The organism is Ruegeria haliotis (genome assembly GCF_013377785.1).
Classification (GTDB): Bacteria; Pseudomonadota; Alphaproteobacteria; order Rhodobacterales; family Rhodobacteraceae; genus Ruegeria; species Ruegeria haliotis.
Genome location: NZ_JABXWT010000008.1, coordinates 1 through 57,315, shown reverse-complemented (window position 1 = coordinate 57,315; position 57,315 = coordinate 1). Strand labels below are relative to the sequence as shown.

Below are 57,315 nucleotides of genomic sequence, written 5' to 3'. Positions count from 1 at the left end.
CGTTTCGATAGCCTTCAAAAAAAGCACTTCCATCAGATTTGGTGGAACCGTGATCGTAACTGTGCCAGCCGTGTCGCTGTGCCGATCCAGCATGACCCGATTAGCGTATTCCAGTGTGTCCAACCCTTTGCGGCATAAATCGAAGTAGGTTGCTCCAGCCTCAGTCAACCGAATCTGACGCTTACTGCGGTCGATCAGGCGCGTGTTTAAGTTAGCCTCCAATTCAGACACTTTCCGGCTGACCGTCGACAGCGGCACATTCAAGGCATGCGCGGCTTCCGTGAAACTCTGAGAACGGGCGACTTGGGAAAAAACTGCGATGGCATCAAGGCTGGGCATGACTCTTCCGTATTTGGAACTCTTGTTTCAGAATGATGCATTTATTCTAAAATAGAAAGAGTTAGTGTGGTACATGAAAAGCCCAGAGGATTCCTATGACCCATAAAGACAAAACGATCAATTACATTGAGTTTCCGCTAACCGATGTCGTCAAAACCAAACGGTTCTATGCCGACGTGTTTGGCTGGGAGTTTCAGGAGTGGGGCCCAAACTATCTCAGCTTTAGCGGCGCGGGTGTCGACGGTGGTTTTAATGGGGAAGATAAAACGCCGGTACAAAGTCCCGGGGCGCTGGTCATTTTGTTTGCAGATGATCTGGAAAAGACCCTGGCAGCGGTCACAACCGCTGGGGCCTCGATTGTCCGAGAGATATATCCTTTCCCTGGCGGGCGGCGTTTCCACTTTACGGACCCCAACGGCAACGAGCTGGCCGTTTGGGCAGAGGTGGCGGAATGACAATTCTTGTAACGGGTGCGACCGGCACAATCGGATCAGAAATTCTTCGGCTCTTGGCTGAAAAAGAAACAAGCGGAATAAGGGCATTGGTACGCGATGCACAAAAGGTCGAGCAGGTCGTTGCCCATGGCGTGGAGCCAGTAATTGGCACATTCGAAGACAGCGCGTCGCTGGAAGCAGCTATGGCGTCCGTTGACACGATTATGATGATCACTCCAGCGGGTGCAACGGCAGTGGATCAAGCTTCAAGGGTTATCCGTGCAGCGAAGATTGCGGGCGTGCGGAAGATTGTTCGCGTATCGGCGATCAAGGCCGCCACTGACGGCCCAACAAACAACACCCGCGCTCATGGCGAAACTGAGGCCGAGATCGTTCAGAGTGGATTGCAATACGTCCTTCTGCGCCCGAATCTGTTTATGCAGAATCTTTTTATGGGTGCGGATCAGATCAAACAGCAGGCGCAATTCTCCTTTGCGACAGGTAACGGAAAGATGGGTATGATCGATGCGCGCGACATCGCCGCTTGCGCTGTTGAATGCACGTTGTCCGATCAGTGGGATGGTCAAGTGTTCGAACTCACTGGACCAAAGACTATCAGCTATCAAGATGTTGCGACGACTTTGAGCGAACTCAGCGGTGAGCAAGTGGAGTATTTGCCAATGTCTCCTGAAGACATGTTTGCTATGATTGATGGCGCGGGTTGGGGCGAATGGATGGCGGCGCTGACCCGCGATTACGGTCGGGCCTACGCGAGAGGCTGGGGAGAATTCACCACCGATGCCGTGCAGCAGATCACCGGAACGCCACCACGATCTATTGGTGCATTTGCCGAAGAAGTGTTTTTGCCAGCTACGTTGAGAGTCCCCAGCTGAGGAAAATTTATCGTTAACATTGTCGGCATGTTCACTGTTGCAATAATAGTGCCGCGCGCTCGACTTTTGGGGCTGAATGAACCGACACACCCAATTTTCATTCGAGATAGGCCGCAATACTAATCTTCCTCGCCAAAGTGCGGAGTAACCCCATGACGATGTTTCGAGCCGCCCTCATCTTAGGGCTCTTATCCGCCGTTGGTCCGTTTGCGATTGATATGTATTTGCCAGCCATGCCGGCAATCGCCAGTGCTCTCGGTGCTGATGTTTCGTCAGTACAACTCACTCTGACAGCATATTTTGTTTCCTTTGGAGTGGCGCAGCTTTTTTATGGCCCATGGGCAGATCAAGTGGGGAGAAAGGCTCCTCTCTACTTTGGGATCAGCGTTTTTGTCGCCGCTACGATTGGATGCGCGATGGCTCCTACGATTGGATGGTTAATTGCGTTTCGGGCGTTGCAAGGGACTGGCGGTGCGGTGCTCATGGTTGTGCCCCGCGCAGTGATCAGGGACATGCACACAGGTACGCAGGCGACCAAGCTTATGGCCATGGTCATGCTTGTGATTTCTGTATCACCCATGCTAGCTCCGCTGGCAGGCAGCGGGTTGATCGCAATTGGGGATTGGCGCCTCATTTTTTGGGCTCTGTGCCTCACTGCAGCCATTAGCTTCTTCCTAACAGCAACTCTCCTGCCAGAGACATTGGACCCCCGTGACCGGATCTCAGTAAATCTGCGCTCCCAGTGGTGTGGCAGTAAGACCCTGATTCAGGATCCAATCTTCATGGGATTGACCTTCATTGGCGGTTTTGGGTTCGCAAGTTTCATGGTGTTCATCTCGAGTGCTGCCTTTGTGTATTCAGGGCAATTTGGGTTGAGCCCGACAGAGTTTAGTCTGGCGTTCGCGATCAATGCAGTTGGGTTCTTCGCCGCATCGCAGGCCGCGGGACCGTTGGGTGAGAGATATGGTATATTGCTTGTGATAAGATGGGCAGTTTTTGGATTTGCCGGGTTCTCGATCGCATTGCTGTCTATTGGAATGTTCAGTTTGATCTCGTTACCGATGGTGGTCGTGGGGTTGTTTCTCGCGAATGCCTGTCTTGGCCTTATTATCCCGACAACCATGGTGATGGCCTTGGATCCTCATGGTGAAATCGCGGGACTCGCCTCGTCGCTTGGGGGAACGTTGCAGATGGTCACGGGTGGTCTGATGGTCATGTTCACTGGCTTATTCTTCGACGGCACAGCTTTGCCAATGATTGGTGCCATCGCCCTTTGTGCTGGATTGGCTCTGTCGACGGCGCTCAGAACCTTGGCCATACTAGAGCGTCGCATCGAGCGTTCACCAACTTAATCGCCAACCAACCATCTGGAAATGAGGTCATTCATGAAACTCGACGCCTTGGTCAATTGCACCAATCAGGTCAATGAATTCGCCAAGTACTCGTTGTTGATTTGATCTTCTCTTGCTCTTGAGAACACTAACAAGTTCGATTTGACATTATCGCGTTTACCGTCGCTCGCATCAGAGAGAACGCTGGGATAACTTCGAGCAGCCGATCAATACAACAAGCTCGTCCCCAATCGTGATCCAGAACGAGACCACCAAATCGTTGCACTAAGGTGGGGTCCATATTCATCCACAAAGGGCAACACCGGTTTTGTCAAAATGACGCTTCGTAAATTCGGCGCGCATCTTGTCGTGTGAGTTCCCGAGGGTTGTTCACCAAAAGACGTGATTGGTTCATGGCGTCTGTTGACAGGCGGTCGAGATCAGACTCTTTTATTCCAACTTGGCGAAGTCCGTTCTCCAGACCCAAATCGATGTTCAGCTGAATGAGGCGTTCAATGAAGTCGTTGGAGATGTCGTCGGCTGCACAATCAGTTTTAATATCAGGGAAAATGTGGGGTGCAAGTTCAGCATATGCCTTTCCACAGAACGGAGCGTTGAAACGCATGACTTCCGCCAATACCAGCGCATTGGAAAGCCCGTGTGCGACATGGAAAAGACTGCCGATGGGGTATGCTAGGGCATGAACGGCGGCGACCGGCGAGTTGGCAAATGCCTGGCCGGCCAGCATTGAGCCGAGTAGCATGTTGCCTCTCGCTTCGATATTGCTGCCATTGCTCACCGCTTCGCGGATATTGGCGCCCAAGAGACCGAGAGCATGAACCGCGAGAACTTTTGATATTGGATTGTTGTTAACGCTCTTGGAAGTATAAGCTTCAATCGCATGAACGATCGCATCAACCCCAGTCGCCGCAGTGATGTGAGGAGGCAAACCGACCGTTAGTTCTGCATCCAAAAGAGCTACGTCGGGAAGAATGATCGGCGAAACGATACCTTTTTTCTCTGCGGTACCAGTAGTCAAAATGGCGATTGCTGTAACCTCGGAACCTGTACCGGCTGTTGTCGGTATCAAAACCAAAGGTAACCGAGACCCAGTTGCTTGATTGACGCCGTACGCGTCATCAATTGACTGATCTGAGTTAGCAAGAAGTGCGATGACTTTGGCGATATCCATGGAGCTACCGCCGCCAAACCCAACGACGCAAGCAATGTCCTTGGATTGTGCAATCTTAACCGCCTCCAGGACAGTCGTCGACTTTGGATCAGGTTCAACTTGATCGAAGATTGTGACTTTGAACCCGCAACCTCTAATGCTTTTTAGTGCTGGCTCACAAAGTCCAAGCTTTACGATGCCTGGGTCCGTGACGAATAGCACTTCGGCGTGATTTGCCGCAAAGGGCAAACTCTCAAGGATCGCTCCAAGTTGTGCGGATCCGCCTGAGATTTGCCGGATCGACGGTGTCGTTTGGAACGTAAAATCTGCCATGGTCCCTCCTAGGCTGCGTTGCTGGTATTCATGATGCTTATTTGACTGCACCCAGTTGAGTTGACATTGTCAGAATGCTAGGTGTCGGCGACCCAAATCGCAGGCGTTCACGCGCCCAAATTCCAAAACCCACCATCGGATCGATACAAAAAATACACTAACTCCAAACTCAAATAGTATCTCTTCGACGTCGCGATAGCGGAGATTGAACCTGTAATAGTGCTAGACTGCGTGGGCGATAGTTTCGGGCGAGGAACGGAGCGCTTGTAGCTTATCGAATGCATACTCATCAGGGTGGCCGTCATATAGGTCCCGTCGCTGGCAAAGCGCTGTCGATTTTGTGACAGCCCGCTCAAACTGGTTCTTGGATACGAACCCAGATTTAAGATGAACTTACTTCTGAAAAAGTTGCGATGGTATTCGCCGAGCAAACCTTCCTCATTGCCCGAGAAACAAAGACATCCAGTCATTGCGACCCGCACAAAGTCGATGAATTTTACACAAAAATCAGAAGATAGCGCCACTCCAATACGGTTGTATGATATTGCCCCACGCAGAAGTAACCGCCGAGATCTAGCGAGCGCAATAGGTCCATTTTCATTGTCTTTCGTCGACAATCCTCATGGCTTTAACCAAGTCATCGGCCGAAACTGCCTTGAAGTAGTTCGAAACGTATGGAGCCGTCAGCGATTCATCAGCGATCCTGCGAAATTCGCTTTGACGCGTCAGACCCAGATTCGTAAACGACGTTGGAAGTCCAATCCGGCGAAAGAATGTCGTCAGCCTGTTGAGTTCTTCAGTGTCTCCCTGGCCCGCAGCCAACTGCGTGAGCGTGCCTAATGCGACCATTTCACCGTGCAGCAGCCCCGCGAGCTGCGGCGTTGTCGAAAAGCCGCGCACCATAGAATGTGCAATGGACAGCCCACCACTCTCAAAGGCTAACCCGCTGAGCAAGATCGTCGCCTCGACGACCCGCTCGAAAGGCTCATCTGGATTCTCGGAGTTCATGGCTGTTTCGCCGTCCTCGAACAGAATGTCCTGCCCACGCCCAACTATGGCCTGTGTTAATTCTGTCGGTTTGCCGCCGAAAAAGTTCAATCCGCCAGCTGCAAGCGCCCCAGCCAATTCATATGGCTTGGACATAGCGTCGCCGATCCCAGCAGCCAAAAAACGCCTCGGTGCTCCTGCGATAATTTCTGTGTCGACCAAAACCAGGCAGGGGTTTACTTTCATCCTCCGAACCCTGTCCACAGCATGTTCAGCTGTGTAGACGACGGCAATATGGCTCGTCGGGCTGTCATTTGAGGCAATTGTCGGGACGATCGCAACCGGGAGTTTGCGTTCAATCGCGACACCTTTGGCCGTATCTATTGCTTTTCCTCCGCCAATCCCAATTACGATACGCGCATCGCCAATTTCACTGGCCCGTGCAGAAATTTCAGCACTGGTGCATTCGCCCCCGAAATTCAGCACACGCGCATCAGGCAACTGAACCGCGAGCGAGCTGCTTATGATGCCCAAAGCTACAGGATCCACTATGACGGCCACTGGCCCTCCACCGGCAATGGCGACTTCTTCACCAAGGCGATCAATTGCCCCAGGTCCCTGAATGTAACGCTGAGGAGCCCCAAGTATTCTGAGTTTCATAGAGTTATCCCTTCACGGCACCGGCAGTAAGACCCTGCACGAAATAGCGCGACAACATGGTGAACGCAGCGAACAATGGCAACGCAATCAACGTGGACCCAGCCATTATGTCTCCCCAGCGCAGATCGAATGCTCCGACCATAGACGCAAGGCCCAAGGGAACTGTCTTATTGGCATCCGATCCGATCATCACCAATGCAAACGTGTAGTCCGTCCAAGAGAGCAAGAAAGCAAAAATGGCAACCGTCACAAGACCGGGAATTGACAGCGGTAAGACCACTCTGAAGAACGCTCCCAGACGTGTACAACCATCAACCATAGCAGCTTCTTCCAATTCAAAGGGCATGGTCTTGAAGAAGCCCCAAAGAAACCAGACGCCAAGCGGCATAGTGATCGTCAGATGTGAAATGACAAGCGAGAGCAGCGTGTCGTTCAAGCCGACCAGGTTGAACATTGCGAAGAGTGGAATTGCTAACAAGAGCGGCGGAAACATATATGCATACAGCATCCCGGCGATGATCATCTGTTTTCCGCGGATGCGCGTCCGGGTGACACCATAAGCGATCATGATCGACAGAATCATGGTGAGCACAACAGTCGTCAGGGCAACGATCAAGCTGTTTAGGAACTGACGCGGGTAGTCCGTTTGCGCCAACAAACTGTAATAATATTGAAAAGTGAGGCTGCGAGGTAGCAAGGTGGGGTTCGTCAGAATTTCCTGGGTTGGACGCAATGAGGATGAAATCATCCAATAGATGGGGAAGGCGCTATAGACTGCTAAGACTATTACCGCCAAGTACAGCGCAACCCGATTAAAGAAGAGTTTCTGCATGAGGGTCTGGTTCATTTTACTTCTTCCATCGGGAAGGCTCGAAAATAGAGCGTGACTGCGATCATCAGGACCAAGAAGGAAAGCGTGGCAATCGCCGCACCACTGCCAATATCAAAAAGTGCAAACGCTTTGCGGTAAGACAAAACCGGCAAGTGTTCAGTCGCTCCTAGTGGCCCGCCTCCGGTCGTCAGCCAGATTACGTCGAGTTTATTGAACATCCATACGCCACGCAGAAGGACGATAACCGTCAGGATCGGCCGGAGCATCGGTAGTGTAATATGAAAGAACTGCCGGATCGGCCCTGCGCCATCTACTCGGGCAGCCTCATATAATTGCACTGGCACCGTTTGCAAACCGGCAAGAAAAGTCGTCGTCACAAACGGTGTCCAAAGCCAGACGGAGATCAGGATCACCGAAAACATCGACGCGGCTTCTGTTTCGAACCAGTTTACGGCTGGCAAGCCCCACTCATGCATCAGAATGGTGATGATGCCGAAGGATCCGTCAACCATCCACTTGAAGGTAAGAACCGCAATAACCGTAGGAAGCAAATACGGCAGGAATGTCAGTCCCCTCAGCAGGGACCGCCCAACAAACTTTTGGTTCAGAATCAGGGCAAATCCGATGCCGAGGACGACTTGAAGGATAATTGTTAGCCCAGCGTAAACGATGCCATTCCACATGGCATTCCAAAATTCGCCGCTACTCAGGACGACAGCATATTTGTTCAGCCCTACCCAAACCGGATCAGATGTCAAAGAGGGTATGTCGTAAAAACTGAGTGACACCGCATAGAGTGCGGGGCCTACAATTAACACCAATGTAGCGATCGCGCCCACGGTCAAAAAGCCAGGAAGTAGCCAACGGGTCATACAAGTCTCCTAAAGGAATCAAGGGGAGCAAAAACCACTCCCCTTCACCGATTTATCCGACCGCTTGTCGGATTTTTTCGGCAGCGGCTGAAACGGCTTCATCAGAGTCCATTCCGCGCAGGATTTTGTTTTGTAACATTTCCGGCAAAGCAAATGACTCAAACACCTTACCAGGCCGCACATCGGGATTTGGCCCCTGTGTATCAATCGAAGTCACAACTACAGATTCATCTGTGATGAGCCCGCGCATCGTTTCAATCATACCACTGTGCTTTTTGATCAAAGCATTGTCACGCCACCGGTCGTTGTCGTAGATGTCCAGGCGCGTTGGCTGGAAATGCACTGGAGCAGTGTGCAAGAAGTCAACTATCAACTCGGAAGTCATCCAATTCATGAACTCCATCGCTGCGCTGGAGTTGTCGGTATTCATTACCATCCAGCCATCATACCCATGGTTTGCTGCCGTGCGGCTGCCAGTGCTATCCATGTACGGCATAACGTCGAGTTGGGCGGCAATTTCGGGATTGTCCCGTTCGGCAGATTCGATCACCCGACCGGCATATGCTCCATGTGCAACTGTACCAGCGACAACATTTGACAAAACGTCACCGTAGCTGGCCTGAAGTGATCCAGTTGGCATCGTCGGGTAAAGACGCGCCATAAAGTCGAGATAAGCTGCCGCTTTTGGCGCCAATTCGGGACTGTCCAAAATGACATTCCACTGATTGTCAAACAGTTCGACCCCTTCTGCCCACATGAAACCAAAGGACATCCAGTTGGTTGCACCGTTTGAGCCGATTGGGAACAGACAGCCTTTTTGACGCCCTTCTACAGTGGCTTCACAATTCGTCGCGAATTGATCCCATGTAGTGGGTACACTTAGCCCAGCCTTTTCGTACAAATCCTTGCGATAGTATATCAGGGCAAGGTTATAGTCGAAGGGATACCAATATACTTTCTCATCGATTGGGAACAAAATATTGTTGCCCCACTCGTATTGATCGGTGATTTCGTTCACAGGTACGATATGGCCTTCTTCTGCAAGAAGAAGAACTTGTCCAATGAAACCAGTCGTTCCAATGTCGTAAGGTGTTCCCGAACGTATTCCGTTGGTCAGTTTCGTAAAGGCTTCACCAAGAGGAACGGAATCGATAATCACTTCGGTGCCGGTTTTCTCCTCGTAGAGTTTTGCGGCCATGGCAAAGAACGCAAGTGTATCTTTGCCAGTCTCACCATTCAGAAATCGAATTGGGCGTTTAGATTGCGCATGAACAGCCGGGGCAGCTAGTCCCGACACAGATAGGCCAAGCCCAACCCCGCCAATCCCTTGTATTGTCTGCCTTCGAGTTAGCAAACCCGCCCTCTTGTCAATAGGCTTCATATTCTTTCTCCTCCCTTTCCTCGCTTGATTGCGAAGACAAAAAACTGTGTCGCTATTCATTCTTCGTTGTTCCGAATCCTCATGCCACTTTCGTTTTCAAATAGGTGGATCGAAGACGGGGATGTCTTAAGCGAGATGGTATCTCCAACAGAAATGTTGTCCTGGCGGCCCGTCATGGCTCTCAAACGGTGGTTGCCAACTTGGCCGATGAACAGTGTTTGGGAGCCCAACTGTTCGACCCCCTGAATACTGAACGGCAGCCCCTCACTCGCAGGTTCAAGCGCTTCAGGACGAATGCCTACAGTTACGGATTTCAGATTGGGTCCTTCGGGCGCACTCATGGAAACGCCGTCTCCTAAGATTAGACGTCCGCCCGAAATTTCTGCGGCCAAAAGGTTCATTTCTGGCGAGCCGATGAAGCCCGCAACAAACGCATTCGCCGGCCGGTCATACACTTCCAACGGCGACCCGATTTGCTGGACCTGACCGTCTCGCATGATCACAATTCGATCTGCGAGCGTCATAGCCTCGGTTTGGTCGTGAGTGACATAAAGCATTGCTTTGCCTATGCGGCGTTGCAAAAGCGCAATTTCCTCTCGCATCCGCGCGCGCAGTTTGGCATCCAGGTTCGAGAGCGGCTCATCTAAAAGAAAAATTGCCGGATCTCGAACAAGAGCGCGCCCTAGCGCGACCCGTTGCATCTGGCCACCGGACAATTGACCCGGTTTGCGATCAAGAAGATGGGTTATATCGAGCATTTCGGCTGCTTCATTCACGCACCGCGAAGCTTCGCCCGCTTCCATCCCCCGCATTTTCAAACCAAAGGCCATATTTGCCCGGATCGTTTTATGGGGATAGAGCGCATAGTTCTGGAACACCATCGCGATGTCCCTATCTTTTGGCTCCAGCTTTGTGACGTCCCTGTCGTCGATCAAGAGTTGGCCAGAACTGATCGATTCAAGACCCGCCACCATACGTAGGGTCGTCGACTTGCCACACCCAGATGGGCCTAACAGGACGATCAACTCACCGTCAGAAATTTCGAGATCGACCCCTTCAACAGCAATGACATTCCCATATGTCTTGCGTAGTTTTTTGAGACTGGCTCCGGCCATTATGTCGCCTCCCTTACAGAGCAGGCGATCTCGTGATTGACAGGTGTCAGCGCTTCTTTGACAGCCCGAAACCTAGTAAATGCCGCTTCATAGATTTCTTTTGTTTCAGGGTTGGGGGACAGAGTTTCCGCCACCCGAATGAGACGTGCCGCCTCACTTGTATCTGAGAACGCTCCGCTTCCGATCCCAGCAATAAGTGCCGCCCCAAATGAGGCGTCGCCCTGCTCGGGTACTTCGATTGTCAGGCCGGTCACATCCGCAATTATTTGGCGCCACAATCCGCTCTTTGTTCCACCGCCAACAAGCCTGGCGGTGTCAAACCCCATATTGCGCGTGCGCAAGACTTCAAGGCAATCACGCAGTGTGAAGGCAATACCTTCGTAGACGGCGCGACAAAAATGCGAGGCTCCATGATGGAAACCAAGACCAACAAAAGATGCTCGTAAGTCAGGATCCCAGTATGGGCTGCGCTCTCCATTCAGATAGGGGCTAAACAAAAGCCCGTCGCTGCCAACAGATGCCTGCTGGGCCAACTGGTCCATACCCTCAAATCCCGTTTCGATAAATAGTGCATCTCGCAACCAACGATGGGCAGAAGCACACGAATTTGTACCCAGGATGGCGTAGTAATGATCAGCAACCAGATGAGGATAATGGATCACATCATCAGAAAACACTGGATCAGATGTCAGAGTTGAAACAGTCCCCGCAGTTGCCAGTTTCAATGTTCCGACTCCGGGGCGGGTCATTCCACCGGAGAATGTCTCGGCATTGGTGTCTGACGTGCCGCAAATCACACTTGTACCCTGTCGCAGCCCGGTTGCTGCCGCTGCCGCCGAAGTAACACCACCTGTGATCGTCGCCGAGTCGACGATGTCGGGAAGAACATCAACTGATATTGCCGCCATGGAACAAAGTTCCGCAGACCAACCTCCGGAGTTTACATTCGCAAGCATTAAGCCCCATGCATCGGTCTGATCAGTCACATCACTGCCATCCAGGCAGCGACGAAGCCAATCTTTTGCTGGTCGAATCCGATGGATTTTCGAGTGATTTTCAGGCTCCTCTTCTCGGAGCCACATCAACTGAGGCAATGTCCAGGTGGCGCTGATCCTGTTACCCGAAATCTGAAGAATCCGTTCACCATGTGCATCTCGTGCACGTGCGGCCTGAACCCCTGAACGTTGGTCATTCCACATGATTGCCGGGCGCAAGATATTGCCCTTGGCGTCCTCAAGAACATGCGTATGTGCACCCGCGGTGAGTGAAACCGCCGTGATTTCCTCCGGGTCCACACCGCTAGCCCAAATCTCCTGCAGCGAGCTTGCCAATGCAGCCCACCAATTTTCGGGATCTTGTTCGCTATAGCCAGGTTGAGGTGACAAGGTTTCGATATTCTTCGAAGCACTGCCCTTTACGTTCCCCTGGGTATCGATGACCATGGATTTTAGTGAACCGGCACCGAGATCTATGCCCAGCAACAGGTCCTTATTCATTTTGACCTCGGGCTTGAAAGGGGTTAACTGCGCCTTCGCGTGTGGCGAAACCTAACTTCCCAGGATTAAAGAGGTTCGCTGGGTCAACTGCATCCTTAACTTTTCGCAAAACATCCATGCCAACGCCATGTTCGCCGTCCATCCAGCCGCCGCGAAACAAACCGCTTCCGTGATGATGTGCGATCGACCCGCCATGTGCCAATGTCTCTCCTTCAGCAATCTCCCACATCAGCGAATGAAGCGGCAAAGCAACGTTTTGGTCCATCGGCGGCAGTCTCAAGGTCATGTACTGACACACACCTTCAGGATAGACATGTGACCAATGGGCACTGAAATGTGCATCTGGATGAAGCGCAGCGATCTTTGCTGCAATTGTTTCGTAAAGTGAGTTGACTTGCGACCAATTCACAGTGACTTCGATGGTATCGTTATAAAAACCCCGATCCAGCCACTGCTTGGTAATCGACACATAACGCGTCGCACGCCATTCATCGAACGGGCGCGTCTCGGTTTCGACAGCATCAAATTCGCGCGCGAAACCGCGTACCAGTTCGGTCTCGGCTGCCACTATTGGCGCATCACCACAAACAACAATATTGGCCATCACAGGGCGCTCTTCGAATGCAGCGATGCCTTTTACTCTACCTGCGGCTTCTTTCTCATCATAGAGCCGGACAATTCGGGGATGTAATCCAGCTTGCATGATGCGCTTGGCCAACCCCAGGGCGGACGCTCGATTAGGGAGTGCAAGGACCAATGCCTTTTCATCTGAAGGCACCTTCCATATACGCATGGTAACTTCGGTAATAATCGCAAGCGTACCCTCACTACCTACGATCAAATCTAGCACAGATGGACCTGTGGCTCGTTTTGGCAGCGGGCGTACTTCCAAAATCTGGCCGTCCGGCAGGACCGCTTTTAATCCGACAACAATGTTTTCGATTTTTCCATAACGGCTGGATTCCTGACCGCCGCCACGACAAGCAGCCCATCCACCTACAGTTGAGATGGTTAGCGATTGTGGGAGATGTCCGGACGTGTATCCTTTGGCATTCAACGCCGCCTCAAAAGCTTCGCCGTTCATTCCCGCCTCGACGGTCACCAGATTGTTCTCTGCATCAAACTTAGTGATTTTGTTCATGCGCTGCATATCGATCATCAACTCGTTCTGCAGCGGTATGATCCCTCCAAGAACGCCTGATCCACTGCCATAGGGAATGACGGGGCTATCTGATTTGGCTGCTAAATTGACGATCTCTCTTACCTCGTCAGATGTCGCAGGACGTAGCACCAACCTCGGGAGGGTGCCGACTTTCGCCCCTTCCCTGGCCCTGAATGTCGCGAAAGGGAGACGATCATGGGCATAACGGTCCCGATCCGCTTCTTCGGTCAGCACGTTCTCCGCTCCCAGGAGCGTGCAATACTCAGCTGCAAGGTCGTTTTTAGACAAAATGGAATTCCTTCTTTGTGTCTGAAGTGGGAGATTTCCACTTGGACAAACGTTTGTTCAATTGTGTTAAAGAGGATTTGGACCTAAACTGTCAACCCTTATTATGAGTTAGATTTAATCGTTGAAGATCTTTGGATCAGACTGCCCGGTGCCAGGAGTAATGGCCCTTCGAAGGCATCCGTCTCCCCTTCAATCAGGCTCCTAAGGCGCTGTACAGCCTTTTTACCCATTTCATCTGCGGGCAATTCGACAGTACTGATCTGTGGAAAGACAACGCGGGCAAGTAGATCATCATGCAAAGTCACAACCGAAACGTCATCAGGTATTCGTTTGCCAACGGCATGGAGCCGCGCAATTGCTGCCGCACCTGTGAGTAAGGTGGCCGCATGTATCGCCGTAACATCAGCCCTTAAAAGTGCATCCACAGCATTAGGTACCATATCAGGGTCATACGCTGCCTCGGCAACAAGACAGGATTCTGGCTCTATCCCGGCACTTTTCATAGAATCCGCCCATCCGCGACGGCGCATCTCGCCGTTGAACCGTCCCAGCCGCCCAGCCAAGTGCCCAATACGACGGTGCCCGAGATCGATCAGATGCTGGACACCAATTCGCGTAGCCTCGTAGGTGTCTATTGCGATACAGTTTTGATCGCCTGGCAGAACACGGTTGATAATAACATGCGGCCGGTCTGTACTGGCAAGTGTCTGCCGCAACTTATCATCATCATCAAAGCTGGCAATAATTACACCTTCGATCAAGTTCGAACGCGAAATATCCCGAATAATATCGCTTCCCATGCCACCGCCGTCGTAGGCAACGACAAGTGTATAACCTATCCGACGCGCCTCAATCTCGGCGCTGATGATGGTGGACGCGAAAATGGGGTTTTCAATTTGCGGGACTACCATGAGAATCGTCGATGATTTTGAGGTTTTGAGAGCCCGCGCTGCCGGGTTGGCCTGATATCCAAGCCGTTTTACCGTGTCGAGGATACGTTGACGAGTTTCATCCCCAACGCGGCCCTTATTTTGGAGAACACGAGAAACTGTTGATACATCCACCTGGGCAGCTTTGGCCACGTCTTTGAGAGTCGTCGGTTTTTGAGGATCTTTTTTCAATGGAGACCTTACTCTTTAGCGACTGTTGACCATTGGTCAGACAAAATCCGATGCTCACCAGACTTAAGTGTATAGAGTAGCAACAATCTTTCTTCCAATTCCTTTTCTTTCTGGACAAAAACTCGTGCGCTTCATACTAGGCGGCTTCGGTTTCAGAGGGAAGAATGTGGGGCTCTGCTAGGCCTGAGATAACCAATCTCAACATATCACTTTTCTCGGAGCACTCCGTAGGGCGCGTTCCCACTGAACGCGCCGTGTGGATTCTGGAAGTTAGAAAAGGGTGCTTCCAAGCGCGATATTGGCATCAGCTAGCAAATACCAACGATCTTGCTATTAGACATCTGCCACCTATGCCAGTTTAGTTCACGGTGCCATTACCAGTCTTGCTGGTTCCAGCAAAAAAGGCTGAGCTCACAATAAGACCTTTACCTGAATTGAAAGCAAGGATCCCGCATGACCATCCCCAAATCTGTATTTGTCGTTGATCTGAATTATGTCGTCACTCTACCTGAGATTGATGCCCATATACCGGGTCATGTTGAATTTCTCGACCAATGTTATGAAGCTGGCCTTTTTTTGGCCTCTGGTGCGAAAATCCCTCGTACTGGCGGCGTAATTATTGCGAGCGCGCCATCGCGCGAAAGCCTTGAAGCACATTTGGCTCAGGATCCATTTCATATTAACGGTGTCGCGGAATACAAAATCACTGAGTTTCAGGCAAAGAAGCATAAGCCAAACTTCTTTGATTGAGCTGCTCCGACAGGCGAAGGATCTATCGGGCGGTCCCGTGAGTTCGTTATACGATTGGAGTAGGTGCGTTCCATAAACAGCATTTCCAGCGCCGCAAACCAGCTTGGCAGCCAACAACCCAAACTGTCTACTTCAATGATTTCGAAACATCTAGTATCCCCTTCGAAATCGTCCTGTCCCTCTTGGCTGGCTAGACAGATTCACAACTGATTGAAAGGCCAGACACACCCTAGCCCGAACTGCGCAAAAAATCAGGTTTCGTGTGCTGATAAAGCAAATTCCTGAATGAGAATGTCCTTGAAAAGCTGAACTCTTTTGGGCTGATGCTGCTTGTCGTGGTATACAAGAAACAGTGGCAGTGGATCGTGTAACCCGTCTGGGCCGCTGCCTTCTTCCATTTGTGCTGCAGCCAATGCCTCTTTGCAGATCGATCGGGGGAGATACGCTCGGGCTTGGCCGTTTGCAACGAACGCGAGAGAGAGTTGCAGAGACCGCGTGGAAGGGCCGTTCCGCTTGTCTATTGTTCCAATACGTTTTGCCAAGGGCCGCAACACGGGGAGACTGTCGTCCGCGAGCCGCTCTAGTGGGCCTACAAAGATGACTTCGGTATCGCGCAAATGACGCGCGATAAGACCGTCACCCCCAGGTGCCCCGCCCCGTAAAGCTAAATCGACACCATCTTCAATGAAGGAGGCTGGCCGATCATCCACGTGGATTTTGATTGAAATGTCCGGATAAGCGGAGCAAAACTTGCCAACGACTCTGGCAAATTGATCCATTGGGAACGCCGCAGGTATTGAGACACGCACCTGCCCGGACGTCTCTTGTGCCGCGCCAACGGCTTCGCTCGCCAACATAAGTTCGTGCAGGGCTTTCTGGCTATGCGCCAAAAAAATCTGACCTTCAGCGGTCACGGCGACTGTTCGTGTTGAACGGTCTAGCAGGCGCACACCGAGTTGAGCTTCAAGTGATTTGATTCTTGTAGTCACCGTTGCAGCAGGTAGCCCGAGGCGGCGTCCTGCATCCGTGAAACTGAGGCAGTCCGCTACTTCTACAAAAGTTTCCAAGGCGCGCAGATTTAAGGCCATTCACCTTTTCCGTTTAATGAATTCAATATTTCATTGGTTATGTGGAGCAATGAGTTGGACTAGGTCAATGGCGAAACGCAAGGAGATGACAATGCAAAGAAGAGAACTACTCAAGTTTGGCACCGCCGCCGCAGCAAGTGCCGCTCTCTCGCCGCTTGCCGCTGCAGGTGGCATTTCCGCATCAGATGTTATGGTCCGCTGGCTTGGTGGCGCTACGTTGGAATTCGCGATCGGCGACATAACTATTCTCGCTGACCCATGTCTGGGTGACGGGATCGAGGCGTTTGAGATGGGAGATCCAAATGAAATGTTCGATCTGTCCGCGGGTCCGAACATCAAGATGCACGAACGCCTTACACCGTTTCCGGGTATGGCGATGTCGGAATACGACATAGTGCTGCTAAGCCATGCGCACGAAGACCATTTTGATCAGAAAGCACAGGCATGGCTTGGCTCTAGCGGCCCCGTTCTTTGTTCCGCGCAAGATGTAACCGCTCTCAGGAAAAAGGGCTTTGCAGCTCAGGTACTGAACCACGGTCAAAAACGCGTCTTCAGAAAAGGTGATACAGAGGTTTCGATCACATCGATTCCTGCAGTCCACTCGCTTAACACAGCTATTTCCGGCATTCTCGGGCTTGGCAACGGTTACTGGCTACAATCCACAGTTCGCAACAAGACGAGTAATATCTACTGGGCTGGAGACACCTTCATGGTTGATCCGGTTTGGGAGGCGGTTCAACAGCTTCCAGCGCCTGACCTGTTTATACCTCATATCGGCGCAGTTGGTGTTAATGGAGCCTTGGGCCAGCTGTCGATGTCCGGTCATCAGGCCGTAGAATTTGCGAAGCTCATCAAAGCGGGCCTGATATTGCCTGCTCACCACTCGACCTACGCTCTTTATCAAGAGCCTGTGTCCACGATGATAGAAGCGTACGCGATGTCAGGCATCCCTTCGGTGCTGAAAGTACTATCAGAAGGGTCGTTGCTTACTATTTAGGCATCAATCGCATATTGACGACAGCGCATTTGTATCGGTTTTTTGTTGTCGTGGCCGCAGAGTGTCTGTCTTGTACGGATCCGCTCGAAACGTTCATTTTGAAATGGGATTGAGTGTGACGGGGCGAACCTCTTCGGGGAAATTACGAAAGCGCGTCACATTTGACACGCGTCAGTCGTCATCTTTCTACATGTTTGACACGAAGAGAAGGAATGATCATGTCAACGACGACCTCCGCCACATCCGCCCCTGTGATACACGAAAAAATTGCGCCGAAGCTCATAGGCTACTTGGGTATGGTCCATCCGATGATGGCTGACCTTGGCCTTGCAAAGACCTTGTCCTCCATCATTGAATTGCGCGTGTCACAGATCAACCAATGTGCCTATTGCGTGAACATGCACCTCTCTGACGCACGTAAAGCTGGCGTAAATCAAAAAAAGTTAGACAATTTGATTGTTTGGAAACATGTTGACGTTTTCACTCCGGCAGAACGTGCAGCCCTCGCATGGGCCGAAGCCCTGACTTACTTGGCCGCCGATACGGACTACGGCGCTTTGCGTTCAGATCTACGTTCCCAATTTAGTGATCAGGACATTACTGTGATCACAACCGCAGTTGGCATGATCAATCTTTGGAACCGTGTTCAAGTCTCTAAGCATTAGGACACAGATGACCGATAAAACTATCATATTTGAAGAGGCGAGGCCCAGACTTTTGGGTCTTGCCTATCGCCTGCTTGGCTCCGTCAGTGATGCCCAAGATGTGGTGCAAGACACGTACCTAAAGTGGATGGGACAGCAGGGCGCGCTCGACAAACCGATGGCGTGGCTCAGGCGCGTGTGCACCAACGCCTGCCTCGATCATTTGAAATCCGCCCATCGTCGACGTGTCGATTATGTCGGCCCTTGGATCCCAGATCACATCCAAACTGAATTCTCCCCAAGCGCGGAGACGCAAACCGAATTGGCGTCCTCACTGACCACGGCCTTCTTGTTGCTGCTTGAGCGTCTCACGCCAAAAGAACGGGCAGCCTACTTGCTGCATGACATCTTCGCCATGTCCTTTGGTGAGGTGTCGGATATTTTGGACATGCAGCCCGCGGCCTGTCGCAAACTGGCCTCGCGCGCGCGCCGCTTTGTTGGTGAAAGCGATACGCGCCATGCGCCGCCAAAAGATCGTCAGGAAGAACTACTCGCGGCCTTCCAGCGTGCCTTATCCACGGGTGACACGTCCCAGTTGGGCAAGATGCTGCGCGACGACAGCAATTTACGGGCCGATAGCGGTGGCGCGGTTGTGGCAGCGCGTGACGTGATCGAGGGACGTACTGACGTGTGTCGCTTTGTGGCGCAGGTGTTGCAGAGTTCGTGGCGCGATATGCGCATCGATACTGTAGAGATCAACGGGGGCCTTGGCCTGAGGGTCCGAGACGGCGCGTCGTTACATGCCACGGTGTCCTTTGGGTATGATCGACAGGGGAATGCGAGCCACGTTTTTATTATGCGCAATCCCGATAAGCTCCTTGGATTCCAGCGATCCAGCGCAATTGTATGGGACTGTCACCGACCATACTCGTAAATCCAAACGTCACAACTCTTCCGGTTCAGTCGTCAAGTTTGAAAGCCGTCACATCTGTCGGCGAACAACTGCGCGAAGGACTCACAATGATTGACACACAGCTGGAGCACGTCACCTGCCGGTGGATGGATTTGGCCACAAAACGCAACCTCCCGTTTTCGATGCTCTTTGCGGGAAGCGTGGCCTTGCACGCCATCAACGTCTTCATCGCGATCACCATGATGCCGTTTGTGGTGCACGACATCGGGGGATTAGACCTCTACGCGTGGAGTTCCACTGTCTTCGTCGCAAGCTCCGTCGTAAGCGCAACCCTTGCCTCGCGTCTGCTGGGATTTGCAGGTATCAAGGGCGCTTATTTGTTCGCCGTAGCCTTTTTTGCGGGCGGGTCGACAATTTGCGCTGTCGCTCCTGACATGTGGGTTCTGATCGCAGGGCGCACCATTCAGGGGTTCGGCGGTGGCTTTTTCTACGCTTTATCCTATGCGGTTATCCGCACCGTTTACCCCAAGCCTTTGTGGCCATTGGCGATTGGCCTGATTACCATCATGTGGGGCGTTGCCACCTTGCTTGGCCCGGCGATCGGCGGAGTATTCGCCCAGTTGGAGGCGTGGCGTCTGGCGTTTTGGGCGCTGCTTCCCTGCGCCGCGGGGATAGCAGCGCTTGCAATGGTGAGCTTGCCCAAAGCCCGCCCGCAGGACGTCGACCGTGATCCCATACCCTTCGTGCAAATCATCATACTGCTGTTGATCGTATTGACTGTGTCCATCGGCAGCGTCGGCACCAATGCAATGAAGGCGCTCGTGGCCATTGGCGTATCCTGCCTATTGGGAGCATATCTCGGGCGGGTCGATCAACAGGCAAGGGCGAAATTGTTACCACATGGGAGCTTCTCGTTTCGATCGCCCCTAGGCCGCCACTTTCTCTATATCGCTTTGATGATCCTAGCGATGCAGGGAGAGGTCTTTGTGCCGTTCTTTTTGATCGAACTTCATGCGCAACCGCCCCTTTGGGCGGGGTATATGGGCGCGTTGATGGCCCTCGGATGGACAATTGGCTCGATCTTGACTGCGAATTGGGTGGGGGCAAAGGTGCGCCGAATAATTGTCGGCGGCCCCCTCATTTGCACCGCAAGTTTATTGGCACAAGCTGTTTTTTTGCCTATGTCGTCACATGGCGCGTGGGGCATTCTGGTACCAATCTGCCTTGCTCTCTTAGGTGTTGGATTCGGGATCGGCGTGGTTTGGCCGCATATCGTAGTCAGGATCTACGAGGTCGCACCCGAACGCGACCATGATCTCGCGGCAGGCGGTGTAACGCTCGTCCAACTTTTCGCGACGGCCCTCGGGGCGGCCCTCGCCGGAATGATCGCCAATCTCGCAGATCTAAGCAATACGACGTCCGGCTCCTCACTGGCCGCACTAGCGTTGTGCCTATCATTCGCCGCTTTTCCGTTGACCTGTTTTTGGGTCGCGAGGCGCATTTAGCACTTGTATGAGATAAGGGCTTAGTCAGGGGTTCTGTTGCTAACTTTTGACCATTGACGCTCTCGGAGGACTGTGTTGCACGGATCGGTCGCTCAACGTATTCCCAGCGTTTTCCATGACTTGAGCGAAGGTCGATGCCCCACAAATTCAATGATGCCCGTCGCGACAAGTTTCCCAAGGCAAAGTACCGGGTCACGAACTGCTCGGAATACAATGAAAGTCTCCGGCGTCGAGGTGACGTGACGATCTGGGTTTCTGATGATGTCGCACAGAAAAGGAGATCACCGCGCCGCAAGACAAGCGGCGGCCCAGCACGTTATTCTGATTTGGGGTTGTCGTAACGAAGCTGTCGTATGTTGCATAAGCAAGCTATTGATTTCAGGTAATATTTTCCAACCCCCTTTTCCTAGAGCGTTGATTTTATTGGACAAAACCTCTCCTCGTCCTCAAGCGGATTCAGGCGCATAATTTCCTCATTTTGGAGGAAAGTTATGATTCTAGAAGAAGCACGCATTGGTGAGGCAGCGTTTTCAAGTCCGCTATCTGACCTTGAGATTGATGTATTTTTCACCTTGTCGCCGGATGAAGTCGGCGTGATTTGTGACCGGCGCGGAGACCTGAACCGTCTGGGCTTGGCACTTCATCTTTGCATTGTGAAAATGACCGGGCGCGCCGAGTTGTCGGCGAAGCTGGTCCCTCATGTGGTGCTCACCCGCATTGCAGGACAACTGGGTTTGTCGGTCCCGGATCTTGCGTCATTGCGGTCGCTTTATCAGGATAGGACAACGCTCTTTCGACATCGAAAGCTTGCAATTGATGTGGCTGGATTTCGAGAAGCTGGAGCGGGTGCTCGTTCTGGATTGCTACAGTATTTGCGGCAGGAGATTTTGAGTACGACCGCGCCAGATGTGCTTGCCAGCAAGATTGCGCGATGGTTACACACGCGCCAATACATCGTGTTCTCCGGTCGTGATATTCGCGGTCTTGTCAGACGAGAAATCGATCAGCGCAACAAGAAACTTGCGGCTTCGATAAATGGGAAAGGCGGATCGCAGTCGGCCCATTGGATTGAGGTGCTAACCGCCGAAATTGAGCCAGCGCTGAGCCGGTTTGACTGGTTCCTGGCAGGGCCATCTCGCAAGAGTATCCCTGCTCTGGAAGTTCAGTCGGCCAAGATTGCCTATTTAAGGCAGATTGGCGCTGACAACTTGTCATTGGATTTACCGGATGCTGAGGTGACGCGTCTTGCTCGACGGGTATCCTTGCGCAAGGCGTCAAATCTGGAAAGGATCACGGAACCACAAAGAACGATTGAGCTTGCTTGTTTCATTCAGCACCGACTGGAGGTTCTGACTGATGGTGCAATCGACCTGTTCAATCATCTGGTCAATGACATTGTCCGCCGCGCGCGTGACCGCGCAATTCGCTCTGTAGCACGCCAAGTATCACCCTTGCAGGCGCTGATTGGTGGGATTGACGATCTGGTTCAGAATGAAGCTTTGAGCGGGGAAGAGCTTCGTGCCAACCTCGTGGCTTTGCTAAAACCCTTCCGCTCGGAACGCAGGCCAATCACGCGCGCCATGGCAACGCGGCAGGAGCTTGCAGTTGCAAGCAACGAACTGTCGCGTTTGTTGAAAGCGGCCTCAGAGCTCAAATTTGATCTGCCCGAGAACCATCCATTGGCTGAGGCGTTTGCCGCCTTGGAGACGGCCGCTGACAAAGAACTCCCGACCGGCCAGGCGAATGTTTTTGGCCGGCCGTGGGAAGGGTTCATGGTCGATGAGGATCGGGCAGTGGCGCACCGCTCCTGGGTTGCAGCAACCGTATTGTTGATCAAACGGAGCCTGCGGAACGGGTCGGTCAGCATTCCCCATAGCCGCGACCACCGCGATCTCGATAAACATCTGATACCGCGCAAACTTTGGGAGGCAGACAAAGGTCGATTCCGCCGAAATCTCATGCCCCAAAAGTCATCAGAGGCCTACGTTGCGCGCATTGAAGCCGCGCTCGAAGCAGGCGTCGATCAGGTCGTCCTCAACCTCAAAGACGATACTCTGCGAATAGTTGACGGTCGGATCTCCTTGCCCAAACTCGTCAAGTCAGAAGTCGACGACGATGTTGAGACTACACGCCGCCAGCTTCTGGCACTGCTTGGTCCCATCCAGTTCTCTGATGTCATCATCGAGGTCGATAGCCTCACGGGAATGTCGCGGACTTTGCTTGGTCGACCGCCGGCATCCGACCGAGAGCAGATCGTGCTTTATGCCGCGATCCTTGCGCTTGGGTCTGATCTTACACCTGCTGATATCGAGCGTATGGTGGCGGGTGTCAGCGCTGATAGCGTGGGTCAAATGATGCGAAAGCTCGAAGCATCGGGTCGCCTCAGAGAGGCCAATGACGCCCTTGCCACCTTCACCGCGAAACTTGACGTTGCCAAGTCATGGGGTGGCGGAATAACCGCCTCTGCAGACATGATGAGACTGGATGCAACACGCACGCTTTGGTCTGCACGTGCCGACCCACGGCGCAAAACACCCGCTATGGGAACCTATGCTCATCTCTCCGATCAATGGACCTTGATCCACGATCAGCCGCTTGTTCTGAATCAGCGACAGGCCGGGGCCGCCTTGGAGGGCGCGTTGCGGCATGACGGAGGGAGCCTGGAGAAAGTGGCTGTCGACACTCATGGTGTGACCCACTTCTCAATGGGTCTGGGTAAACTTCTGGGATTTGATATCTGCCCTCGGCTGGCACGCCTGGCGGACCGAAAGCTCTACGTCTTCAAAGACACCAAAGTTCCGGAACCGCTCGAGCCAATCGTCTCTCGAACATTGTTGAGACGGGCGATCGCGCTTGGGTGGGACGGCCTGCTAAGGCTCGCCGCCTCGACGCAGGGTGGATGGTGCAGTGCGGTCTGGGCGGTAGAGCGTCACAGTTCCGCATCAATCGGCATGCCAGTCTACAACGCTGGGGAGGCGCTCGGAAAGCTCCAGAGGTCGGTGTTTCTTTGTGATTATTTTGGAAGGCCCGCGTTCCGGCAGGAAATCCAGCGTCTCCTAAGCCAGATCGAATCCATGCACGTGCTCCAACGCGCAATCCACAACGGCCCAATCTCCCCGCGACGCGGTCGAACCCGTGAGCAGATGACCGCAATCTCAGGCGCACTAACTCTGCTCACAAATGTCGTCATCGCCTGGAATGCGCATCGATACGACCAAGCCATCAGACGCTCTGACTGGGATCGCTCCCAGGACCACATGCGCCACATCGCCCCAATTGCTCACGCGCACATCAACCTTAAAGGCACCATCACCTTTGATCTTGAGCGGCGCAGAAACCCAGGCAAAAATGGCGAAAACAAAACTCAAGGAGCTGTGAATCACATGCGTTGAGGAGCTGTGAGGACCATACTGAACAAAAACAGGGGCTTAGCTAAAGGTATGCAAATAGAACCGTTCAATAACAAAAGCTTGCTTATGCAACATACGACAGCTTCGTTACGATAACCCCACTACGGGCCGATCCTGGGGACGCAACAGGCGGATCAGTTTTTCCAGAAACTGATGCAAACAGTGGATTGGAGGCATGACGAAGCCATTATCTATGGCAAGCGCATTGCCACAAAGCGCAAGGTGGCTTGGTACGGCGACCAGGGGTTCCGCTACACGTATTCCAAAGTAACCAAATCAGCTGACCCCTGGACGAAGGAACTATTGGAGCTTCGTGGGCTCGTCCAAAGCCGTTCCGGTGAAGAATACAACTCACGCCTTCTGAACTTGTACCACTCGGGCGATGAGGGCATGTCCTGGCATAGCGATGCTGAGGTCGATCTAAAGCCCGACGGCGCCATTGGTTCACTAAGTCTTGGCGCTACTAGAAGATTTTCCTTTAGGCATAAGATGTCAGATCATCGAGTTGACGTGAACCTGGAACATGGCAGTCTACTGGTGATGAAAGATACAACACAGTCTTTCTGGAAACACTCTCTGCCCAAAACAAAGAAGGTGAAAAGTCCACGGATCAGCCTGACATTCAGGACTATTCAGCGGCAGTAAATGGCCACGCACTTCTCGGCCATTGAACTTTGCCAAGACAGTTAACGGCGGGCGGCCGCGAGCTAGCATGCGAAGGCCAGGGCTTTGTGCGGATGATTTTGGTAGAGTTGCTTAGTTTCGCTCCCGCATTACCACTATTTCCGGAATCCGCTGGGAGGCATGCCAAACTCTTTTCGGAAAGCATAAGTGAACGCACTTGGGCTGTCGTAGCCGCAGCTTCGAGCGACCTGTTTCATAGGCTGGCCACCATCAAGCAATTCCATGGCTTTCGAGAACCGGACACGACGACGCCAGGCGGAAAAACTCATCCCCAGTTCTCGGGCACAAAGACGCGCCAGTGTTTTGGAGGACGCGCCAGCGTCATCGGCAAGCTGCTCAAGTGGCAAAGTGGTAGATGGGTCGCTCATAAGCCTTTGGCAGACACGGCGCAGGCGCTCGTCTCGGGGCAGCGGGATGTTCAAGGGCAGTGCCTCCGCCTCCATCAACTCTATCCGGATCAGAGCGGCAATTTGTTCTGCGCGCTTATTGCCGGAATAGTCCATAGGCTCGCGGCCAAGGTTGGTAATGAGTTCCCTCAAGAGCGAGTGAACTTTCAATACTTTGATCGTGCTGGTTTCCAACGGCGTGATGTAAAGAGAACGCATTTCGACATTGCCACATATCTCGATACTGTGTTCGATGTCGGCAGGCATGAACAGGGCGCGATCAGGTGGCACCACCCAGGTATCATCGGATGTGGCGACACGCATAAGACCCGCAACGGCATAGATCAACTGATCCCGTGGATGATCGTGGGGCTCGACAAAATAGCCGTCCGGAAACCGCTTTGCCATGACCGCCAAGGCCACCGGAAGCTCCTGGTAGTCCAAAGACTCAACACTTCGAGCTACGGTCTTTTCTACATGTTTGTCTGTTTCTCGACGATCTATGTCCATACATCGACTATATGACAATGGTAGTTCCGTCGCAACGACAATGGAACCCGAATGATCTCACGCGACACCGAATATTTCCTGCTGCTGAATGTTGGCCACTTTCTGGATCACTATTTCATCTTGATCTTTGCAACGGTGGCCGCGCTTGCGCTGAGTGAAGGCTGGGGTCTGAGCTATTCCGAACTTCTGCCTTATGGAGCGCCGGGGTTCGCGGCATTTGCGCTCTGCGCTTTGCCGAGTGGCTGGCTTGCGGACAGGTGGAGCCGCGACGGCATGATGTGCATATTCTTCATGGGCATCGGGTTCTCATCAATCTTAACGGGCTTTGCCCAAAATCCCTTTCAGCTTGGAGCCGGGCTTCTGCTGATGGGCGTGTTCGCCTCGATCTACCATCCGGTCGGGCTTGCCATCGTCACGGGACGTTGGAGGAAAACGGGCATGAGGCTGGCGGTAAACGGCGTCTGGGGCAACTTGGGTGTTGGGTCCGCGGCACTCATCACGGGACTTCTTATTGATCTGGCAAGCTGGCGCGCTGCGTTCATTGTACCGGGCCTGATAGGAATTGCATTCACCTATCCATATTACATCGTCTCGAAGAAAATTAGACAGGACAGCACGCCAGAAGAGCAAGGCGTCACATCGCATCAGAACATTGCCTATGGCCCGAAATGGCGCGTGCTGTTGTGCGTCTACATGATCACCTTGCTGGGCAACGTTATTTTCCAATCAACCACCGTCGCCTTGCCGGAAATATTCGATGAGAGGCTTACCGGTCTTGCAGATGATATCAGCGAAACCCTCTCTCTTCTGACATCGCAGTCAGCGACGATCATTGGCGTATTGGCATTCCTTGTGTTTGCGGCAGCCTCATTGGCGCAGCTCGTTACCGGCTTCATGCTGGATAGCATTGGGGCCAAACCGACGATCCTACTGGTCATGGCCGTCCAAATCTCGGCGTTTCTGATGATGCCGGGTTTGCAGAACCTTGCAGCCTTCGCGGTCTCTCTTGGATTCATGCTTGGCGTGTTCGGGCAAGTTCCGATCAACGATTTCCTGATGGCAAAAACAGTATCGAACAAAGCACGGGCCCGCGCCTTTGGGTTGCGGGCAATGGTCAGCTTTCTGGCGCTGTCCACCGCCCTGCCGATGATCTCCGTCATCCACGTGAATTGGGGCTTTGATGGACTGTTCCATATCCTGGCGCTTTGCTCTCTGACGATCCTCTTGGGCAGTCAGATCTTCCTGAAAACACCGCCACGCGCTGCGAGCGATCGCAGTATTTTCCAGAGATGAAGCCATGTCCAAAAAGACCACACAGCTTGTTCACCTTGGCCGTGTATCGGGAGATGCCGCAAACGCGGTAAACCCGCCACTGGTACGTGCTTCGACGACGACCTTTCCGTCACTGGCCGAATTCAAGAATTCCTACAAGGGCGTAACCTTTGAGACCCCACGCTATGGGCGATCCGGCACGAGCACCGTTTTTGAATTGCAGACCGCCATGGCCGCCTTATGCGAGACGGAGAGCTGCATTGCCACGTCGAGTGGGCTAGGTGCGGTTGCAGCTGTAATCGGTGCACATGCCGCCCCGGGCAATCGTATCCTAATCCAGGATTGTGTTTACGGACCCACACGGGTTCTCGCAGAAAAGGAGCTGGACAAGCTCGGCAGCGAGGTTGTGTTCTTTGACACCTTAGATGCTCTCGAATCTCACCTCGACGAACGAACAGCGCTTGTATTTATCGAGGTTCCCGGTTCGTTGACGATGGATATGATTGATGTAGAGGCTGTTTGTAAGCTGGCCAAACACTACAGCGTGCCAGTGGCGTGTGACAGCAGCTGGGGTACACCGCTCTTCTTTGATGCGCACGGCCTTGGCATCAACATATCCATTCACGCCGCAACCAAGTACATCGGCGGGCATTCCGACATCATGCTGGGCCTGATTACAGGCTCATATGACGACCTGTCATCTACGCGAGACTGGTGCGCCCACTATGGCTCAACCGCCGCTCCGGATGTGTGTTGGCTCGGGCTTCGCGGGCTCAGGACACTCGACGTGCGTATGCGGCGCCATGAGGAGAACGCTCGCCACGTCGCGCAATGGTTACAGGGCCAACCCCAGATCAAGAAAATTCTCAACCCGGCCCTCGATGATGACCCAGGGCATGAGCTGTGGAAGCGGCAGTTTACGGGCGGAGCGGGGCCGTTCACGATCGAGCTTGTAGCGTGCAGCGAGGAAGAATTCGCCAAACTCATCGACAGCCTGTCGCTCTTTGGACTGGGAACCAGCTGGGGTGGGTTTGAAAGCCTCGTAATGCCAGCCATCGCTCATCACTTGCGCGCTTTGGATGTACTCCCCAATGAAGGGCGACTTTTACGCCTGCACATTGGCTTGGAGCATTCGGAAGATCTTTGTGCAGATATCGGAAAGGCGCTCGCGCACATATCCGCCACCCGACCGATGCAGAATTAGCATGTTTCGGGTCGTCTCAAGCCGGACCCTGAAGGCAAAATGGCAAAGAACTATTTAGGAGGTTTCACTATGACACAAGCGCTGGATCAAGCCGCAACACTCGCAAAAACCTGGCTGGAAGGATTGGATGAAAGAAAAGTCAATTCCACAGCCAGTCTTGAAACACTCCGTTCCAGGTTTTCTGGCCCATTGCCTGCAAATGGAGAAGAACCCGTAACCGTAGTGCAGACATTGGCAAGAGATATGCAGGACGGTTTGCTGGGGTCTGCGGGCGGAAGGTTTTTTGCCTGGGTCATCGGTGGTGGACTTGAGGCCGCGCTTGCCGCTGATTGGCTCGTCTCAACCTGGGATCAGAATGCAGCCCTTTATGCGTGCGGACCTGCTGCAGCGGTGGTTGAGGAGCAAGCCGGTATTTGGCTGAAAGAGTTGTTCGACCTGCCCCGTGACGCTTCTTTCGCGTTCACGACAGGATGCCAGTTGGCGCATATGACATCGCTCGCAGCGGCGCGACATGCCGTCCTTAAGGCAGATGGATGGGACGTCGAGGAAAACGGGCTGATCGGTGCGCCCGACCTCAAGGTTCTGGTGAATGACCAAAAGCATGGCTCTATCCGGCAGGCGGTGAACTTCTTGGGCTTGGGACAAAGTTCTTTGGTTCAACTGAAGACTGACTCAACGGGAAGAGTGCTGACAAGTGAACTTGAACAAGCGCTTTCGGAACACAAAGGCCCGAAGATTTTAGTCTTGAACGCCGCCGATTTGAACATTGGTGCATTTGATGACTACAGGACACTGATCCCTATGGCGAAAAATGCTGGTGCGTGGGTGCATATTGATGGTGCATTCGGCCTTTTCGCCCGGACAAGTGCCAAATACTCCCATTTGGCTAACGGTCTTGAGTTGGCTGACAGCTGGGCGACCGATGGTCACAAGTGGCTGAACGTGCCATTTGATTGCGGTGTCGCCATTATCCGAGACCAGGCCGCGCATAAGGCAGCTATGACCATCGCGGCCGATTATATTGCCCCGGCTGGAGCAGCGCGTGACCAGATCGACTGGAACCCGGAATGGTCCCGAAGGGCGCGCGGCGTTCCTGTCTACGCAGCTCTCAAGCAATTGGGCCGATCCGGCATCGAGGATATGATTGACCGCTGCTGTGCCCACTGCCAGGCGATTGTCCGGGGGATTGGAGCATTGGATAACGCCCATGTTGTGTTTGATCCGCAGTTGAATCAGGGATTGGTCAGGTTCGCCAGACCGGGTGACACCGGCGAGGAAGGCGACCTTTACACAAAGGAAATCATGTCCCGGATTAATGCGACAGGCGAGGCGTTCTTTTCGGATACGGTCTGGCAGGGCCGCCGCGCTATGCGCGTAAGCGTCGTGAACTGCCGGACAAATGAAAGCGATGTCACCCGTGCTGTCGAGGCCGCCCAGTGGGCCCTTCAGATGGACAAAGTGGAGTGTGTTAGTTGACCCTCATTCCCCTAACCGAACGAATTAACGCGATCGATGCAGGCAATTTGGAAGACCAATTGAATGCCTGGGGCAGTGCGACTGTAAGCAGTTTGCTAGCGCCAGAAGAATGTGACGCGGTGGCCAAGCTTTACGCAACCGATGCGCCATTTCGCAGCCATATCCGAATGGCACGGCACGGCTTCGGGAAAGGTGAATACAAGTACTTCGCATACCCGCTCCCCGAAACTGTCCTCGCGCTCCGGGAGGGGCTGTATCCGCTGCTAGCGCCAATCGCGAACGACTGGAACGAGCGGATGAATATCGACACACGATTTCCGGACCGGCATGCGGACTACCTGAGCAGATGCCACGACTCTGGGCAGGTACGGCCGACGCCGCTGCTGCTGCAGTATTCGGAAGGCGACTACAACTGCCTCCATCAGGATGTCTATGGAGAACTGTTGTTTCCGCTTCAGGTTGCCGTCCTTCTCTCTGAGCCGCGCCGGGACTTCATCGGCGGTGAGTTCGTGCTGACGGAGCAGCGCCCTCGCATGCAAAGCCGGGCCGAGGTCCTGTCCCTGGCTCAGGGTGACGCCGTAGTTTTCGCCGTGCGCAACCGACCTGTTCGCGGGACCAAGAGCACCTATCGCGTGAACATGCGCCACGGCGTGAGCCGGTTGCACAGCGGTACACGGCACACGCTTGGCATCATATTCCATGACGCCGAGTAGACGACTGAACTAACGGGCATAACGGCAGGCGAAAGCGCAGGTTTCGGGTTGTTCGGAAACATAGCTATGGTTGAATGAGAACTAAGAAAATCAAAGGAAAAAACCATGACTGCCAAATCCGTACCCACCCTCAATATGGTTTCCGGGTCGCTGCTGCTTGCACTGGCGGCTGTGTGGGGCGGATCGTTTTTCTTCGCTGAGATTGCCCTGAGGGAAGTTCCGCCTCTAACGGTCGCGCTGCATCGCATCTTCTGGGCGGTTCCGGCACTGTACATGGTCGTCCTGTGGAAGGGTTTGAGGATCCCGAGGTCAGTGAAGGCCTGGCTCTGCTACCTGGTGATGGGCGCGCTGAACAACGCCATCCCCTTTTCCCTGATCTTCTGGGGGCAGGTGAGCATCGAAAGCGGCCTTGCCTCCATCTTGAACGGGACGACGGCCGTGTTCGGGGCAGTCGTTGCCGGCATCTTCCTGGTGGATGAGCCGCTGATCCCGCGCAAGATTGTCGGTGCCCTTTTCGGTGTGTTCGGTGTGGCCGCTATCATGGGCCTCGATGCATTGACGAACTTCGACCTGCGCAACCTGGCGCAGATCGCGATACTGGGCGCAGCACTGTCCTATGCATTCGCCGGTGTCTGGGGAAAGAAATTCCTTTCCGGGTACCCGCCGGTGATGAACGCTTTCGGTATGCTGGTAGGCAGCACAATCCTGATGGCGCCGGTCGCGTTCTACAGCGAGGGCCTCCCATCATTTGCGCTCTCTATGGAGGTCTGGGCCTCGCTCCTTGCGGTCTCGCTGCTGTCAACGGCGGTAGCCTACCTTCTCTACTTTGAAATCCTCGTTCAGGCGGGTTCTGCCAACCTGATGCTGGTCACCTTGCTTATCCCGCCGATCGCCGTCGGTCTGAGCTATACGTTCCTTGGCGAGAGGCTGGGCACGGAGGCGATCTGGGGATTCGGCCTGATCGCTATCGGCCTGATCATCACCGACGGGCGCGTGCTGGCATTGCTCCTCGGAAAGCGCAGAGCCAGTTCGTAGCGGCCCGCGCCGTTCCCTCATCAAACGGAGGCCAATCCAATGTGTGCCGACCGCGTATCGACTGCTGTCCGCAGCAGGATCATGGCGAGCATCAGGGGCAAAGACACCAAACCCGAACTTGTGATCCGCTCAATCCTGCACAAGCGCGGGCTTCGCTTTCGCCTTCACCGCCGGGACTTGCCCGGCAAGCCGGACCTGGTTTTCCCAAAACACCGAGCGGTTCTCTTCGTTCACGGCTGTTTCTGGCATGGCCACAACTGCCACCTGTTCAGCATGCCGAGGTCCCGGCGGGACTTCTGGCAACAGAAGATCACCCGCAATTGCGAGCGCGATTTGGAGCAGCGTCAAACGCTGATCGAAAGTGGATGGCGAGTGGCAACCGTCTGGGAGTGCGCACTGATGGGTCGCTCCCGCCTGCATGTCGCCGAGATTGGTGAATACTGCGCCGCTTGGTTGAAATCCGAAGTTGCGGAGCTTGACGTGCGTGGCCGTGAGGCGGAACCGCTGTAGGCTGACACCGAACGAGTTTTGAGCATTGAAAAGTTGCCCAGCTCTTCCGCCAGCGCCGAAGTTGGGAATCGTAAGTTGACAACTTGTCTCTGAAATTTTGGCAACAGACATTCGTGCGCGACGCAGCATTCGTTGCTATTGGGCTCGGAGCTGACCTCGGTGCAGTTGCAACAAGGCCCCCCTGCCCCGCTAATCACTGAGACGTGGACGGCCCATAGGAGACATCCAACCGCCCGCGGGGATGCTGCGGCGCGGCCCGTTAGACCGGACTTTCGCTGCGACTGCAGATTCAGGGAGGTTGCGAACTCACAGATCGCGGACTCAGTGTTCTTTCGCCGCAATTGTTCGAATGGCCGCAATTATTCAAGAGGCACTCGTAGGCTTGCTTTAACACGATCCACGACCACAGAAGTTGCAAATCGACGAATGTTCGGGTTCTCAACAAAAACCAGCCGTGAGAAGCGGTCGTAATCGTTCATGTCTTTCACCAGCACGATCAGAATGAAGTCGGCGTGGCCGGTAATGTAATAACACTGCTGGACTTCATCCAGCGCCAACATAGAACGCTTGAAGTCGTCCAAAAGGTCAACGCGTTCGCGTTCCAGCTCGACCTCAACAACGAATGTCATCAGTGCGTTTGCCTTCTGGGGATTTAGCTGGATGACTTCGCGCTCAATGACGCCAGTTTCATTCAGTCGTTTTAAACGCCTCTGAATCGATGAGCGCGATGCTCCAACCCTGTCAGCCAGCGTATCCGTGGACAAACGCGTGTCATGTTGCAAAACTGTCAGTATGGCCCTGTCAGTCTGATCTAGGGATGTGGTCATTTTGCGCCTCAAATTTAAGAAGTTTGATGCAAAATAATCAGATTATCTAAAACATTCGAGCAAAATAGGTCGTTTTGTCCAAGTAGTTTGTATTCACCACAATAGAAGAGCACAAGCAGATGAACCATATTTCAAAGCTATCGGAGATCTACACCGACCCGCATCCTTATCCCGTTGGTATAGCTTTTCAGGACGGGCAGTACATTCCTGTTTCAGAAGCAAAAATTTCCGTTCTGGATTACGGGTTTCTGCATTCCGACGCGACCTATGACACGGTCCATGTCTGGGATGGCGCATTTTTTCGCTTGGACGACCACATTGAACGGTTTCTCTCTGGAGTGGAGCGATTGAGGATGGAACTGCCTGTGAACCCTGAAGAAATTCGCCAGATACTGCACAACTGCGTCGCGCTGTCGGGGCATCGAAGGGCATATGTCGAGATGGTTTGTACTAGGGGTACAGCGGCCAATTTCAGTCGTGATCCAAGAGAGGCAACGAATAGGTTTCTTGCGTTTGCTGTGCCCTACGGCTCTGTCGCTAACGACGAGCAGTTGCGACGTGGTTTGCATATCACCATTGCGGATATAACCCGGATTCCACCTGGCAGTGTCGATCCAAAAATCAAAAACTATCACTGGCTCGATTTGATCATGGGCCTGTACGATGCCTATGACAAAGGCAGGGAGACTGCACTTTTATTGGATGCCGACGGTAATATCTCGGAAGGTCCAGGCTTCAATGTTTTTGCCGTTCGGGACGGCTCGTTGTCGACACCAGCCCGGGGCGTATTGCCGGGAATAACACGCCGCACAGTCATTGAGATTTGCGCGGCAAAGGGCATAAATGCTCAAGAGGGCAACCTCTCACAAGAACGCCTGCGCAGTTCTGACGAGATATTTGTCACCTCTACAGCAGGTGGAATTATGCCAGTTACGCAAATTGACGGACAGCCAGTCGGAAGTGGCAAGATTGGCCCGATCACCGACTGTTTGAAATGCGCTTATTGGGGGTGGCACAAGGACAGCCGTTTCATCGATATCGTGAGCTACCCAGGCTGAATGACGATGACACTTGCAAAATACCGACCTCAGATTCACATCACCCACCTTCTGCTTCTTAAGCGGTTGAATGCGTGGGTTCGTTTAAGTTTTTCAGGCGGGCCTAATGCGAAAACATATGTGCTTGTCGCAGGAGCGGTGGTGTTGTGGGCAAGCTGGCCTGCACTCGCAACAATGGCACATTCGGCACCGCCTTTCCTGGTCTTGGGGGCGTCGGCGTTGATTGGCTTTCTGTTCTCCTTTCTGGCAGCACTCAGAAAAAGGGAAACACGCGTATTCGTGTCTGTACCGGCCAAAACTCTGGCTTTCGTGGCTGTTGGATTAATGGGCAACAACGCGTTCTATCTCGCTGCGATCACGCGGATCGGGCCAGCCGAGGCCAATGTCGTTCACTATCTTTGGCCGGTGTTTCTTGTTTTGTTGGCTTCCTTACTGAATCGACATTTGCCTTCGCAACTTCAAATGTTGGGGATTGCATGCGGGTTCATTGGTGTCACAGTTGCCCTTTCTCCTCAGATGAATGGTGAACTCGACGCAATAGGGGTGTTGCTCGGTGTCAGTGGCGCGCTGACTTTTGCAATTTATTCTGTTGGTCGCTCCCTTGCGAATGTCGAAACAAACGTAGTCGGGCCATCCCTCGGGCTTGCAGGGGTTAGTGCTCTGGGCGTTCATTTCATTCTTGAGCCTGTCTACTCGCCATCGACAGTAGAATGGTTCGCAATTGCTCTTATGGGCATTGGGCCATTTACGGTTGCAAATGTGTTGTGGGACAAAGCTACGCGAGAGGGATCGGCCGCGACAATCTCCAGTTTGGCGTTTCTTACGCCTCTCGTCGCAATGGCTTTGCTGGCTGCATTTGGACTCGGTAATGTGACCACCGCCACCGTTGTCGGCGCGCTGTTTGCCATAACTGGTGCTTTGTTAAGTTCACGTTCCAAGTAGAAGGTTTGGCGTCACGCGCGACTTTCTTGGGTCACCAAACTAGAAGCCGACGTTCGTGCATTCCGCAGCATTCGGTACAGTGGGCTCGGAGCTGACCTCGGTGCAGTTGCAACAAGGCCCCCCCTGCCCCGCTAATCACTGAGACGTGGACGGCCCATTCCTGCGGTACATCACGATTTACTTTGCTGCGGTGCAGCTCCCAAAAGCGGACGTTGATGCGCAGCGCCGTATATCGGTCGGTTCGACGCCGACAATACGCACCTAATCGTCAATTGTCGAAAGGGCGGACGACACCATTGACGCGGTGCCATCATTTTGGATTGCGCAGCAGGTCCGCGTTGGTCGCCGCCCAATCATGCATCGCCCGGAGAAGTGGAATCAGGCTTTGACCCAATGGGGTCAGGCTGTATTCGACATGCGGCGGGATCTTTTTGAAGTCTTTGCGCGACACAAAGCCCGCTTCTTGCAGCTCCCTCAACTGGCGGGTCAGTGTCCGGTGCGTAATACCACCAAGGTTTCGCTGAAGCTGGTTGAACCGCGAGGTCCCCTGCGCCAGCCAATAGACGATCAAAAGATTCCACTTACCCGAAATCGCTTCGATCAACGGTTCGATGAGGCAATTCTCTTCCGATTCAAGAGGCGTCATGACAGTATCCTAAATGACCGTACTTGTCGTCCTGACCATGTATTTCTAACTACTGCCTGGAACACGCGTACGCAATGAGGATCGGCATGGCCAAGAAAAAGGTAGTGATAGTTGGTGGCGGATATGTCGGCTATGAGGTTGCTAAAGAATTGGATGCTCATGCCGATGTCACACTGATCGAGCAATGCGAAGCTTTCGTGCAGCCGCCGGCGACAATTCGAGCGCTCCTGGACCCTGCTTTGCTGGATCAGATCGTCCTGCCGTATGATCGTTTGCTGAAGACTGGGCAGGTCGTGCGTGGCCGCGCTGTATCGGTGTCTCAATCCGAAGTGACCCTGGAAGATGGCAACGTCTATCCGGCCGATTTCATCGTCCTGGCCACGGGGTCGTCTTATGCAGCACCGTTCAAACCAGCAGGCGACAGCATTGATGATTTTCGCAAGGCCAGCGCGGATGTCAGCGCGCAATTGGCAGCCGCGAAATCGGTAGCCATCGTCGGGGCTGGTGCAGTCGGCACAGAGCTGGCAGGTGAAATCGCTGCAGCACAACCGGGCAAGGACATCACTTTGATTTCGTCGGACGATACCCTTTTCCCGATGTATCCAGCCAGGCTCGGGACCCAGCTCAAACGCAAACTTGAACGCGCTGGCGTATCTGTCGTGCTTGGTCAAAGAGTCGAGGATCTACAACGTATGGATGTGCCCTACGCCGGGTCAGTGAAACTGACCGATGGCCGGGTTGTCACCGCTGATCTGGTGTTTCCGGTCGTCGGATCGAAGCCAAATACGGCCTTGATCCAGACATTGCCTGGGGTGAACGCTGTACCATCAGGCCGGATTAAAACCGACAAGTGGTTGCGCCCGTCGGACTTTCCGATTGTCTTCATCGCGGGCGACATCGCCGACGTCGGTGATGGTATGACGATTGTCGCGATCTCCAGGCAGAACCCATGGTTGATCAGAACATTGAAACAGGTGTTGAACGGACAGGCGATCGAAGATCAAAAGCCCTATGCGCCTTGGAAAATGGCACCGATCCTCGTTCCTTTAGGACCTAAGATTGGCAACAGTTGGCTCTTTGCGACTGTCGGCGATTGGATCACCCGCAAGATGAAGGGAAAGGAGCTCTTTATACCAAAGTACCGCAAGGCATTTGGTCTTTCGCGTTAGCAACTGATCTGCACTGGCGCATTGCCGGCCTGTAGGCACAATTCCCATGAAGCAACGCGATAAGACGCCCCAAGGAATTCACCCAATGACCCGTGTTGACCTTCCCAAATTCCCAACGCGCCATGGCTACATGAGCGAGAAGATCCAGCAGTCCTATATCAACGCGGCAATCGAAAACGGGGTACTGCCACCAGACGCGCATCGGATGCCAGAGGTAGTCTCGCTGACTGCGCCCGGAGACATCACGAAACCCATCCAGTTTTGGCAGCTTTACTCAGTCCTCGGACAGGACCAGATTGTCGACATCGTGCGCGGGTTCTACGAACGCGTCTTTGCGGATGAGCCCTGGTTTACATCTGTCTTTAAATGGGTTGGTGGGCTAAACCATCATATTGCGACACAGGCATCGATGTGGATTGATGCCATGGGTGGCGGTCCGCATTATCACGGCGCAGAGTTCCGATTGAGTTTTCATCACACGCACAATGCGATGGCGCTGATGAACGACAAAGGGGTGGAGCGATGGGTCACCCTGATGCGCGAGACGCTTGATGCATCCTCGGATTTGATGGCGGATGACCCACGTGTACGGACCAGCATCAACACCTTCCTGGCCTACTTCATGACCAAATATTCGGATGAATTCAGGTTTCAGGATCGGCACATCTTTGGGGAAACAAACGGCCCGCTCAAATGCCGGATCAACTTCATGAAGATGACGACCGAAGCGATAGAGGGCTTAAGTGAGAAAGAACTCAGCGATGCTCTGATTGAGCGCAGCGTGGACGTCTCGCAATACCCGAATAAGCAAGCGCAGGTCAGCAAGGCGTTGATGATGTGAAGACCCGGCCCATTCCCTACATTCACCCGCAGTTTGTCATGCTGCGGCGCGGCCCGTCGAACCTGCCGTTCGCTGCAAACGCAAAATCTCAGGCCAGCCAAATTCGCAGAATATGGACAAAGTTAGCATTTGCGACGCTTGCACCAATGATCGCTTTTTGGGTGTTCATGACCCAGTTTCTCGGCAAAACTCACACCCAAAACAATCTATTCTGCTGGAAAACAATAAAAGAGCTTTCGATCGAGGTCGTGCCGCATTCGGAGTGCAATTAGAGTGCAAAGCTAAAGCCAGATAGATATCTAAAACTCGTCAAATTCCGGGACATTGCCAAGCCGAATGAGGAAACTTGGCGACCCAACCTCACCACTGTTCGGATCCTCACTGACCATGTATGCATCGGCGCCCGCGCAATCGTCGGATTGCGCTTCTCTTTCTGCTCTGTTTTGTGCCTCCGCAGCCGTGGAGTACTCAAATTGTTTGCCAATTTTCAGGCTTCCTTGCCCTCCTCGTCCTGGCTTCTGTTCGACATATGTCTGGCAGATATAGTGAACTTTTTCTGAGCTCTCATCTGAGAGTGTCATGGCAATATCCTTGAAACGAGTACGGGCGCTACTGATGCATGAGAAAAACAGTGCTCGCTAGCTGCTTTGTTTGTGTTTCGCTCAATCAAGTTGCGCGAAAAAGAGGGCCAACGATCCGGTCACCGCTTTTTGACGGGCTTCGAGGGACAGGCTTCAGATGGTGTGTTCGCATCCCTTTCGAGCCGAGTTTTGCGAAGCCGGGCGTTCTTGATCTGTCTTTGTTCTGCTTCTTCGTTGACCATTTCCCTAACGACCCGCGTTGTTTTGTCCATCGGTGTTTCCGCCTTGGGAACATTGAAGACAGTTGTTTTTTTCAGCTTTGCCAATGGTTATTCTCCTATCCGTTTTCAACGGCGCATTTATCAGTTGAGTATTTCAAATTGATGCCAGGTGATTGCCTGGTCCTTGAGATACACGCACGTGACGTGAAGGACTGCGATGGAGCAGCCTTGTCTTTACGTCAGGAGCGGACATAGCTTTCATCAACGCACTATAGTTCATTTGGAACCTCATTTCCGATCCTACGCTCTGTGTCGAATGGGATGTGCCGATGACAAGATGATCGCTTGTTGCACCGATGAGTCCATTTCTAGGAGGCATCGAAAGCCCGAAAACGTCCGTATCTTGCTGACCAATGGCGAGGATTAATTGTGTGCTCTGTCCGCTTTTTGGGACCAGGTGAAGTTTTTTGAATACCGGGTCGCAGATGCTCTGAGGATGAGTTGCAGGTTTGGACCCTGTTTCAATGACCTCGGCGACAAGCGTAAAGGCGTCCGTATACATCCCGCCAATCTGATCTCCGGATACCGGATCAACGCCCAGAAGGATTGCTTCGCCCAGCCTTAAATCGTTGATGCGACCAACTGGATGTCCACCGAGGGCCCAAGGAAGGTTGGCCGAGTTACCGCCAGATACCGTCTGAAGGAAGGAACCACACTGTCCCTCTGTGTCATTCGCCAGGACAGACAAGGCGTCCATGTCTGCGGCATTCGGGGAAATTCCACTCAGACATGCGAAGTTCGCTCCGATGCCCTTCAGCGCGACACCGGGCATGTCCACCACTTGTTGTGCAATTGAGTCGAGGTCTTTTGGCATGATCCCTTCGCGCAGATCGCCCATCTCAACCATCAGGATAATGCCGTGAATACAGTCTTTCCGGATCGCGGCGGCAGCCAGAGCGGTAATCACGAGGATCTCTGTGTTGTAGCTTGTCTCACAGTACTGGACGACCTGATCGACCTGGCTCAGCGTTGGTGTGCGGATCAAGGTGATCGGGCATGTCATGCCCGCATTGCGTAACTTCCGCACGTTGCTAAGACGCGCTTCTGCAAGTCCCACAGCGCCACCGTCCAGCATAGCCCGAGCGATGGTTGGATGCCCGCACACTGCTTTGGTCACACCGGTGACGCTGATGCCGCGAGTCCTGAGGCGTCCGATCACAGTCTTTGCATTGTGGCGTATCTTGCTCAGATGCACCTCAATGCGGGGTGTACTCATATCGCAGCCACAGGCGTGGATTGATGTAACCCAGGATAGGCGGCGACAACCATTGCTATCAAATGCGATGCCGGTCGGCTGAGTACATCCGTTACGGGTAACCCGAGTATTTGTGACTGTGCGGCGATAGTGTCGGTAATCTCCGCCTCAGACATCCCCTCGTGATTGAGCGTGACGCCGATGACTTTTGTGTCAGCAAACGTTTCGATGAGGGCAATCTCACTTGCAGGCTTGGGCATTGGCATATTGGGAAAATCACAGCGATGTGCGCGCTTTGGAGCGTGCTGAAGGATCACGGCGTCCGGCTGGCTGCCCCGCAGGATAAAGGCGGATGTGCAGAACGCCGGATGACTCAACGCCCCTTGACCTTCGATCAATATGACATCGGGTTGTTCAGCCTCGGAAGCGTCAACAATCGCACCTTCAAGCTCGCCGCAACAGAACTGCGGCGGCACGGCATCCATTGCCACACCATATTTTGCGCCCTGCATCAAACCCGTCTGGCCCGTACCAACAAGAACAGTCTTGATGCCTCTTGCGTTCAAGGCACGGGCCAAGACGGTCGCTGTTGTCCGTTTTCCAATGGCGCAATCGGTTCCAAGAACCGCTATGCGCAGCGCTTTCACACCTGCAATACTTCCGTCGAACAGGCGCATATCCTTGCTGGGTTTAGGTTTTCGAATATCGCGTATGGTGACTTTGCGTTCGGCCGCAAAAGACGCAATTTCTGGATCATCGCTCAGATATTCATGCAATCCACTGACGATGTTCATACCTAGTGATATCGCGTCGAGAACAACGTCGCGATCTGTCGATGAGAGTCTCCCCGTAGATGGTGCCATCCCGTAAATAAAGGCGTTGGGGATCTCGGCTTCATGGGCAACAGCAGCATCCAGGCTGCTGAAGACCGGAATGTGGTTTACTGTACCGTCAAGAACCAGCCCGCTGTCTTCACCGTCGTGGTCGCTATCGATGACAGACAGGATCCTGTAGGCCTCTGAATGACGAACGAGGCCATTTGCGGTTTTGCCATCAATTTTGGCGAAGTTACCTTGGCAATAGACAATCGCAGTTGGTGGCAAGACGATCTGAGTGGCAGAGGTTGATCTTATCGGTTCTTCGCGGACCAATGGCGGCGCTTGTGCACCGCTGACTGGACGACGGATAGTGTTTGCCGCGTTAAAGTCGGTTTTCATGATGTTTCCTTTATGTGGTCGACGCCGAAGGCAACGATGCCGTCACCATCGGGTAATGAAGTCGAGAATATCGTGCCGCGCGCTCAGCTATCGAGAACGCACAGACCTTTAGACAACTTGAAATTCTTGTTGCAGTCCCAACGGTTTCCGGACCTGTCGAGATGGGCGTTCGCAGGAAGGTCTATTACTTCACAGCTCACACCTGAGGCTGCGTATCCCCGCTCGCACTTCCATCCCGTACCGTAAGTTGCATCGTCAAAGTAGGCATGTTCAGGGATCACAACGGCCGCGCACGACCCATCCTGTTCAAAGAATCCACGCTCGCATGTCCAGGGCTGACCGTATCCTGCTGAATTCAGATACGCGTTGGCCGGGACTTCAATGGCAACGCAAAGGTCGTCCAATACTTCAAACCCACGTTTGCATTCCCATGCGGGTCCATAGGTCGTGGCTGCTAGATATGCGTTGGCCGGCACCACAATTTCTTGGCACATGTCGTCGATTTTTAGAAAACCGCGAGAGCAATGCCAGCGCTCACCTGATGGATCAAGAAACCCGCCATCAGGTACAATCACCGCAACACAGGCCGTATCATCGGTCTTGCGAAAACCATGAAGACATTCCCAACCAGAGCCATAGGTGCGGTTGGTCGGATACGCATTTGCTGGCACTATGACAACGGCGCAGACGTCGCCACTCAGCCTATACCCGGCGTTACATTTCCAACCTTCACCGTAGCTCTTTGCAGTGGCATTTTCAGGCACAGGTTGCGATATGGATTGAGCATGCGCAGGCGTTGAAATCAGAAGCGGAGCACAGATTGGGAGCACAATCAGCGCTGCAATCATCTGAATGCCTGGTGACAGATGTGCTCCCCAAGTCGTCCGACAGAGTTGCGGCATTGCCTCTGAGTCAGGATCCATCCAGATCAAGCCCCGCGATACAGGCATCTGCAAGGTCGCGGCTTGGCGTTTCCGACCCCGGCAGCGTAGCCCAACCCGTATCCATCATAGCCTTGCGACGACTGAAGCCAGAGGCCTCTTGGAGGGTTAAGATTATCTCTTCACGCCTGGGGTCAGCGGCTGACCTGTTCAAGCAAACCGGCACCATCGCGAGCGTCACTTCTTCGCTTGCACGGTCCTTCGCCAATTCTTGAGCGCTACCGCTGGTTGTCCAACCGCCCCAGGTAAAGCCAAGGATTGAGACCACAATCGCACCACACAAAGCACCGTAGATGCCTGGTTTCGTCCATTCTGGAAATGTCATTTTAGATCCTCTGGCGGAGAAAGCGCCGCCTCGCTGTTTTGTGTCTTTTTGTGCAATCTTGGTCTCGCGCCCGAGCCATACCAAGGCACGATGACCGAAGGGGCAGTTCGGGCCTACTCGAAGTTCATTTGATCAACAGTTGCGTTGTGGTTCTTTGGCAAGCCATCGGTGGGTCTGATCACCACAAACGGATCAACAAACGTCACAAGCGATGTGGTTGTGCGCGAAAACATCGGCAACCTTCCCAAACATCAGATCCAAATAGAGGACGTGACAGCTGAATTTTTATGATGGAAGACCTTAGTTCACTCTGGCAGGCGATACGCCTAGGCCGCAGAAAACCAGAACTTTAGTGGACTTAACATAACCACTTGGCGACGGTATTACAACGTTCGTGGGCCTAACGCTTTTTCCAAGGCCCCCGATGCTGGTGAAAGATGTGGTTTCAATCTGGCATTCGCCTTGTGTATCGGCAAATCCGTGACCACTTATGTAGCCTCTTTAGCATGCCACTCTGAAGCCGACATTCGCTGCATCACTGAAATCATGTAGTGAGGACACGTGGCCGATTTCGGATGTGGCGCGGCATCCTGTGGTATGGCGTTTCGGTCAACGTCGGGTTGTCGTTGTGGGAGGGCATGGCGGATCGGAGGATCAGCTATGGAAACACCAAACCTACCTGCCATCCGCGCGCTGCGGCCTGCATGGAACAAAGGTCGGATCGTTGGTCAGAAGCAACCACTCAAGCCAAAACATGTCTGGGCAATCAGAGTGCGACTTGAATTGGCCGAAAACCATCGCGATCTCGCACTGTTCAACATGGCGATCGACAGCAAACTCCGCGGCTGCGATCTCGTGAAGATGAAGGTCGTCGACGTGATGGCTTCAGGACAGATCAAGGAACGCGCATCCGTGCTGCAAAGCAAAACTCAGAAATCTGCGCGCTTCGATATCTCCGAAGGAACGCGGGCGTCTGTCGAGAATTGGATGGAAGACGAGCTGATGGTCGGATCCGAATATCTGTGGCCTGGGCGATTTCATGAGCGTTTGCACATCTCCACACGCCAGTACGCACGGATCGTGCGTGATTGGGTCACCTCGATTGGATTGGAGGCGAGCGCTTACGGAACACATTCCATGCGACGGACAAAAGTGACGCAGATTTACAAGAAAACTGGCAACCTCAGAGCGGTACAGCTGCTGTTTGGACACACCAAGATGGACAGCACAGTCAGATATCTAGGCGCTGAACTCGAAGACGCATTGGCCATCGCGGAAGCCATTGAAATCTAATCCTGGAGGGCCGTCTTCGCTGGCGGCCCAGAGCCGGCCTTGAACCCGGCCATTTGATGCTGCTGTGCGGCCCGTCGAACCTGCCGTTCGCTGCGGGCGCAAAATCTAATCCAGCCCGAACTCGCGGATTGCGGGACTTTTGCCCGGCGTCGCATTGAGAACAGACACGCCTTTGACGACATTTCTACATGATGGGATGGCCACCACTGATTCCATACCTCAATCTACGGATCGTATCCTTGCAGGCGTTGCGCTGATGCTTGGGTTTTGCCTAACCGCTCCTTTGCTGGATGTAGCTGCGAAACTGGCATCGGCCAGCGTGCCAGTTGGGCAGATAACGGCTGCACGCTTTGTGGTGCAGTGCGCGTTGATGGCACCGTTCATCTGGATAATGGGACTGTCGTTGCGCGTGGCGAGAGGTCAATTGATGGTGCTCGCTTTACGCTCAGTGCTTTTGGTGTTCGCAACATTTTGCTTCATTGCCGCAATCCGAGTGATGCCACTTGCTGATGCGCTGGCAATCGTGTTTGTCGCCCCGTTCATAGTCTTGTTGGTCGGCAAGTTTTATCTTGATGAAGATGTCGGCCCCCGCCGTGTCGGGGCGGCTCTTGTTGGGTTTGTTGGGGTATTGTTCGTCATCCAACCCAGTTTTGCGGCCTTCGGCGCGGTCGCAATAATTCCACTTGGTACGGCAGTTGCCTTCGCTTTTTACATCCTTGTGACGCGGGGATTGTCGCGTCGGATGCACCCCGTGGCCCTGCAATTTCACACAGGCCTGATTGCCAGCCTGTTTTGCATTCCAATGCTAATGGTTGCGCAAGGTTCTGGCTCCGAGCTGTTCGATCCCATTTGGCCAACAGACATCGCGTTGTTGTGGCTTCTGGGAGCTGGGTTTTTTGCGACGGTGAGCCATATGATGATGACCTATGCGCTTTCGTTTGCACCTTCAGCAACATTGGCCCCTCTGCAGTACTTTGAACTTCCGGTGGCGACCTTGTTCGGCTATCTTGTTTTCAGCGACTTCCCGAACATGCTTAGCTTGCTTGGTATTGTCATCATCATCAGTGCAGGGCTGTACATGATACATCGCGAAAGAGTTACAGCCAGACGGTTGGTCACAGCGCGCGCCGCCCCTCCAATCTAAAACTACACGCGCTCGCGGCCCATAGCCGACCTTGGCCATGCGTTTCAGCGCTGCGGTGCAGCTTCACCAGACCGGCCATTCACTGCGTGAGCGAGATCGATAGGTATCGAACTCATTAATTGCGGGACGAAGCACCCGTCCATTTCACACTTCTGAATAGCTGCTTCTGCTTACTATCAAATATGTAGTGGATTGCTTTCGACCGTGAAGTATCTCGCACCGTGCGCGTTCCTTAAAAGTCACCATATCGAGCTGCACCGACAGCTCAACACGCTTTTAAAGGAACAACACAATGACCACGCAAACCCAAGACAAACCCGTTTCAAATGGTGTAAACACCGAGGCCCTGATCGGGGCACGGAACGCATTTGCCGAGATGCCGCAAGCTGCATCATTCACATTCCGCAGCACTTGTGACTGGGTTGACGGCAGCGAAAGCCGCAGCACCATCAATGGTTACTTCGGCCTGGGTGAAGAACACACACGCAAAGAAACTTTTTCAATTTGCTCGGACCATCCAGAAGTTTTCGCCGCGCGTGACAGCGCGCCGACACCCCCAGAAATCGCGCTATCCGCATTGGCGAGCTGTCTGACCGGCGGCATCGCTGCTGTCGCGCAGCACCGGGGCATCCAGCTGCATGACGTACAGTGCGTTGTCGAGGGTGACATGGATATGCGGGGAATATTGGGTATGGATCCCGACATTCGCAACGGCTTCAGTGCTGTTCGCGTAACCTTCGCTATCGATGCGGACGCAAGCGACGACGATATTCGCGCTTTGGTCGCGCAGTCGCAGAAGCGATCCACAGTTTTTGATCTGATGACCAATCCGACCAACGTACACGTGGTCGTCGCTTAAACCGCGATCAATACAGGAGCGAGTGTCATGCGACATATTTCGACCGTCATCATTGGCGCCGGGCAAGCCGGGCTCGCAATGAGCAAATGTCTCTCGGACCGCTCCGTCGCGCATGTCGTGTTAGAGCGGGGCGAGGTGGCGCAGTCCTGGATGAAAGACCGGTGGGACAGCCTGCGGCTGCTTACGCCAAACTGGCAATCACGGTTGCCGAGCTATGGATATACCGGACCTGATCCAGATGGGTATATGAACACGCCGCAAATCACAGCGTATCTGCGTGACTATGCCCATGCGATCAATGCTCCGGTCGAAGAGCACACAGCTGTTCATTCTGTGACGTCTCATGGGAACAACTATCTGGTTCGCACCAACAAGGTCGATTGGATCTGTGACCATGTCGTTGTCGCCAGTGGGGCTTGCGCCCGGCCGAAACTGCCTCAGTTGGCGGGCGCTGTTCCAGAAAGCATCATGCAGCTGTCGCTTAGCACATATAAATCGCCTGACCAAGTTGCGAAGGGCGGTGTGCTGGTGGTTGGGGCCTCGGCCAGCGGTGTGCAGATCGCTGCCGAGCTTGGCACATCCGGGCATGCGGTGACCCTTGCCGTTGGCGAGCATATCCGCGCGCCGCGTCGCTATCGTGGGCGGGATATTCAGTGGTGGATGGATCGTAGCGGTATTCTGGATGTCCGCGTCAACGAGGTGGATGACATTGACCGTGCCCGCCGCCTGCCATCCTTTCAACTGATTGGTGATCCCGGAATAGATTCCATTGATCTGAACACACTTCAGGCAATGGGGGTTACAGTAACCGGTCGACTGGCTGGCATTCAAAACGGTATGGCGCAGTTTTCCGGCTCACTTGCCAATCACTGTGCCATGTCGGATCTGAAGATCAGCCGACTTCTAAGGCATTTCGACGATTGGGCTGAACGCCTGAACGTTACCGACCTTCCCGAGGCGCAGCAGTTGTCCCCGACGCTGTTGTCCAACCCTCCACGCCTCATATCCAATCTGAGAAACGGCGCGATACAGACCATCGTTTGGGCAACAGGTTGTTCCCTCGACTACAGTTGGCTGAAGCTTCCTGTGTTCGACCAGAAAGGCATGTTGATTCACCATCAAGGTGTCGTTGCACCCGGACTTTACGTCATGGGCTTGCCCTTCATGCGGCGTCGGAAGTCGGCACTGATTGATGGCGTGGGCGGCGATGCGCAGGCCCTTTCCGATCACCTTATTGCCAATCGAAACCGCCGCGCGGCTTAAAGGAATTCAATCATGGAAAAGACGATCAAAGCCCCCGCAACTTCGACGGCGTTTACAGATCTGGTCGGGGTGGATCACCCCATCGCACTGGCCCCCATGGCCGGCGCAGTAGAAAGCGACTTGGCTGCTGCCGTTGGCAATGCAGGCGGCTATCCGATCATACCTTTCTCGTGGAGCAGCAGGGATACCATTGAGGCTGAACTGACAAGCCTGCGTGCAAAAACCGACGCGCCGTTTGCTGTAAACCTTTGCCTTGATATGCCACAAGAAGCTCGATTGGAACTTTGCCTGTCGCATCGTCCCAATGCTGTGCATTTCTTCTGGGGGGATGCAGCGCCGTTTGTAAAGCAGGTGCATACCAACGGGGCCTTGGTGATCCAGACGGTATCGACCGCGATTGACGCCAAACACGCTGTTGATGCGGGTGTAGATATTTTGGTCGCGCAGGGTTGGGAAGCCGGAGGGCATGTTCGGGGGATGGTCGCGACGCTGCCACTAATCCCGGCCGTCGTGGATATGGCGGGATCGGTGCCAGTTTTGGCGGCCGGTGGTATCTCGGACGGGCGCGGGTTGGCTGCGGCCCTCTGTCTGGGGGCCAGCGGCGTTGTCATGGGAACTCGTTTTCTGGCGACCCCAGAAAGTGCGGCGCATTCCGAATACATCGCGCAACTTATTGCAGCCCAGCATTCAGACACACTCCACGAGACCGATCTGTACAATGTTGGCTGGTCAAATGCCGCTCATCGTGTGCTGCGTAACGCCGTAGCGGATCGTTGGCTTGCAGAAGGTCGTCCCGGCAATAATACACGCCATCGGTCCGGTGAAACGGTTGCAATGCGGGGCAGCGCCCCAATCAAAGCTTATCAATCCACGACACCCCATCATTCAATGACCGGTGAGATTGAAGCGTTATCGATGTGGGCAGGTCAAAGCGTTGGCCTGGTGAACAGCGTTGAACGCGCCGGTACGATTATCGACAGCATTATGGAACACGCTCGCGCAGCACTCCATATGCGCTAACGTGCCGCCAAAATCTCTTCGGCATTCGGCAGGCTTGCGAAAATGCAATCGGAAAGCCAGCTTGTTATATTGCGTGTCAGAGCCGCCGGTCCGATGATCTCCATCTCGCCAGAGGCTTTGGCCGCCTTATAGGTTGTGTGGCCCAACCAGGCATCCGCCATCGCGCGAACCTTTGTTGTGATAAATACGTCCACGTCTAGGCCGGGATCGGTGGTGCAAACATCAACATTGCCACCTTCAACCGTGATCCACCATTTCGGTTGCTCATCGAAATCCGTAAACTGGAACAACACGACCGTCCTGCTGCCGGGCAGGTTCTCGGGAACAATACTTCGTTGAAGATAAAGCATCAGAAGCTCGACGTCGTAATCCGCGTCGCTCATAAACGCCTTAGACCATTCCATGCCCCAACTTCCAAGTGCCAGCAGGATCGGCTGCAGCTGTCGACAGCTTGCGGTTGGTAGGTATTCGTGCCCCCGACCGCCTTGAATGCGACGCTTATAGACAAGGTCATATTCCTCTAGCGTGACCAATCTGCGCGTCAGAAGCGTGGGAGAGATCGCCCCCAAACCACGCTGGAGCTCCGAGAAACGTGTGCTGCCCATCAACAGCTCGCGTACAATCAGCATGGTCCACTTTTCGCCCAAAATTTCAGTTGATTTGGCGATGGGGCACCATTGGCCATAACTGTGCGACATCAAAATTACTCCATAAAATGTAGTAAGATACTCCAATCGGTATAGTGTTTTGCTCCAATCTGTAAAGCATCGCGTAGGGACGCTGTCAGGTAAGTCTCATCATATGAAGCATTCCAAGCACGGATCTGCAAAACAGAGAGAGCTTATGACCCTACCCATCCACACGACCCAGACAGCCGCCCCGCAATCACGTCCGATATTCAACGCGATCACGCAAGCACGTGGCTTTGTTCCCAATGTCTATGCCGTTTATGGTGGTCTTCCTGATGCGATGACCGGGTTTGCTGGGCTGACCGGCGCATTTGGCGACAGCAGCCTGACACCTGCCGAACGTGAAGTGATCCAACTTGCGGTAAGCGTGGCCAACAGGTGCCGCTACTGCGTCGCGGGTCACACAGCTTTTGCTGCTGATGCCGAACTAAGTGACAGCCACGTCCAAGCGATGCGTGCAGGGTGCGACCCTGATGATGATCGGCTTGGTGCCTTGGCGCGCTTTGCCCGGAAATTGACAACGGCCCGTGGTCGTGGCTGCAGCGAAGAATACGCGGGCTTTTTGGCAGCCGGTTATCACCCGGATCAGGCTTTGGAGGTGATCATAGGCGTTGCAAATAAGACCCTAAGCAACATGACAGCCAACTTACTGGACCTACCGCTTGACGCGGAGTTTGCGCCTTATGCATGGATTCCTAAGGCAGACGCAGCATGAGCCCCGAAAGCCGCGCAAAGGGATTAAAGATTGCTTTGGTCCTCTTTGGAACCATCTGTTTTCTGATCTATCCACTGGCCGCTATCTGGCCTTCGGGGTGGGTCTGGCATGGTGGCGAAGGTCAGCACTATTTCCAGATGATCTGCGGAATTTACGCGGTTCTAGGATGGTTCCTGATCCGGGCATCCTCAGCCCCGCAGAACCACAAGAGCCTGATCGGTTTTACCATCTGGTCCAGTATCGTTCATGCCGTGATTATGGCTATTCAAGTCAGCCACGACCACATGGAGATCGGTCATTTGGTGGGCGATATCCCAGCCCTGATCATTGTGGCAGCGGTGCTTTGGTATTTGTCGCCACGCGTTTCAGAAACTCCAAGAACCAGCGAAAGAACATCCAAATGATATCCTTAGTCAAACAGCGCGTCACCGTTAAAACCGTGGAGACTCCGGCTGAAATCGGCGCTGTGCAAGATATGATGCGGGCCTTGGTCGATTGGCTGTTTGTGCGCCATCACACCTACCACGACCTTGTGGCCCGCTATTTTGATCCGGATGAGTTTGAAAGCGAGCTGTCAGACCTGCCTGGCATTTACGGAGCCCCCGCAGGCACGCTGCTAATCGCGAGCGTCGATCTGAAGTTCGCTGGTTGTGTGGGATTGCGCGCAATCGATAAAGATGCCTGCGAAATGAAGCGCATGTTCGTCGATCCAAAATTCCACGGGCAAGGCGTAGGTCAGGCCCTTGCAACGCATCTGACCCAGCGTGCCCGCGAATTGGGTTACGCAAGAATGTATCTTGATACCGGGCCAGAACAATTCGAGGCGCGAGGATTGTACCAAAAGCTCGGATTTCAGCCCATCAAACCCTATTTCGATGTCAGCGACGAAATGGCGGATTGGCTAACTTTCTTGGTGCTGCGGCTCGACCCACAGTAACTGGATTAAGGTTGGGGACCGCTTAATACAGCACTGCATGCAGGTGAATGATAAGTTTGCGAGTGCAAACCAGTAACGATAATGGCTCCCATTATCGATATCGATACGAACGGCCCATACCGGCCCTTTACTCACGGATCCGTATGCTGCGGTGCGGCCAGTCATTCCGGACATTCGCTGCGAGCGCTGTGAGCGGTATTTTCGATCAGAGCTTGTTAGCACCAAAAGTCGTCTCGGCCCCGCAAGACACACACCGGGAATTTGACTCAACGCCGTTGATTGAAGCAAGCTAGCCTCATTGAAATGTTTACTTTTGAGGGTGGATTGCGATGAGATTGCCGATTTTCACTACCACTGCGATTGCGGCGCTGGTCTCCGCCGGAAGTGTTTTTGCTAAGGACTGCGAATGCGACCAACACGATGCTGGAGCATCAGGAAGCGGCTCTTGCACACTTTCCGAGTCATCAAGCTATTGTTCGATCACATATACAGGGACCTCTAGCAGCAGCCGTGCCGCGTCTAACGGATTCAATCTGGATGCCATGAACGATATGTCGCGGAATCAATATCAAAGCAGTCTGCCAATAACTGAAACATTTAGAACATTGAACAATCTTCACTTTGCAGAGTTCGATGAAAGGCTGTTTCGCGACATCGTGGTGAACACGATCATTCTGTCGGCGACAAGCGGCAGTGAAGCAGAAACGCTGCTAAATTCGCTAGACTTTGACGACTCAAACGATGGCCTGCCGAGCAATGATCCTGTCCAGGAACTCTTTTTTGAGTTTACAGAAACCGGGTGTGCCGAGGCGAATATTGGGCAGCGCATTGGTAGTGATCTGCGATATCAGATTATTCATATTCGTTCTGAGTTCAACGGGCGTTGTGATCAATGAAACCACAAGTTATTGCCATCCTTGTAGTTGGTGTGATTGCAGTTCTGTTCATATTTCAGGACCCGATAAGCGAGTGGCTTCGTCCCGAACCACCCGAGGACAGTTGCGGAGCAAGACCCGCCGACGCCGTTATTGCGACCGACAAGGAATTCGAAGTAGCGCTTAAGGACGCGGTTGCGGTTTTTAGCGGTAAGAGCAGCGCGAGAGTTCTTGATAGTTTTCCCGAGGCCGCCCGCAACGCCCAAATGGCGGGTTATATGGCATGTAAGGCTGGCGAGCAGAGCCTGATCAACGACAACGAAGAACTGAACGAATTTCTAGAAGTTATGCTCAAGTTCTTTGACACAGGTAGCTTCCCCAACAGAATGCGTTTGGCTGGTCCTTTGAGCGATCTCCAGACGTTGCTTAGAAGAGACCCTGGACAAAGCTGGTCGCTGCAACTTTCTCAAGGCGTTGATAATTTATTTGTTGATGACACCGTGGGATCATCAGCAGCCGATCTTATGCAGAAGATTTGCGGCGCAAATGCTTGTCTATCCTGCACCGGGATCGATCAAATTGCCGATGATGGCATCATGTCTATAGGTCTCGCAGAAGGTCACCAACTGACACAGCGTGACGTCAATGGGGTGCAGTACAACATGTGTTCGCCCGACGAGTAAGAGGCTAAACGACTACAATCGAGCCTTCGGAGTATGTTCGAAACTTTGGACCGGGCGTTGGTGGACTATCTGCTGCCGCATACACTGTGCTTTGTAGGCGAAGGTTATGCTCGGGAATTGGATAGAGCTGAACAAAACTACCCCGTCCGTTCAGACCCGTTATGCCTGACGGCCCATAGCCGACATCCAACATAGATTTAGTTGCTGCATTTACGCTCGCATTTCGGACATTCGCCGCGGTGCAAAATCCTGCGAAAAAGCGACACACACGTTGCGCAACAAAGTTGCCATTCGCCACTGTAGTAGTCCTGATCTAATAATGGAGGAAACGCTACAACGCAAAACACCCGTCTTGCGCTCTGTGTTATCACCCGCCAAGCCCGGAAACTGTCGGTCCGTTGGACCGAGGGCTGGTCATACACAAACAGTCAATTTGGGTTACTTAGGTGATGTTGATCGGTATTTAAGCAGGTATCACTTAGACTGTGTTTTCGATTTCGATTCAGTGGCCCCAAATAGATCAAGGCTGACTACAGCCTCGATAAAGTCGCACAATACGGTTCGCATGGAGTTGTAGTTCAGATTTTGATTTTCTGTGACCAGGAGTCCACTGCGCTATAGGGTGACGGGAATCTATGCCGCTTCATTGGCCGGGCCAGACAAATTTGGAACAAGTTCACAGGCAGAAACATCAATCACAAGTCCGACACGCTCGCCTTTGACCTAAACGTATACTGGGGCAATCACAGATAAGAAAGCGACAAGCAGAGGCCGGAGACCGCTTACCCAAACGCCGACAGTAAGCATGAATACCAACCCTGCCTATCACTGATCATTTTAGCAATCTTATCGCAAAACTGCTCGACAACCGTAAGCCGGACTGCCGCGGTCGAACTGGACTCCGATAGGATTCGAGCCTACGCTGAGACATCAATGTTTGGTTTTTCTTAAACGTTTTCTTCGCGAGGCTTCTTGTGTCGTGGGTCAGAGTTTCAGTAACTGCTTTTTTCCTTTCAATGGTCTACCCGCTGATTGTCGATGGGGTTGCGCTGGCCGCCGGCGAAAAGGAAGACGATGCCCCCACCGATGAAGTGATTTTTGTTCCGCCCGAAATTGGTGCGCCAAAGGATCGAATGGGCGCAGGAACTAGGGACGTGTCATCAGAAACGACATCTGGGATGTTACTGTTGCTAGTTCCGGAAGATGGCGGGCTTACAACTTTACCATCTCCGCCCTTGGTTTGGCGGCTGACGCATGGTCACAGAGGGGACTTAGTCGTAGGGTTGAACCCGTCCGGAACGGATGGCCCACAGTTTCGGATTAAGGGCCCATTCCCCGCTGGCGACTACGGGTTGGATCTTGGCCGACAGAACTTTCAACTGGATACAAACCTGGTTTATGTATGGCACGTCACGCTGCTGGACCAGAACACGGGCGCCGTTGCCGAGAGAGCAACCGGTTTAATTGAGCGCTTCCCAGAAAGCTTTAGATTCAACGACCCCGCGGCAAACGGGTATTGGTTCGACGCGCTTTCCGAATTTGTGGACATTAGCCTAAGCGGGCGAATACATGCGACGAAACCGGACCAATTCGAGCAACTCATGGCCTCAGCCGGTGTGGGTTCTTGACCCCGAACAACCGAACCCGGGTATGGAGCAGAGCCTCATCCCTAATGCCGATCTGGCAACGGTGGATTTTGGTTGGTGCCATCACACTGATCGTCGGCACCACGTTAATAGAACTTCGACAGAAAGGCTTGTTGGAACCTCTTGAGCTTGTCCACTACGACTGGACAACAACCATCACCGCCGACCCTGAACCGATAGAAGACGTTGTTCTGGTCACCGTTTCCGACGAAGATCTGGGGGAATGGGGCTGGCCCGTTCCCGACAGCCATTTGTCGCAGATAATAAGAAACTTACTAGCCGCCGGTGCTACGACGGTAGGTGTCGATATCTACAGGGACGTTCCCGCAGGCGCAGGGCTAGAAGATCTGCTTGAAGTTCTCAACGATCCGCGGGTCGTTGTGATTTCGAAATTACCCGATCACCGAGGCGTGCAAATTGATGCCCCCGCTGGTACCCGATCAGGGTTCTCTGACATTCCGATTGACCCTGACGGCGTTGGTCGACGCGCCTTATTGCTGGTCAATACGCAGGATGGGATTTCGTTGTCATTGCCGTTGCAACTGGCCGCGACCCATACCGGGCAACCCGCACTTAAGACCAATCCCGACAATCCGCGCATACTAATGTTGGGAGACAATGTTGTGAAGCCACTGGCAAAGGGCTCAAATCTGTTTCGCAATGTCGATACTGCCGGCTATCAAATCATCATCGAATACAAAAACAAGCTGCCGATTGCGCATAGCGTCCCGGCAGCAGGTGTTCTGGCCGGAAAGGGCCTTGAACAATTTGAGGGAAAAGCGGTTGTAATCGGTATCACAAGCCATTCAGTGAAAGACTATTTTTCAACGCCACTCAATCGTTCGACCGGAGCCAGCTTTACCTTTGGCGCAGAAATTCATGCCGCCATCCTTCAGCAACTCATCGACTACTTCAATGGCCAACTTTCCCCGCTAGCCTCAATGAACGGTCTTTTTTCTTCACTGATTATTCTCGTCTCTGCGTGTACTGGGGCGTGCGTTTCAGTCTTTGTACGGGGTGCTGGCAACGCGGTTTTGGTCGCACTGGTCGGCGGTGTTTTTCTCACTCTCGGCCTGTCTGCTTCTCAACAATTCGCGCTTTTAGCGCCTGTGGTCCCATCCTTGCTGGCCTGGACTTTTGGGTTTCTTTTTGGTTTTGCAATAATATCAGGATTTTCACGCAACCAACGACGCGCCATCGCCCAGGTTTTTTCATCCCATCTGTCCGAAGAGTTATCCGCCGAGATCTGGCAACAGCGCAAGAACCTGCTGTCAGGCGGCAAACCCAAGTCCCGCAGATTGTTTGTTACGGCACTGCTTGCTGATATCGAAGGCTCCACCCGCATTGGAAACTCAATGGACGCGGATGACTTCATGGCATGGGTCGCACGCCTTCTAGACAGATTGGGTGAAGTTGCCCGTGACCATGGCGGCTTTGTCGAGAAATACACCGGCGATGGAATCCTGGTGGTGTTCGGTGCACCAATCCCAAGCGAAACACAGGATCAGATAAAGGAGGATGCTCAATCGGGATTGCGATGTGCGCAGGCCATGCGGGCCGCTGTGTCCGAACTTAATGTTACCCTGAGTGATCAGCCCAGGTATGGGTTACGAATTGCGCTGAACAGTGGCGAGGCGCTAGGCGGCACGCTAGGGGTCAGTGGGTCCATGCATTATAACGTTATCGGTGCCACTATTAACGTAACTGCGCGTCTGGAAAGATGGATCAAGACACTTGCGCCTGACGCGGAAGGGTGTCGCCCAGTTTGCATGACAATGGCCACAGCAGAGATAATAGATGCCGAGCGGGAGTGGCCGGTTTTGTCCAGTTTCGATCACGATGATTGTGAAACGGAAATCCAGGTGATTGAAGCCAGTCACCTTGCGTGAAGGCACGAGACTTTCGGCGGGCTGCGTATTCTCTTGTTTTTCAGCGTCTTGTTATTGTCACGTCGACAAAGAAAGCGTCGTCAAAACGACCTTGATTGGAATACATGGATTTTCCTTTCACAAATCCCGACGAAAATCTCTGAGTGATCGAAAAAGGTACAGCTCTGGATTTCCCAAACAAATATCCAGTGCTTCCCGATATACGCAGTTTTCCTTTGTCTGACAGCGATGCACGGTACTTTTTGGACCGCGACGCCCCTCCCTTGGTAAAGTCCTGAGCGCTGACCAGTTGGAACCCGGCGGCTGATTTTCGGTATACCAATCTCAATACCGTTTTGGGTCTTTCGTTGGCGAGTTCTCCACCTTTGTAGCGTGGGTCCACTCTTCTTGTGAGTTCGATGACGTAGTCGCCATAAAAAGTGTTTTGAGACGTAATGCTTGGGGGCGGCGTGGGCATTGCTGCCAAAGTCTGGCCTCTTGTTTGCTGGCCGTTTTGCTTTGGCGGCTCTGGTTTAGCAACGTTTTTCAGTACCGCAACGCTCTCGGCGGTCAGGTAGCCGGTTCTGACGACGCCGTTCTTGGATTGAAAGTTTCGCAATGCGGCTCGCGATTGCGTGCCGAATATCCCGTCAACAGGCCCGGCTGAGAAACCAAGGACGTTCAGGCCACGTTGAATGCTCCGATAATCGGTGCGGTTCAGGTTCAAACTTTCCTCGACATTCGGGGCTGGGCGTTGCTGCACGGAATACTGATTCTGATCGCTTTCAATGCGAGGTGACATTACCTTAGTTTTCGGGGTGACGAAGGTAGCCGCATTTCGACTTGTGCTACTCATAGCTTCCGCAACGCCATGAGCATATTGGCCTGCGCGCGTGTTCGGGTAGAGCCGCGAAATCATCTGCAAGGCGCCCAGCTTGACCTGTTCGTCGTCCAGTCCCATCGCTTCACGCAAAACCCGCTGGGCGGATTGCTCGCGCTCATCTTCGGGGTCAGGTTTAGGCGCTGTTAGTCGCAGTTCTACAGGGGCCGAAGGTGTTTGGACCGCCGCTGGGACGAGGAAAATATCATGCCCGGGCAGCGAGCCATAAGTAAATGGTTCCTGATATCCGTCAGTCAACTCGTAGACCGTATCTCGTACCTTGCGAAACATTTTTCCGAGTTCCAGCCCGGGAACCTCGATATGCTCAAGAAACGCTTCTGCGTAAGGGCTGTTACGACTGTCACCGTCCAGCGCCAACGTCCCGCCACGCGCAGAATACCCTACAAGAACGCCGCTGGGGTCGATGCGACCCAGCCCTTGTCCGATCGACCGGGTCGCAGTGGTTCGAACCATATCCGTCACAAACGGATTGTTCCGACAGGCATCCACGATTACAAGCTTCAGGCCTTTCGCGGTCGATACAGCATTCAAGACCGACTCCAACCGGATTGCCTCAAACTCTACATCCTTGTCACTCCTGAGTTCGGCATTTGTCGGTATCAGGTAATTTGTGTTGTCGATTTCGATCCCATGGCCTGCGAAATAGACCAACGCCATCTCGGCATCAGCCATTTCCTCAGAGAAATCCCTTAATGTCAGTCGCATTTCGCGGTAGTCTAGATTTTTTTTAGCGGTGACCTCAAAGCCAATCCGCTCGAGAGCAGCAGCGATGTCGTTGGCGTCATTTGCCGAGTTTGGAATATTCGATACATGTTCATATCGTGCGTTTCCGATCACTAGGGCTACGCGTTTTGCATAAGACGTTTCAGCAAGCGCCGCACCCAATCCGAACACCAAAACGAAGCTCAGGTGTTTCCATGATCCACAGAAGCCTTGGAGCAGTTGCCGCGCTAACATGGTAAATTCATCCGCTGAAATCGGAACCATTATAGCATAAATCGAATTTCGGTGCGACGTTGTTGCCAGATCGATCAAAAAAATCAGGAACTCAAAAACTCGTTTTGCCGATTTACAAATGTCTATCCAAATGATGAAGCAAAACGTCAGTAAGCAATGCACGGTTTGACCATATTGGTGGGTTTCAGATAAATCCACGTATGGTTCACCACCCAATTTTTTGGACGTTCCGCCGCTGCCCTTATGCCATAAGGGCTCGCCTTGCATTGTTGAGTTCGGGTGTCAGAGTCGAGTTGCGTGAAATTCTCTTACGGGACAAACCAGCGGCTTTCTTGCAGACTTCCCCATCCGGAACAGTGCCGGCGCTTCGCCTGCCAGACCAGGTTTTAGACGAAAGTCTGGAAATCATGATCTGGGCGCTCCAACAAAATGATCCGCAGCGGCTATTGGACATGCCTCAGGCAGGTTGGGACCTGATCGAGGTAAATGATGGTCCATTCAAGGCTGCATTGGATCACACAAAATACGCTACGAGATACCCGGGACTGGACCCCAAAGTGGAGCGTAAGAAAGCTGCAAGCTACTTACTCAACCTCGACGAACGGTTAGCCGGACGGTCATGGTTGTTCGGAAGTCGTCCCACCATTGCCGATCTGGCGCTTCTGCCATTTGTTCGGCAATTTGCCCATATAGATCGGATGTGGTTTGATGGGCAGGAGTGGCTGAATTTAATATCGTGGCTAAATCGCTTTATAGAATGCGAAGCCTTTTTGCAGGTTATGAACAAGAACTCACCGTGGTCAGAGGGCGATGCTCCGACTTGGTTCAACAGCTGAGCCCAGCATGGCGCATGCGGCCCAAAGCATGCGTAATTGGGCTGACCCTGTTCTGAGGTCGAGCTCCCGATAGGATCACAGGAGATCTGTGAAC

General features: G+C 53.3%; 56 protein-coding genes (1 of these 56 only partly in view). 34 read left to right on the top strand and 22 right to left on the bottom strand.

Annotation, left to right across the window (positions count from 1 at the left end; translation table 11 throughout):
- On the bottom strand, positions 1 to 339 hold the beginning of the coding sequence (locus tag HW561_RS14260) for a LysR family transcriptional regulator (protein ID WP_176865896.1). 546 nt of this gene lie to the left of the window's left edge; the window shows 339 of its 885 coding nt (coding positions 1-339); it begins with the start codon at positions 337 to 339; its stop codon lies off the left edge, out of view.
- A gap of 95 nt (positions 340 to 434) precedes the next feature.
- On the opposite strand from HW561_RS14260, the gene HW561_RS14255 reads away from it, so the two are divergent.
- The 3 genes from HW561_RS14255 (at position 435) to HW561_RS14245 (ending at position 3,018) form a co-directional block, all read left to right on the top strand.
- A complete protein-coding gene (locus tag HW561_RS14255; RefSeq protein ID WP_176865893.1) occupies positions 435 to 794 on the top strand; it encodes a VOC family protein in 360 nt (119 codons plus the stop codon).
- The gene (locus tag HW561_RS14250; RefSeq protein ID WP_176865891.1) at positions 791 to 1,666 is read left to right on the top strand and encodes an SDR family oxidoreductase; all 876 of its coding nucleotides are present in this window, start codon (positions 791 to 793) and stop codon (positions 1,664 to 1,666) included. The genes HW561_RS14255 and HW561_RS14250 overlap by 4 nt, the downstream gene beginning before the upstream one ends.
- 158 nt (positions 1,667 to 1,824) lie before the next feature.
- A complete protein-coding gene (locus HW561_RS14245; protein ID WP_176866084.1) occupies positions 1,825 to 3,018 on the top strand; it encodes a multidrug effflux MFS transporter in 1,194 nt (397 codons plus the stop codon).
- Positions 3,019 to 3,328: 310 nt separating this feature from the next.
- Here the strand turns inward: HW561_RS14245 and HW561_RS14240 are convergent, their stop codons facing one another.
- The 9 genes from HW561_RS14240 to HW561_RS14200 form a co-directional block, all read right to left on the bottom strand.
- A complete protein-coding gene (locus HW561_RS14240) occupies positions 3,329 to 4,501 on the bottom strand; it encodes an iron-containing alcohol dehydrogenase (protein WP_176865889.1) in 1,173 nt (390 codons plus the stop codon).
- Positions 4,502 to 5,098: 597 nt separating this feature from the next.
- Positions 5,099 to 6,148, bottom strand: a complete 1,050-nt coding sequence (locus tag HW561_RS14235) for a glycerol dehydrogenase (RefSeq protein ID WP_176865887.1) — start codon at positions 6,146 to 6,148, stop codon at positions 5,099 to 5,101.
- A 4-nt stretch (positions 6,149 to 6,152) separates the two neighbouring features.
- Complete coding sequence (locus tag HW561_RS14230) at positions 6,153 to 6,995, bottom strand: carbohydrate ABC transporter permease (RefSeq protein ID WP_211198651.1); 843 nt, start codon at positions 6,993 to 6,995, stop codon at positions 6,153 to 6,155.
- Positions 6,992 to 7,852 (bottom strand): carbohydrate ABC transporter permease, encoded by an 861-nt coding sequence (locus tag HW561_RS14225; RefSeq protein WP_176865885.1) that lies wholly within the window; start codon positions 7,850 to 7,852, stop codon positions 6,992 to 6,994. Before HW561_RS14225 ends, HW561_RS14230 begins: the two co-directional genes overlap by 4 nt.
- A 52-nt stretch (positions 7,853 to 7,904) precedes the next feature.
- Positions 7,905 to 9,233, bottom strand: coding sequence for an ABC transporter substrate-binding protein (locus tag HW561_RS14220; protein ID WP_176865883.1), 1,329 nt, complete (start codon positions 9,231 to 9,233; stop codon positions 7,905 to 7,907).
- Between the two features lie 56 nt (positions 9,234 to 9,289).
- Positions 9,290 to 10,348, bottom strand: a complete 1,059-nt coding sequence (locus HW561_RS14215; protein WP_176865881.1) for an ABC transporter ATP-binding protein — start codon at positions 10,346 to 10,348, stop codon at positions 9,290 to 9,292.
- Positions 10,348 to 11,844, bottom strand: a complete 1,497-nt coding sequence (xylB, locus tag HW561_RS14210) for a xylulokinase (RefSeq protein WP_176865879.1) — start codon at positions 11,842 to 11,844, stop codon at positions 10,348 to 10,350. Before xylB ends, HW561_RS14215 begins: the two co-directional genes overlap by 1 nt.
- Positions 11,837 to 13,240 (bottom strand): FAD-binding oxidoreductase, encoded by a 1,404-nt coding sequence (locus tag HW561_RS14205; protein WP_211198650.1) that lies wholly within the window; start codon positions 13,238 to 13,240, stop codon positions 11,837 to 11,839. Before HW561_RS14205 ends, xylB begins: the two co-directional genes overlap by 8 nt.
- 155 nt (positions 13,241 to 13,395) lie before the next feature.
- Positions 13,396 to 14,415: a LacI family DNA-binding transcriptional regulator gene (locus HW561_RS14200; RefSeq protein ID WP_176865875.1), complete on the bottom strand. Its 1,020-nt coding sequence runs from the start codon at positions 14,413 to 14,415 to the stop codon at positions 13,396 to 13,398.
- 453 nt (positions 14,416 to 14,868) lie between these two features.
- Between HW561_RS14200 and HW561_RS14195 the strand changes: the two genes are divergently transcribed.
- The gene (locus HW561_RS14195) at positions 14,869 to 15,165 is read left to right on the top strand and encodes a YciI family protein (RefSeq protein ID WP_176865873.1); all 297 of its coding nucleotides are present in this window, start codon (positions 14,869 to 14,871) and stop codon (positions 15,163 to 15,165) included.
- Between the two features lie 251 nt (positions 15,166 to 15,416).
- Here HW561_RS14195 and HW561_RS14190 read toward each other — a convergent pair whose 3' ends face one another.
- On the bottom strand, positions 15,417 to 16,253 hold the full coding sequence (locus tag HW561_RS14190) for a LysR family transcriptional regulator (RefSeq protein ID WP_176865871.1): 837 nt from the start codon (positions 16,251 to 16,253) through the stop codon (positions 15,417 to 15,419).
- A 67-nt stretch (positions 16,254 to 16,320) separates the two neighbouring features.
- Here HW561_RS14190 and HW561_RS14185 point away from each other — a divergent pair, with 67 nt between their 5' ends.
- The 6 genes from HW561_RS14185 to HW561_RS14160 all read left to right on the top strand — a co-directional run bounded on the left by HW561_RS14185 (position 16,321) and on the right by HW561_RS14160 (position 24,367).
- A complete protein-coding gene (locus tag HW561_RS14185; RefSeq protein WP_176865869.1) occupies positions 16,321 to 17,250 on the top strand; it encodes an MBL fold metallo-hydrolase in 930 nt (309 codons plus the stop codon).
- A 218-nt stretch (positions 17,251 to 17,468) separates the two neighbouring features.
- Positions 17,469 to 17,915 carry a carboxymuconolactone decarboxylase family protein gene (locus HW561_RS14180; protein ID WP_176865867.1) on the top strand — a complete coding sequence of 149 codons (447 nt, stop codon included), beginning with the start codon at positions 17,469 to 17,471 and terminating at the stop codon, positions 17,913 to 17,915.
- Between the two features lie 7 nt (positions 17,916 to 17,922).
- Positions 17,923 to 18,828: an RNA polymerase sigma factor SigJ gene (sigJ, locus tag HW561_RS14175; protein ID WP_176865865.1), complete on the top strand. Its 906-nt coding sequence runs from the start codon at positions 17,923 to 17,925 to the stop codon at positions 18,826 to 18,828.
- An 86-nt stretch (positions 18,829 to 18,914) separates the two neighbouring features.
- Positions 18,915 to 20,312 carry an MFS transporter gene (locus HW561_RS14170; protein WP_176865863.1) on the top strand — a complete coding sequence of 466 codons (1,398 nt, stop codon included), beginning with the start codon at positions 18,915 to 18,917 and terminating at the stop codon, positions 20,310 to 20,312.
- A gap of 491 nt (positions 20,313 to 20,803) precedes the next feature.
- A complete protein-coding gene (locus HW561_RS14165) occupies positions 20,804 to 23,704 on the top strand; it encodes a Tn3 family transposase (RefSeq protein ID WP_176865861.1) in 2,901 nt (966 codons plus the stop codon).
- A 129-nt stretch (positions 23,705 to 23,833) separates the two neighbouring features.
- A complete protein-coding gene (locus HW561_RS14160) occupies positions 23,834 to 24,367 on the top strand; it encodes an alpha-ketoglutarate-dependent dioxygenase AlkB family protein (RefSeq protein WP_328803292.1) in 534 nt (177 codons plus the stop codon).
- 134 nt (positions 24,368 to 24,501) lie between these two features.
- On the opposite strand, the gene HW561_RS14155 is transcribed toward HW561_RS14160, so the two are convergent.
- Positions 24,502 to 25,215 (bottom strand): AraC family transcriptional regulator, encoded by a 714-nt coding sequence (locus tag HW561_RS14155; protein WP_211198649.1) that lies wholly within the window; start codon positions 25,213 to 25,215, stop codon positions 24,502 to 24,504.
- 138 nt (positions 25,216 to 25,353) lie between these two features.
- Between HW561_RS14155 and HW561_RS14150 the strand changes: the two genes are divergently transcribed.
- The 6 genes from HW561_RS14150 (at position 25,354) to HW561_RS14125 (ending at position 31,512) form a co-directional block, all read left to right on the top strand.
- Positions 25,354 to 26,595 (top strand): MFS transporter, encoded by a 1,242-nt coding sequence (locus HW561_RS14150; RefSeq protein WP_176865855.1) that lies wholly within the window; start codon positions 25,354 to 25,356, stop codon positions 26,593 to 26,595.
- A 4-nt stretch (positions 26,596 to 26,599) separates the two neighbouring features.
- Positions 26,600 to 27,778, top strand: coding sequence for a trans-sulfuration enzyme family protein (locus HW561_RS14145; RefSeq protein ID WP_176865853.1), 1,179 nt, complete (start codon positions 26,600 to 26,602; stop codon positions 27,776 to 27,778).
- A 69-nt stretch (positions 27,779 to 27,847) separates the two neighbouring features.
- A complete protein-coding gene (locus HW561_RS14140; RefSeq protein WP_176865851.1) occupies positions 27,848 to 29,254 on the top strand; it encodes a pyridoxal phosphate-dependent decarboxylase family protein in 1,407 nt (468 codons plus the stop codon).
- Positions 29,251 to 29,967 (top strand): 2OG-Fe(II) oxygenase, encoded by a 717-nt coding sequence (locus HW561_RS14135; RefSeq protein ID WP_176865848.1) that lies wholly within the window; start codon positions 29,251 to 29,253, stop codon positions 29,965 to 29,967. Before HW561_RS14140 ends, HW561_RS14135 begins: the two co-directional genes overlap by 4 nt.
- 105 nt (positions 29,968 to 30,072) lie before the next feature.
- Positions 30,073 to 31,002, top strand: coding sequence for a DMT family transporter (locus HW561_RS14130; protein WP_176865846.1), 930 nt, complete (start codon positions 30,073 to 30,075; stop codon positions 31,000 to 31,002).
- 81 nt (positions 31,003 to 31,083) lie between these two features.
- Complete coding sequence (locus HW561_RS14125; protein ID WP_235962907.1) at positions 31,084 to 31,512, top strand: very short patch repair endonuclease; 429 nt, start codon at positions 31,084 to 31,086, stop codon at positions 31,510 to 31,512.
- A gap of 359 nt (positions 31,513 to 31,871) precedes the next feature.
- On the opposite strand, the gene HW561_RS14120 is transcribed toward HW561_RS14125, so the two are convergent.
- Complete coding sequence (locus HW561_RS14120) at positions 31,872 to 32,339, bottom strand: Lrp/AsnC family transcriptional regulator (RefSeq protein WP_176865842.1); 468 nt, start codon at positions 32,337 to 32,339, stop codon at positions 31,872 to 31,874.
- A 119-nt stretch (positions 32,340 to 32,458) separates the two neighbouring features.
- Here HW561_RS14120 and HW561_RS14115 point away from each other — a divergent pair, with 119 nt between their 5' ends.
- Positions 32,459 to 33,397: an aminotransferase class IV gene (locus HW561_RS14115; protein WP_176865840.1), complete on the top strand. Its 939-nt coding sequence runs from the start codon at positions 32,459 to 32,461 to the stop codon at positions 33,395 to 33,397.
- Entirely contained in the window at positions 33,398 to 34,339 is a 942-nt protein-coding gene (locus HW561_RS14110) for a DMT family transporter (protein ID WP_211198648.1), read from the top strand.
- Between the two features lie 310 nt (positions 34,340 to 34,649).
- Here HW561_RS14110 and HW561_RS14105 read toward each other — a convergent pair whose 3' ends face one another.
- On the bottom strand, positions 34,650 to 34,985 hold the full coding sequence (locus HW561_RS14105) for a winged helix-turn-helix transcriptional regulator (RefSeq protein ID WP_176865836.1): 336 nt from the start codon (positions 34,983 to 34,985) through the stop codon (positions 34,650 to 34,652).
- A gap of 41 nt (positions 34,986 to 35,026) precedes the next feature.
- Between HW561_RS14105 and HW561_RS14100 the strand changes: the two genes are divergently transcribed.
- From HW561_RS14100 to HW561_RS14090, 3 genes are all read left to right on the top strand, one after another.
- Positions 35,027 to 36,154 carry an NAD(P)/FAD-dependent oxidoreductase gene (locus HW561_RS14100; RefSeq protein ID WP_328803291.1) on the top strand — a complete coding sequence of 376 codons (1,128 nt, stop codon included), beginning with the start codon at positions 35,027 to 35,029 and terminating at the stop codon, positions 36,152 to 36,154.
- An 85-nt stretch (positions 36,155 to 36,239) separates the two neighbouring features.
- Positions 36,240 to 36,995, top strand: coding sequence for a globin domain-containing protein (locus HW561_RS14095; RefSeq protein ID WP_176865832.1), 756 nt, complete (start codon positions 36,240 to 36,242; stop codon positions 36,993 to 36,995).
- The gene (locus tag HW561_RS14090) at positions 36,992 to 37,267 is read left to right on the top strand and encodes a hypothetical protein (RefSeq protein ID WP_176865830.1); all 276 of its coding nucleotides are present in this window, start codon (positions 36,992 to 36,994) and stop codon (positions 37,265 to 37,267) included. Before HW561_RS14095 ends, HW561_RS14090 begins: the two co-directional genes overlap by 4 nt.
- 27 nt (positions 37,268 to 37,294) lie before the next feature.
- On the opposite strand, the gene HW561_RS14085 is transcribed toward HW561_RS14090, so the two are convergent.
- The 6 genes from HW561_RS14085 to HW561_RS14060 all read right to left on the bottom strand — a co-directional run bounded on the left by HW561_RS14085 (position 37,295) and on the right by HW561_RS14060 (position 41,535).
- Positions 37,295 to 37,576, bottom strand: a complete 282-nt coding sequence (locus HW561_RS14085; RefSeq protein ID WP_176865828.1) for a hypothetical protein — start codon at positions 37,574 to 37,576, stop codon at positions 37,295 to 37,297.
- Positions 37,577 to 37,695: 119 nt separating this feature from the next.
- Positions 37,696 to 37,902, bottom strand: a complete 207-nt coding sequence (locus HW561_RS14080) for a hypothetical protein (protein ID WP_176865825.1) — start codon at positions 37,900 to 37,902, stop codon at positions 37,696 to 37,698.
- 49 nt (positions 37,903 to 37,951) lie between these two features.
- Positions 37,952 to 39,073: an alanine/ornithine racemase family PLP-dependent enzyme gene (locus tag HW561_RS14075; RefSeq protein WP_176865823.1), complete on the bottom strand. Its 1,122-nt coding sequence runs from the start codon at positions 39,071 to 39,073 to the stop codon at positions 37,952 to 37,954.
- Complete coding sequence (locus HW561_RS14070; protein WP_235962905.1) at positions 39,070 to 40,155, bottom strand: DUF1611 domain-containing protein; 1,086 nt, start codon at positions 40,153 to 40,155, stop codon at positions 39,070 to 39,072. Before HW561_RS14070 ends, HW561_RS14075 begins: the two co-directional genes overlap by 4 nt.
- Positions 40,156 to 40,352: 197 nt before the next feature.
- On the bottom strand, positions 40,353 to 41,192 hold the full coding sequence (locus tag HW561_RS14065) for a hypothetical protein (protein ID WP_235962904.1): 840 nt from the start codon (positions 41,190 to 41,192) through the stop codon (positions 40,353 to 40,355).
- A complete protein-coding gene (locus HW561_RS14060; protein ID WP_176865819.1) occupies positions 41,182 to 41,535 on the bottom strand; it encodes a hypothetical protein in 354 nt (117 codons plus the stop codon). Before HW561_RS14060 ends, HW561_RS14065 begins: the two co-directional genes overlap by 11 nt.
- A 660-nt stretch (positions 41,536 to 42,195) precedes the next feature.
- Between HW561_RS14060 and HW561_RS14055 the strand changes: the two genes are divergently transcribed.
- The 5 genes from HW561_RS14055 (at position 42,196) to HW561_RS14035 (ending at position 47,114) form a co-directional block, all read left to right on the top strand.
- The gene (locus HW561_RS14055; RefSeq protein ID WP_176865817.1) at positions 42,196 to 42,828 is read left to right on the top strand and encodes a tyrosine-type recombinase/integrase; all 633 of its coding nucleotides are present in this window, start codon (positions 42,196 to 42,198) and stop codon (positions 42,826 to 42,828) included.
- Positions 42,829 to 43,024: 196 nt separating this feature from the next.
- A complete protein-coding gene (locus HW561_RS14050) occupies positions 43,025 to 43,972 on the top strand; it encodes a DMT family transporter (RefSeq protein WP_235962903.1) in 948 nt (315 codons plus the stop codon).
- Between the two features lie 292 nt (positions 43,973 to 44,264).
- Complete coding sequence (locus tag HW561_RS14045) at positions 44,265 to 44,831, top strand: OsmC family protein (RefSeq protein WP_176865815.1); 567 nt, start codon at positions 44,265 to 44,267, stop codon at positions 44,829 to 44,831.
- A 27-nt stretch (positions 44,832 to 44,858) separates the two neighbouring features.
- The gene (locus tag HW561_RS14040) at positions 44,859 to 46,094 is read left to right on the top strand and encodes an NAD(P)-binding domain-containing protein (RefSeq protein WP_176865814.1); all 1,236 of its coding nucleotides are present in this window, start codon (positions 44,859 to 44,861) and stop codon (positions 46,092 to 46,094) included.
- A gap of 12 nt (positions 46,095 to 46,106) precedes the next feature.
- Positions 46,107 to 47,114 carry an NAD(P)H-dependent flavin oxidoreductase gene (locus HW561_RS14035; protein WP_176865812.1) on the top strand — a complete coding sequence of 336 codons (1,008 nt, stop codon included), beginning with the start codon at positions 46,107 to 46,109 and terminating at the stop codon, positions 47,112 to 47,114.
- Here HW561_RS14035 and HW561_RS14030 read toward each other — a convergent pair.
- Complete coding sequence (locus tag HW561_RS14030) at positions 47,111 to 47,812, bottom strand: winged helix-turn-helix transcriptional regulator (RefSeq protein WP_074739126.1); 702 nt, start codon at positions 47,810 to 47,812, stop codon at positions 47,111 to 47,113. The genes HW561_RS14035 and HW561_RS14030 overlap by 4 nt on opposite strands.
- A gap of 145 nt (positions 47,813 to 47,957) precedes the next feature.
- On the opposite strand from HW561_RS14030, the gene HW561_RS14025 reads away from it, so the two are divergent.
- The 7 genes from HW561_RS14025 (at position 47,958) to HW561_RS13995 (ending at position 54,548) form a co-directional block, all read left to right on the top strand.
- On the top strand, positions 47,958 to 48,518 hold the full coding sequence (locus tag HW561_RS14025) for a carboxymuconolactone decarboxylase family protein (protein WP_176865810.1): 561 nt from the start codon (positions 47,958 to 47,960) through the stop codon (positions 48,516 to 48,518).
- Positions 48,515 to 48,922 carry a DUF6632 domain-containing protein gene (locus tag HW561_RS14020; RefSeq protein WP_176865808.1) on the top strand — a complete coding sequence of 136 codons (408 nt, stop codon included), beginning with the start codon at positions 48,515 to 48,517 and terminating at the stop codon, positions 48,920 to 48,922. Before HW561_RS14025 ends, HW561_RS14020 begins: the two co-directional genes overlap by 4 nt.
- Complete coding sequence (locus HW561_RS14015) at positions 48,919 to 49,455, top strand: GNAT family N-acetyltransferase (RefSeq protein ID WP_176865806.1); 537 nt, start codon at positions 48,919 to 48,921, stop codon at positions 49,453 to 49,455. The genes HW561_RS14020 and HW561_RS14015 overlap by 4 nt, the downstream gene beginning before the upstream one ends.
- Positions 49,456 to 49,784: 329 nt before the next feature.
- Positions 49,785 to 50,351 (top strand): hypothetical protein, encoded by a 567-nt coding sequence (locus tag HW561_RS14010; protein ID WP_176865804.1) that lies wholly within the window; start codon positions 49,785 to 49,787, stop codon positions 50,349 to 50,351.
- Positions 50,348 to 51,013 (top strand): hypothetical protein, encoded by a 666-nt coding sequence (locus HW561_RS14005; RefSeq protein WP_176865802.1) that lies wholly within the window; start codon positions 50,348 to 50,350, stop codon positions 51,011 to 51,013. Before HW561_RS14010 ends, HW561_RS14005 begins: the two co-directional genes overlap by 4 nt.
- A gap of 974 nt (positions 51,014 to 51,987) precedes the next feature.
- Positions 51,988 to 52,641 carry a DUF928 domain-containing protein gene (locus tag HW561_RS14000; RefSeq protein WP_176865800.1) on the top strand — a complete coding sequence of 218 codons (654 nt, stop codon included), beginning with the start codon at positions 51,988 to 51,990 and terminating at the stop codon, positions 52,639 to 52,641.
- Positions 52,642 to 52,685: 44 nt separating this feature from the next.
- Entirely contained in the window at positions 52,686 to 54,548 is a 1,863-nt protein-coding gene (locus tag HW561_RS13995) for a CHASE2 domain-containing protein (RefSeq protein ID WP_176865798.1), read from the top strand.
- 40 nt (positions 54,549 to 54,588) lie between these two features.
- On the opposite strand, the gene HW561_RS13990 is transcribed toward HW561_RS13995, so the two are convergent.
- Complete coding sequence (locus tag HW561_RS13990) at positions 54,589 to 56,652, bottom strand: caspase family protein (RefSeq protein ID WP_235962902.1); 2,064 nt, start codon at positions 56,650 to 56,652, stop codon at positions 54,589 to 54,591.
- Here HW561_RS13990 and HW561_RS13985 point away from each other — a divergent pair.
- On the top strand, positions 56,586 to 57,221 hold the full coding sequence (locus tag HW561_RS13985; RefSeq protein ID WP_176865794.1) for a glutathione S-transferase: 636 nt from the start codon (positions 56,586 to 56,588) through the stop codon (positions 57,219 to 57,221). The genes HW561_RS13990 and HW561_RS13985 overlap by 67 nt on opposite strands.
- Positions 57,222 to 57,315: the final 94 nt, after the last annotated feature.

Excerpts from the sequence above, each read along its gene's own strand:
- HW561_RS14115 (WP_176865840.1), top strand. The coding sequence starts at position 32,459 with ATGAACCATATTTCAAAGCTATCGGAGATCTACACCGACCCGCATCCT.
- HW561_RS14195 (WP_176865873.1), top strand. The coding sequence starts at position 14,869 with ATGACCATCCCCAAATCTGTATTTGTCGTTGATCTGAATTATGTCGTC.
- xylB (WP_176865879.1), bottom strand. The coding sequence starts at position 11,844 with ATGAATAAGGACCTGTTGCTGGGCATAGATCTCGGTGCCGGTTCACTA.
- HW561_RS14235 (WP_176865887.1), bottom strand. The coding sequence starts at position 6,148 with ATGAAACTCAGAATACTTGGGGCTCCTCAGCGTTACATTCAGGGACCT.
- HW561_RS14215 (WP_176865881.1), bottom strand. The coding sequence starts at position 10,348 with ATGGCCGGAGCCAGTCTCAAAAAACTACGCAAGACATATGGGAATGTC.
- HW561_RS14165 (WP_176865861.1), top strand. The coding sequence starts at position 20,804 with ATGATTCTAGAAGAAGCACGCATTGGTGAGGCAGCGTTTTCAAGTCCG.
- HW561_RS14040 (WP_176865814.1), top strand. The coding sequence starts at position 44,859 with ATGCGACATATTTCGACCGTCATCATTGGCGCCGGGCAAGCCGGGCTC.
- HW561_RS14230 (WP_211198651.1), bottom strand. The coding sequence starts at position 6,995 with ATGAACCAGACCCTCATGCAGAAACTCTTCTTTAATCGGGTTGCGCTG.
- HW561_RS14105 (WP_176865836.1), bottom strand. The coding sequence starts at position 34,985 with ATGACGCCTCTTGAATCGGAAGAGAATTGCCTCATCGAACCGTTGATC.
- HW561_RS14170 (WP_176865863.1), top strand. The coding sequence starts at position 18,915 with ATGATTGACACACAGCTGGAGCACGTCACCTGCCGGTGGATGGATTTG.
- HW561_RS14220 (WP_176865883.1), bottom strand. The coding sequence starts at position 9,233 with ATGAAGCCTATTGACAAGAGGGCGGGTTTGCTAACTCGAAGGCAGACA.
- HW561_RS14075 (WP_176865823.1), bottom strand. The coding sequence starts at position 39,073 with ATGAGTACACCCCGCATTGAGGTGCATCTGAGCAAGATACGCCACAAT.
- HW561_RS13985 (WP_176865794.1), top strand. The coding sequence starts at position 56,586 with ATGGTTCACCACCCAATTTTTTGGACGTTCCGCCGCTGCCCTTATGCC.
- HW561_RS14035 (WP_176865812.1), top strand. The coding sequence starts at position 46,107 with ATGGAAAAGACGATCAAAGCCCCCGCAACTTCGACGGCGTTTACAGAT.
- HW561_RS14030 (WP_074739126.1), bottom strand. The coding sequence starts at position 47,812 with ATGTCGCACAGTTATGGCCAATGGTGCCCCATCGCCAAATCAACTGAA.
- HW561_RS14150 (WP_176865855.1), top strand. The coding sequence starts at position 25,354 with ATGATCTCACGCGACACCGAATATTTCCTGCTGCTGAATGTTGGCCAC.
- HW561_RS14060 (WP_176865819.1), bottom strand. The coding sequence starts at position 41,535 with ATGACATTTCCAGAATGGACGAAACCAGGCATCTACGGTGCTTTGTGT.
- HW561_RS14180 (WP_176865867.1), top strand. The coding sequence starts at position 17,469 with ATGTCAACGACGACCTCCGCCACATCCGCCCCTGTGATACACGAAAAA.
- HW561_RS14120 (WP_176865842.1), bottom strand. The coding sequence starts at position 32,339 with ATGACCACATCCCTAGATCAGACTGACAGGGCCATACTGACAGTTTTG.
- HW561_RS14145 (WP_176865853.1), top strand. The coding sequence starts at position 26,600 with ATGTCCAAAAAGACCACACAGCTTGTTCACCTTGGCCGTGTATCGGGA.
- HW561_RS14190 (WP_176865871.1), bottom strand. The coding sequence starts at position 16,253 with ATGGCCTTAAATCTGCGCGCCTTGGAAACTTTTGTAGAAGTAGCGGAC.
- HW561_RS14025 (WP_176865810.1), top strand. The coding sequence starts at position 47,958 with ATGACCCTACCCATCCACACGACCCAGACAGCCGCCCCGCAATCACGT.
- HW561_RS14240 (WP_176865889.1), bottom strand. The coding sequence starts at position 4,501 with ATGGCAGATTTTACGTTCCAAACGACACCGTCGATCCGGCAAATCTCA.
- HW561_RS14015 (WP_176865806.1), top strand. The coding sequence starts at position 48,919 with ATGATATCCTTAGTCAAACAGCGCGTCACCGTTAAAACCGTGGAGACT.
- sigJ (WP_176865865.1), top strand. The coding sequence starts at position 17,923 with ATGACCGATAAAACTATCATATTTGAAGAGGCGAGGCCCAGACTTTTG.
- HW561_RS14225 (WP_176865885.1), bottom strand. The coding sequence starts at position 7,852 with ATGACCCGTTGGCTACTTCCTGGCTTTTTGACCGTGGGCGCGATCGCT.
- HW561_RS14130 (WP_176865846.1), top strand. The coding sequence starts at position 30,073 with ATGACTGCCAAATCCGTACCCACCCTCAATATGGTTTCCGGGTCGCTG.
- HW561_RS14020 (WP_176865808.1), top strand. The coding sequence starts at position 48,515 with ATGAGCCCCGAAAGCCGCGCAAAGGGATTAAAGATTGCTTTGGTCCTC.
- HW561_RS13990 (WP_235962902.1), bottom strand. The coding sequence starts at position 56,652 with ATGCAAGGCGAGCCCTTATGGCATAAGGGCAGCGGCGGAACGTCCAAA.
- HW561_RS14245 (WP_176866084.1), top strand. The coding sequence starts at position 1,825 with ATGTTTCGAGCCGCCCTCATCTTAGGGCTCTTATCCGCCGTTGGTCCG.
- HW561_RS14110 (WP_211198648.1), top strand. The coding sequence starts at position 33,398 with ATGACGATGACACTTGCAAAATACCGACCTCAGATTCACATCACCCAC.
- HW561_RS14045 (WP_176865815.1), top strand. The coding sequence starts at position 44,265 with ATGACCACGCAAACCCAAGACAAACCCGTTTCAAATGGTGTAAACACC.
- HW561_RS14250 (WP_176865891.1), top strand. The coding sequence starts at position 791 with ATGACAATTCTTGTAACGGGTGCGACCGGCACAATCGGATCAGAAATT.
- HW561_RS14125 (WP_235962907.1), top strand. The coding sequence starts at position 31,084 with ATGGCGAGCATCAGGGGCAAAGACACCAAACCCGAACTTGTGATCCGC.
- HW561_RS13995 (WP_176865798.1), top strand. The coding sequence starts at position 52,686 with ATGCCGATCTGGCAACGGTGGATTTTGGTTGGTGCCATCACACTGATC.
- HW561_RS14255 (WP_176865893.1), top strand. The coding sequence starts at position 435 with ATGACCCATAAAGACAAAACGATCAATTACATTGAGTTTCCGCTAACC.
- HW561_RS14065 (WP_235962904.1), bottom strand. The coding sequence starts at position 41,192 with ATGGATCCTGACTCAGAGGCAATGCCGCAACTCTGTCGGACGACTTGG.
- HW561_RS14005 (WP_176865802.1), top strand. The coding sequence starts at position 50,348 with ATGAAACCACAAGTTATTGCCATCCTTGTAGTTGGTGTGATTGCAGTT.
- HW561_RS14010 (WP_176865804.1), top strand. The coding sequence starts at position 49,785 with ATGAGATTGCCGATTTTCACTACCACTGCGATTGCGGCGCTGGTCTCC.
- HW561_RS14185 (WP_176865869.1), top strand. The coding sequence starts at position 16,321 with ATGGCGAAACGCAAGGAGATGACAATGCAAAGAAGAGAACTACTCAAG.
- HW561_RS14095 (WP_176865832.1), top strand. The coding sequence starts at position 36,240 with ATGACCCGTGTTGACCTTCCCAAATTCCCAACGCGCCATGGCTACATG.
- HW561_RS14055 (WP_176865817.1), top strand. The coding sequence starts at position 42,196 with ATGGAAACACCAAACCTACCTGCCATCCGCGCGCTGCGGCCTGCATGG.
- HW561_RS14085 (WP_176865828.1), bottom strand. The coding sequence starts at position 37,576 with ATGACACTCTCAGATGAGAGCTCAGAAAAAGTTCACTATATCTGCCAG.
- HW561_RS14140 (WP_176865851.1), top strand. The coding sequence starts at position 27,848 with ATGACACAAGCGCTGGATCAAGCCGCAACACTCGCAAAAACCTGGCTG.
- HW561_RS14050 (WP_235962903.1), top strand. The coding sequence starts at position 43,025 with ATGGCCACCACTGATTCCATACCTCAATCTACGGATCGTATCCTTGCA.